This is a genomic window from Agarivorans sp. D1326 (genome assembly GCF_056958115.1).
Genome location: NZ_JBTWEN010000009.1, coordinates 115,344 through 173,014, shown reverse-complemented (window position 1 = coordinate 173,014; position 57,671 = coordinate 115,344). Strand labels below are relative to the sequence as shown.

Genomic DNA, 57,671 nt, shown 5'->3' with positions numbered 1-57,671 from the left:
CCTCGGGATTAACCTACATTGTAGAGCGTTTTAAAGATTTTGATGGTAGTGCAAATGTGTATTTAAATGGGGTGGTAAGGAGCCGTTTAGCCTCGTTTGCAGAAGAAAAACTATAGAAGGTAGAACATGATTGGAGAAGCAAACAAGCGTGCATTTCACCGTATGCTAATTAACGCAGAGTTGCGAATTGTGGTTGGTCAACAGCGTTATGCTGGTTTATGTAAAGACCTAAGTGCAACTGGGATGGGCATTAGTGTTAAAGACGTAAAGCTCGCTATTGGCGACGAAGTTGAAGTGGCTTTGAGTGGTGAAGGTGTTGCGCCTTTTAGCGCCAAAGGTAAAGTAGTTCGTTGCGCCGGAGATGGTGATATTGACTACGCGGTGGAGTTTACTTCTCTCTCTTAAATTCTGGTGGAACCCAGTCCATTTGTTGATAGGTATACAAACCTGAATGAATGTACTGGGCACTTTCTTTTGCCACCTTTCCTAGCTCGAACAAGGCCGGCCCGGTTGGTTCTAGCAATACATACTGCTTCCCTTCTATTCTTACAGTTTCATCACCAGCTTGTGGTGCCATGTTTAATGCAAGTAGAGCATGATTAGGCACATAGATAATGGCAACATCCAAGCGTGGATAGAGGGTCTTCAAAGCGCTGGCTAGCAAGGTTGTTTTGCTGTCACAGTCGCCCACATTATTTCTAATTACCTGAATAGGCGTGAGAAAGCCTGCTCCGCGCAAACGATCCTTTGAGCGCAGTTCGCTATAAGGAATGGATTGAACAAAACCTAGTAGGTAATTGCTTACTTCCCGTTGCTTGGCTTGGTCTTCGAGTTGATTCAAACTGTTATTAAGCCAGCTAAACAAATACTCTGCACTTTCTTGGGCAAGCCTATTATGGTCGGGCATTATTCCCATCGCGCCATCGGCTGTTTGTTTTTCTACAAAATAGTGCTTAGTTAAGTAGTTTTGATAATGCTGCTGCACTTCTTTACCGAGTTTTTCTGATAGCTCTTGAATAAACTCTTGGTCATTTCCTTGTAGTTGATAACTCAGCTGACCGTGTTGAGTATTAAAGCTCACTTTAGCTTGTTTAGGATCTATTTTACGCAGACTAGGCTTGAGCTTGCTTAACACATATTGCTGAGCTTGCTCGGGACGATATTGGGTAAATTTGGTGAGTTTATGTGGATAGTTTAATAGGCTAAAATTAAGCGTCTGAGTATTGTTTTGGGAGTCTTTCCAAAGGTAGCTGTAGTGTCCGGCATTCCTTTCAAAGCGAAGCTGTTCTGCTTGAGAGGACAACGAAAGGCAACCGGAGATCATGATAAAGCACAGTAATAATCTTTTCATGACGACTCCGGTTGTTTAAATGCTAGCCCAATTTAGACTGCTTTTGTTTTGCCACTTGCTCGGCGCGATGAATATGATTAAGCACGTGAACAAAAGCTTTGGCCGATGCTTCAACAATGTCAGTAGCTAAACCCATACCATGGTATTTTCGCCCTTGGTAATTGGCTACGATATCCGCTTTACCTAAGGCGTCTTTAATATCGGTTTTCTCGGCGGTTGCCGTACCGCCGCCTGCGGCTTCGATGGTGTAATCATCTATCTTAATGTCGTAACCGGTGATTTTACGTAAACAGCGGTAAGCCGCATCGATAGGACCATTACCTGTAGACGCTTCAAGTATGGTTTCTTCACCAGCTATCAGCTTAACTGTGGCTGTGGAAACAACGTCCGAGCCACTTTGCGCGCTTAAATACTCTAAACGGTAGTGTTCAGATTCATCTTGTAGATTATTGAAGAAGACTAATGCTTCAAGATCGTAGTCGAATACCTGTCCTTTACGATCAGCCAGTTCAAGAAAACTGTCGTACAACTCATCTAGCTTGTAGTCTTCTTCGCTGTAACCCAGTTCTTGCATGCGATGTTTAATTACGTGGCGACCAGAGCGAGAGGTAAGGTTTAAGCTATTTTTATTTAAGCCTATGCTCTCTGGCGTCATAATCTCGTAGGTATTTTCGTTCTTCAGCATGCCATCTTGGTGAATACCTGAAGAATGAGAAAAGGCGTTACTGCCCACAATGGCTTTGTTGGCTTGCACCGGCATATTACACAAGTGGCTTACCAATTGGCTGGCGCGGTAAATCTCTTGAGATTTAATGTTTGTACCTAGACCGCCTAACTGATCTTTACGGGTATTGATGATCATGGCTACTTCTTCTAGCGAACAATTACCTGCACGCTCGCCAATACCGTTTAAGGTACATTCAATTTGGCGTGCGCCCTGTTGTACCGCTGAAATAGAGTTTGCTACCGATAAACCTAGGTCATCATGACAGTGAACTGATATTACCGCTTGGTCGATATTAGGCACTCGGTTAAATAAGGTTGAAATAATACCGCCAAATTCGCTAGGTACGGTATAACCCACGGTATCAGGAATGTTTACCGTAGTTGCGCCTGCTTTAATAGCCGCTTCAACCATGCGGCATAGGTTGTCGATAGGAGTTCGTCCTGCGTCTTCACAAGAAAACTCAACATCATTGGTATAGTTACGCGCGTGTTTTACTGCGTTTACCGCCATCTCAAGCACATCATCAAAACTGCGTTTTAGTTTGCTTTCAACGTGTACAGTTGAGGTTGAGATAAAGGTATGAATTCGAAAAGCATCTGCCACTTTCAAGGCTTCGGCAGCTACATCAATATCTTTGGGTAAGGCGCGCGATAGTGCACAAACCGTTGAGTCTTTGATTTCACGCGCAATGGTTTGCACTGAGTCAAAATCACCAGGTGACGAAATAGGAAAACCTACTTCCATAATGTCTACACCTAAGCGCTCTAAGGCAAAGGCAATTTGCAGCTTTTCTTTTACTGTTAAGCTGGCAGCCAGCGCTTGCTCACCGTCTCGTAGGGTGGTATCAAAAATTTTGACTAGGTCAGACATTCATTAATCCTTGTCTATTGTTATTTGTGTTTGCTTCACTGCACAAGTTTACGATTAGGCTTATTATTGTTTTAGGCCTTTCTGTGCACAAGTTTTCGGCTAGTTTAACAAGCTCTCGGCAAACTGGCTAACAGCAAATGTAGTGGCATGAATTTAGCGTGAATCAGGAGAGATAAATTGACTAAAACTGCAATTGTAATTGGTGCTACAGGCCTAGTTGGAAGTGCCTTACTAGAGCAACTATTAGCGGATGAAAGTTGGGATAAAGTGCGGGTATTTGGCCGCAAAAGCACGGGTGTGAATGCGGATAAACTGGAGGAGCATGTTGTAGATTTTGCCAAGATAGAAAGTTGGCATCAGCTTATTCAAGGTCACAGCCTATTTATTTGCATTGGCACTACTCTTAGCCAAGCCGGCAGCAAAGTCGCTATGCGAGCCATTGATTTAGAACTTCCTTTAGCTTTTGCCACAGCGGCAAAGCGCAATCATGTTGAAGACTGTTTGCTTATCTCGTCTTTGTTCGCAAACGCCAAGTCTCCTTCTCATTACTTGCGCATAAAAGGAGAGTTAGAGAATCAGTTAGCTTGCCTTGGTTTTAAACACTCAATGCTTTTTCGCCCTGGGCCATTGCTCGGCGAGCGCACACAGGCGCGTTTTTCTGAGCAAGTAGTGGCAGCGCTGCAACCGGTATTCTCCGCTAATTTGTCACCTTTGCGGCGCTGGCGTGGTATCGAAGCAGCCCAATTAGCCACAACCATGCTTAGCTACGCGAACAAGCCGCCAGCTGAAGCGAGGCTAGTTATTCAAGGAGAGGCGCTTTTTACCCCACGCTGAGTCAATAAACCTCACGCTCTAGATCTATTATTGGGCTCCGTTCTATTTTCTTCTGCAGCAAAAGCACCGAGCTCTACTTGTGTAATTTGTCACCAAGTGGGTCTTTGTCATGGATTTGTAAAATTAGTTTCATTTCTCGGTAAAGCATTTTATCCAGTCTGTGGGAAAGCACGAGAAGGAGCTTGGTATGTTACAACGATTGAGCCAGTGGGATTATGCAATCTCCGCAACCTGTTTGGGGCACCGCTTTAATGCACAGGTGGCCCGCCTAGCCAGAGTAGTATCGCATTCTGGTGATGGTTATTACTATGCCTTGTTTGGTGGCATTATCGCCTTCACTTCATATGCCGGCGCCTTTTGGAGTCTCGCCTTACCTGCATTTGTTATTGAACTAATGTGCTATTTGCTGCTTAAGCAAATTTTCCGACGAGACCGACCACAAGCTTTACCGGTATTTATTCGCCCTTCCGATCGTTTTAGCTTTCCCTCCGGCCATAGTGCTGGGGCCTTTGTTATGGCTGGTAGCGTGGCTCAGATATTTCCGTCTTGGGCGGGTGTCGCTTTTACCTGGGCGAGTTTGGTTGCCTGCTCTCGAGTATTGCTTGGGGTGCACTTTATTAGCGACGTTATAGCGGGTGCCTGTTTAGGTTTGTTAATTGTTTACGGTATTAATTAGGTAAGCCAAATAATGCGAATTCTTTATGGTGTACAAGGAACAGGAAACGGCCACATTACGCGAGCTCGTTTGCTATGTAGCGCTTTAAAAAAGCAAGGCATCGAGGTAGATGTATTGATGTCAGGGAGGGTTGGCAAAGCGCCTAAAGTGGCAGAATTTGGTGAATACAAAAGCCTCAAAGGAATTAGTTTTCATCATCAGGGCGGTAAAGTAGATAAATGGGCTACCTTCAAGGATCTTTCTTTAAAGCAATTTCGCAAAGACCTTGCCGAACTCGATTTGTCTGGTTATGACTTACTGATTAATGACTTTGAACCGGTGAGTGCTTGGGCCGCCAAAAAGCAAGGTTTAACCAGTATCTCTATCTCTCACCAAGCAGCGTTTTTACATGACATTCCCACTAAAGAAATGGGCTTATGGAATCGATTATTAGTACGTAATTTTGCGCCATGTGAATATAACCTCGGTGTTCACTGGTGCGACTTTAAGCAAACTATTGCGCCGCCCCTAGTGGAAAAGCTGGAAGCACTAACAAACAATGGCAAAATTTTGGTGTATTTGCCTTTTGAGTCTCTTGAGCAAATCCGCCCCTTATTGACCCGTTTCACGGGCCATCAATTTGTCTGTTTTCATCCAGAAATTAAGCAAGTTGGAAAAGAAGAGAACTTAGAGTTACAACCCATTCATCGGGAAAACTTTCTTGAGCATTTGCGCAGCTGTGCCGGGGTGTTTTGTAACGCTGGTTTTGAACTACCCTCAGAAGCCATGGCGGCAGGTAAAAAATTGTTGGTTAAGCCATTATTTGGCCAGTTTGAACAAGTTACCAATGCCTATACTTTGCAAAGCTTGGGCCTGGCACATATAGCCGAAAGCCTAGAACCTTACATACTAGATTCATGGCTTCAGCTAGATCAAAGTGAGCCGGTATATTATCCCGATGTGGCCAACATTCTGGCAGAGCACATTAGAAACAATACCTGGCAAGATTTGGATGCTATGGCACGTGAAATGTGGCAGCAAGTGAGTTATCCGGCGGCTAGCCAATTATTGATGGCCAATATCATGAGCGACAGCACGGTAAGTGCAGAATCCTTGACTAAAATAAAAGTGTCTGGGTAAACGATTTGGAGGGAACATGCGTTTTACTAATGAAGACGGTGAGGTCATGGAGTTAGCTAACAATATGACCATCCAAGAGCTGTACGATATGGGGGTGAGTATCTCCCTGAGTGAAGATTCTGATCCTGAGCAGCAAATTTGGCTAACAGAAGAGCATGATACTATTAAGTAGTTAAGTGCTTTATGGTAGTGCTGAATCACCGGGTGTTAACTTGCTTATCATCCGGTTTTTTGTGCCTTGCTTAGAAGATAACTCTTAAGTGGCTACGAGAAGCTTGAGCTGTTTTATATGATTAGCTGCTTAAAAGAATAGAAAGAGCAGACAAAAGCGTAGACGCTGGGGGTAAAGAAACGTTAAAGTGCTAGCCTTGGAAGACAGGATATTAAGTCCCATTTCCCGCAACATAATAGAGTTATCCCCACAATTACAATAAATAAAGCCTGGAGGCTTGAACATGGAGAAGTTATCCGGCGCCGAAATGGTCGTCCGCTGTTTGCAAGATCAGGGTGTTAAACACATTTTTGGCTACCCTGGTGGCTCAGTATTAGATGTATATGATGCACTGTTTGATAGTAGCGATATTGAACATGTATTGGTAAGGCACGAGCAAGCTGCTGTGCACATGGCCGATGGCTATGCACGAGCAACTGGTGAAGTAGGTACGGTATTGGTTACCTCTGGACCTGGCGCTACAAATACCATTACCGGTATTGCTACTGCTTATATGGATTCGGTTCCAATGGTGGTGTTATCTGGTCAGGTACCAACAGGCTTGATTGGCCAAGATGCCTTCCAAGAAACCGACATGATCGGCGTTTCGCGCCCCGTAGTAAAACACAGCTTTTTAGTTAAAAAGGCCGAGGAAATCCCAGCGGCTATCAAAAAAGCGTATTACATCGCATCTACTGGTCGTCCTGGTCCGGTGGTTATCGACTTGCCTAAAGATGTTCAAAACCCTCTACTTAAGTTCCCTTATGAATATCCAAAGTCAGTTAGCATGCGTTCTTACAGCCCAACGCTAACTGGTCACAAAGGGCAGATTAAGAAAGCGGTTAAAGCCTTAGCTGAAGCCGAAAAACCAGTGTTATACATTGGTGGTGGCGCAATTATGGCTGAAGCTGGCGAGCAAATTAGCAAGCTAGTTGAAATATTCAACATGCCGGTTACCTCAACCTTAATGGGTTTAGGCGCCTTCCCCTCTACAGACTCACGTTTTGTGGGCATGTTGGGTATGCATGGTACTTACGAAGCCAACATGTCGATGCATAATGCAGACGTTATTTTTGCCGTAGGTGCACGCTTTGATGACCGTGTAACTAACAACGTGAAGAAGTTCTGTCCTAATGCCACTATTTTGCATATTGATATAGACCCAACGTCTATTTCGAAAACGATCCGTGCAGACATCCCCATTGTTGGCTCGGTTGATTCGGTTATCGATCAAATGCTTGAGTGCATTAAAGAAACTGACGCTAAAAACGATGCTGACAGTCTTAAAGATTGGTGGGCACAAGTTGAAGAATGGCGCAGCCGTAAGTGCTTAAACTACGCCAAAAGCGATACGTTAATTAAGCCGCAACAAGTGATCGAATCAATGTATCGCGCTACTAAGGGCGATGCATACGTAACCTCTGATGTGGGTCAGCACCAAATGTTTGCTGCCTTGTATTATCCCTTTGATAAGCCGCGTCGTTGGATTAACTCTGGTGGTTTAGGCACCATGGGTTTTGGTTTCCCGGCAGCTATGGGGGTTAAGTTTGCCTTCCCTGATGCCACTGTTGCTTGTGTAACCGGTGATGGCTCGATTCAAATGAATATTCAAGAGCTTTCAACTTGTTTGCAATACAACGTACCGGTAGTAATTGTTTCACTAAACAACCGTTCGCTGGGCATGGTTAAGCAGTGGCAAAAAATGTTCTACGATGGCCGTCAATCTCACTCTTACATGGATTCGGTACCTGATTTTGTGAAACTAGCAGAGGCCTATGGCCATGTTGGTATGCAAGTTAATCATCCCGATGAGTTAGATGAAGCCATGGAGAAAGCCTTCTCGATGAAAGATCGCGTGGTATTTATGGATATCATGGTTGATCCTGAAGAGCATGTTTACCCAATGCAGATTAAAACCGAGTCAATGAAAGATATGTGGTTAAGCAAAACGGAGAGAACATAATGCGCCGAATTATTTCAGTATTATTAGAAAACGAAGCCGGCGCTTTGTCTCGCGTAACCGGATTGTTTTCACAGCGTGGTTTCAACATTGATTCACTAACTGTATCAACCACGGAAGACCCAACCTTGTCACGTATGACTATTTGTACCTTTGGTGATGAAAACACCATCGAGCAAATTACTAAGCAGCTGAACAAGCTAGTCGACGTGCTAAAAGTATCTGAACTCACCGAAGCTGAGCATGTAGAACGTGAGATCATGTTGGTTAAAGTGCGTGCAGCGGGTTCAACCCGTGAAGAAGTGATGCGAACTTGTGACATTTTCCGCGGTCAAATCGTCGACGTTACACCAAGCATGTATGTGATGCAGTTAAGTGGTGACAGCGCGAAGTTAGATGCCTGCTTAAAGACACTATCTCAATCAACTGAAATTTTAGAAGTTGTACGTAGTGGTGTATGTGGCATGAGCCGTGGCGAGAGAATGCTACGACCCTAATATCTGGTCACTTTTGAGCTAAAGACCAGCCTCGGCTGGTCTTTTTGTTTGTGATTACCAAGCTATTTGCAATTTACTGATATACTCAAGCAATGGTCATACCAAAGGATGGTGCGACTAAGAGCTTGAAGGTGAGGAACACCCTTAATGAAATTTTCCAGTCGGATCATAGTATTTACCATTAGCTGCGTAGTGGTGGCAGTGCTATTGGTATTGCTTGGGGGTGCGCTTACCTTCCGTCAGTTGGCATTTAATCAGCAACAGCATCAGCTGCGCTCGGTCGTTGAAGTGATCGATGGACAGCTGAGTGTTCAACCAGAAACGCCAGAATTTGCCCAATGGTTACCAAATTGGCTGCGTGCTCATAATATTCAAGTGCTTGAGGTAGCTAATCGCGGCGGGGTTATTTATACCTTTCGTGAGCTTAATTACACTGGCAATAGCAATAACTTAATTCCTTATCGTTACCCCTTAGCGGCTCATCCTGACTTTTTTATTCAAATTTGGGTCGAACAACCCTTTAAACAGCTCACCTATGAACCTGAAGCAATGTTAGGTATTGGTGCTGGTGTGCTGATTGTTGCCTTGGGATTAATCGCTGTATTTCGCTGGCTAAAAAGCATTATGTACGGTGCTGAATTGCTGCAAACTCGCGGCAATCAAATTCTCGCAGGTCGCCTGCGCGATGTGCAGCAAGGCAGTGGCAAAGAGTGGCCCAATGCTGCAAGTAAGGCGATTGAGCAGTTGATCACCCAACTTATTGAAGCTCGCCAAGAACGCAGTCGCTTTGATTGTATCATTCGCAATAATGCCTTTGTTGATGAACTTACTCAGTTATCTAATCGCACTCACTTTTTAAATCAGCTGGAAGCGGAGATTGGCGATGCCGATGCGCACACCGGCGCGGTGTTGTTAGTGTATCTGCGTGGCATGGACGATGTTAACTACCAATATGCACGTAACGAAGGCGATGCAATTTTGCAGCAAAGCTCTGAGGCTTTAAAGCAGTACACTCGCCGTAATATTGATGTGAACCTAGCACGCTATAGCGGCGATGCCTTTGCCTTGTTAATGCCGCTATCTACCTTGGATGAAGCGGAAGACACTGCCGCAGGTATCTTAAAATTACTCGAGCGTATTCCCTTGCCTGAAGTGGCCGAGGCCGATGACTTCTTCTACATCGGTATTGCGGGTTATGAATATGGTGATAACGCGCAGTTGGTTATCGAGCAAGCTGAGGATGCCTTAAGAGTTGCGCAGATGCAGCGACATAATGGTTGGTATGCCATCCCTCGTGAGTTGAGTTCTACCCAAACCGGCAAGGGCTCGGTGCGCTGGCGTACCTTATTGCAGCATGTGCTAAGTAACGAGGCGCTGCACTATTATCAACAAGAAGTTTTTGATGAGGATGGACGCGTTTGTTACAAAGAGCTGCTTGCGCGTATTACCGACTACCAAGGTGAAGTGATTAACGCGGGTGTATTTTTACCTTGGGCTGAAAAAAGTGGCCTGCAGGCAGACTTTGATCAGCATGCCTTAAAATTTGCGATGCAACAGGTTAAATACTCTCGCCAGCCCATTAGTATTAACTTAAACATAGCGACTGTGATTAAGCAGTCGGTAATGCGTGATTTACTACAATGGGTATTTTCTGTTCCATTTAAAGAATGCCAAAAGCTGGTGCTGGAGTTTCCTGAAACCCAGCTATCGCAACTCAACGATACTGAAATGCTACGCTTAAAAGCCTTAAATAAAAAAGGTATTAAGCTGGCTGTTGAGCGCGCAGGTCAGCGTGTTGTTAGCACTCAATACATTAGCGAGCTTAAGTTGGAATACTTAAAACTGCACACTAGTTTGGTTCGAGATATTCAAGTGCGGCAAGTTAATCAGTTAGCAGTGAGCTCATTGGTCGCTAGCTGCGCCGGTAGGGTGCAAGTGATGGCAGTAGGAGTTGAACGTAATGAAGAGTGGCGAGTTTTGCAGCGTTTAGGCGTTCATCATGCTCAAGGCTTTTTGTTTAGTAAACCCGAGCCTATTTAACTCACACTTAGCTTAGATTTATTTGATGAATAAGTGTGGTATTTGTATAGCTAATCTACAGTTACTAGATATACCGCTTTTAATCTTGAGAATTAGCACATATTTGTCGGCCAATGCTTTAAAAAATAAAAGAAAAGTTTAGACTAGATGACTAGTGTTTGACATGGATATCATCAAAGGACAATGACTCAATGGGCTTAGCGTTTTGGCGAAGAAACACCGCAAAAACTCGTTGTAGTGCTTATTTGCGCCCTGACTTTTTGGTTCTGGCTAACCAAAATGAACAAACCTTTGAGCAAGCTATTGATTCTATTGAGCAATGGCCCGCAGCCTTTGCGAGCTTATGTAAGGAAGCTCAGTTATCTAGCGACCATCAAATTGTGTTTGTATTGGGTAGCCAGCACTACCAACAGTTTCAGGTTGAAAAGCCTAGCGTTCCCGATGAAGAGTTGGCTGGCGCAGTGCCTTGGACCATCAAAGATATGGTCGCCGAACAAATCCCCGATTTAGCTATCGATTACTATCAAGCTCCTACCACTCCCATGGCTAGCGAAAAGCTGAATGTTGTTTGTGTGCGTAAACAGATTATCCAGCAGCTAGTGCAAATAGCTCAGCAGCAAGATATTCAGCTTGAAGGTATTACAATTGAAACGTTGGCTGCAGTTAACTTGTTGGAAAACAACGACCGTTGCCAAATGCTGCTGTGGCAACCAAAAGCCGGAGATTTAGAGCTGATAGTGGTGCGCCAAGGGCAAGTGTGTTTTTCTCGGCAACTGCGGGCATTTTCTGGTTTAGGCAAAATGCAGGAGATTGAATTTACTCAAACTTTCTTCGACAGTTTAAGTTTAGAGCTACAACGTTCTATCGACTACATTAGTGCCACTTTGAAACTGCCTGATGTAAGCCATATTCAATTAGCCATTCCTAGCCGCTTTTGCGATGAAATCGCCCAACAGTTACAGCAAAATCTTACCCCCAACGTCGCCTTGTTGGATATCTCGGCGATAGAGTCTAGTGACCAATACTATAAAATCCCTGCACTTGCTGGCTTACAAGAAGGGGTGCTGTCGTGAAAACACGGATTAACCTCTATACCGAAGAATTCAGACCCAAACCAGAGCGTGGCTCCTTAAGGCAAGCCGTAGGACTGTGGTTATTGGTTGGTGTAATTGCCCTAGTTTGGGGTTTTTGGCAGCAGCAACAAACACGTTCCGCCGTGGTTGAGGCAGCCGCTCAACGTAAACTAGTTAACTCGCAAGAGCAGCAGCTTGCTCAGCTAAAAGCAGCGATAGAACAACGAGCTGTGGACCCGAAATTGCAACAGCAACTGAGCTTAGCTGAGCAAGAGTTGAAATTAAAACAGCTGCTTGAACAACGCTTGCAAGGTCAAAGTTATGCGAACAACGGCTTCTCTTCTTCTTTATCGGCCTTGGCCTCTATTCAAGACCAGCAGATTTGGCTAACCCAAATTAGCATCCAACGAGGCAAAATGGCTTTGGCTGGTCAATCAACTAGTAGCGATGCGGTGCCCAAATGGCTGAAGCAATTTAAACATTATCCTGATTTGTCACAGCAGCAGTTTGCCGGATTAAAAATTTATCGCGATGAGCAACAACAATTGCACTTCAGTTTAAGTGGCTCTAACCATGACGAACGTATGCTAGGAGGTGCCAGTGAGTGAGCAATGGCAACAATGGCAGCTACGTTTTGCCGCCTTAAGCCTTCGAGAACGGGTACTTATTTTCATAACCGGATTGGTTATTGTAGTGCTTCCCAGTTATTACCTGTGGATAGAGCCAGCGAGCTTAAAGCAAGCGCGAGCAGAAAAAGAGCTGGTACAAGCAAATGCAAAGTACAACGAAAACGTAAACCTGATCGAGTTTAGTAACAACAAATTACGTGAAGATCCCAACCAGGATATTAGCCGACAGCTAAAACAGTTAAAAATACAACTGGCGCAAATCGACCAGTCACTAGAGCAGCAGCAAGCTGGCTTGATTCCTGTTGAGCAAATGGCGGAAGTACTCGAGCAGTTATTGCAAAAAAGCCCAGGCTTAGTATTAGTGGCTATGGACTCTTTAGCACCAAAGCCAGTATTAAGTAGTGAAGAAAGCAATCCTGATAGTTTGAATTTCTATCGTCATGGGATCCGCTTAAAACTCAGTGGCGGGTATTTTCCATTACTTAAGTATTTACAGATTGTTGAAGAGCTTCCGCAGCGATTTTTGTGGCAACTAATTGATTATCAAGTAGACGAGTATCCCAAGGCAGATATCACTATCGACATATATACCTTAAGCACCAATAAGGACTTTATCAGTGGTTAAATCTCTTTGCTTGATATTGTTGGGGTGTTCGTTAATAGCTAGCAATGGCTACGCTAGCTCTTTGAGCGATCCTACCGCGCCACCAAACAGCAGCAAGCATACTAGCACCACCAAGCGAGCAGCTTTACCGAGTTTACAGGCAATTATTGTCGGTGGTGAGCAACCAGGCGCTATTCTTAATCAGCGCTTTGTGGCAATAAATCAGAATATTTCCGGCTTTACTTTAAGCCGACTTCACCAAGACTATGTGGTGTTAGCCCGAGCGGGTAAGCAATATAAAATCAAATTGGACAAGGTGTCGGTAAAACGCGTCACTGTGCAGGGGCAGTAATACATGTATATCAAACGGATTTTTATAGGTTGTATGGTGGTATTGGTGGGTGCTTGTCAAAGTACCAATCGCCCCGATCCTGTAGAAGCTAAGCAAGCAATTTCCGAGGCCCAGGTGCCAACGGATAACGCCATCAGTGCTCCAGAGCTTCCAGCAGAAGTTGCAGCTGAGCTAATGCCAGAGCTCGCCTTGCAGCCCGGTAATTTATTGCAAGTTGAACACCGCTTCGACGTGAATGCCCGTAATGTAGATGCTAAAGCGTTTTTCCCCGCACTGATTAAAGGCTCGCCGCTTAGTGTGGCTTTACATCCAGGTGTAGAAGGTCAAATTACCTTAAAACTTAAAGAGGTAACGCTAAAAGAGGCGATTGATGTAGTGGCTGATATGTATGGTTACGACATTAAGCGTCGCGGCAAAATTTTGCATGTATATCCGGCCGGCATGCGCATCGAAACCATTCCATTAAACTACTTGATGCTAGAGCGTTATGGTTATACTCGTACGCGTATTAACTCCGGCGGTATAACCGGCAGTGACAGCGACAACAATAGTTCGGGTAACAACTATTCGAATAACTCATCAAGTAATAATTCGTCTAACAACTATTCGAATAACAACAATAACAACAACAGCTCTAATCGCAGTGATAGCTTCAACGGTACCAAGATTGAGTCGGCCACTGAAACGCGTTTTTGGTATGAATTAGAAGAAACCCTACGCGGCATGATAGGCATAAATATGCGCCGTGATCGTGGTAACGATACTTCTTACGCCAACGACGGACGAATGGTTGTGGTTAGCCCGCAAGCCGGTTTAGTGACGGTTCGCGCCTTCCCAGATGAAATTCGCACGATTAAAACCTTCTTAAGTCACTCAGAGAAAAACCTGCAACGCCAAGTGGTGTTAGAGGCCAAGATTATTGAAGTGACCTTGAGCGACGGTTACCAGCAAGGCATTGATTGGACCAATGCTGGCGATGTATTTGGTTCTACAGAAGTATTATTTAACAGCGTGTCGCAAATTCCTGGCGATGCCATCAGTAGCGTGCTGGGCGGCGGCGGTGCTTTAACAGTTACCGACGGCAACTTCCAAGCTGTGGTAAAACTGTTGCAAACTCAGGGTGATGTAAACGTGCTGTCTAGCCCACGAATCACAGCCTCTAACAACCAAAAAGCAGTGATTAAAGTCGGTACCGACGAGTACTTTGTCACCGACGTATCCAATACCACTATTACTGGTACTAACCCAGTTACCAATCCAAGTGTGGAGCTTACTCCGTTCTTCTCTGGCGTGGCCCTAGATGTTACCCCGCAAATCAATGACCAAGGCGAAGTGTTGTTGCATGTTCACCCTTCGGTTACCGATGTAAAAGAGCAACGTAAAGTAATTAGCTTTGGTAGCGATGCGGATAGCCTGGATTTACCACTGGCACAAAGCGATATTCGAGAAACAGATACGGTAATTAAAGCTAGCTCTGGTGATGTGGTGGTTATTGGTGGCTTGATGAGTTCTAAGCAGGAAGAAATAGTCTCTAAAGTGCCATTCATTGGGTCTATTCCTGGTTTAGGTGAGTTGTTTACCAACCGTGCGGTATCAAACCAAAAAACCGAGCTAGTGATTTTGATTCAGCCTACGGTGGTTACCCAAGATACCTGGCAAAACGAACTGCAGAAATCACAAGAGTTGTTAAACACTTGGTACCCAGAAGATAACTAGGCGGACATTGGTGGCGGTATATCTCGAACATTTTGGCCTCTCACAAGCTCCTTTTGGTTTAACACCAAATACCGGTTTGTACCAAGCATTGTTGCCTCATGACGAAGCTATTCAAGTGTTGCAAACGGCGCTTAAATCGGGTGAAGGTTTTATTAAAGTAAGTGGTGAAGTAGGCACAGGCAAAACCCTGTTATGTCGAAAACTGCTTAATGAAATGAGCGATGATTACCAGTTTGCTTATTTGCCAAATCCTTGCTTATCTGCAGAGCAAATTCATTCTGCACTAGCCAGTGAGCTAGGTTTGCAAGTGGATGCGGCAGAGTCATCTCATAGTGTATTAGAAAGCATTCATCATCACCTAATTGATTTAGCCAGCAAGCAGCGCCCGGTTGTATTGCTTATTGATGAAGCGCAAGCCCTAAGCGATGAAGCCTTGGAGGTGATTCGCTTACTAGGTAACTTAGAAACAGAGCAGCGCAAGTTGTTGCACGTGGTGTTATTTGGCCAGCCAGAACTTGATGAGCGCTTGGCTAGCCAACAGTTACGTCAATTACGCCAACGCATAACCTTTTCTTATCGCCTACGGGCTTTAGAAAAGGATGAAGTGGCCAGCTATATTCAGCATCGCTTGCACTTAAGCGGCTATCGAGGTGGCCCTTTGTTTACTGCTGCTTCCTTAAAGATGCTTACACGAGCTAGCCGTGGGATCCCTCGATTAATCAATATATTGGCCCATAAAGTATTAATGCTTTGTTATGGTCAGGGCGCTCAACAGGTTAGTGTGAAGATGGTTAAACAAGCAGTGGCTGATACAGAAGATGCGGTAAGGCCACAAAGCCAAACAACCTGGTTAGTTCTCGCTGCAAGCGCTTGTGTCGCAGTTGCGGCGGCTGCATGGTGGAGTTTGTCACTATGAGCGTAATTAACCAAATGCTAAAAGATCTGGATAAGCGGCAAAATAGCAATCCGCAAAGCATGTCTCCCTTGGTTGAAGACAGCGGCAAAAGTGCCAGAGCTTATATACTAATGGCTTTAGTATTAATCGCCTTGGCTATCTCGGCTTGGTTAGCGCTACGTTATTTTAAGAATATTGAAGTGGGCAGTGACGTTGAAGTAGTGGCTGAAGCAACTCAAAACACTAATCCATTGGCCGTTTCATCCGAAACTGAACAGTTACAAGCGGTGGCCGAAGCCATTGATGTAGAACTGGCCGAGCCGATTAGCCAGGTTGCTACACCGCAGGCTTTAGTTAGCGAAGATGCTATTTCAGCCGAACACTCTGGACTTGAAGCCGACTCAAATAAACAGGTAGTTCAGCCTACAGCTGCAATAGTTGTAACGGCGCCTAAAGTCGAGCCAACAGTGGCTGTGGATACAAATCCTCAAGTGCTTGCCGAGCCTGAAACAAAACAAGCGCCAAACAATAAGCCGGTGGAAGCTAAAGCAAAAGAGCCGAAAAACACTGAGCTCGCTAAAGCTAAGCAGCCCTCGGCTGAAGCTAAAGACAAGCCGCAAGCCGAGCAAGAATCAACGCTAGAGATTAAACCTTTAAAGCTTACCCGTGAGCAGCAAGTGGCCTTATACACTCGCCGTGGTTTTCAGGCTTTAGATAAAAATCTACCGGACGAAGCCCGCAAAGAGTTCCAAAAAGCCTTGCAGCTTGACCACCAAGCGCATGAAGTGCGAGAGCAGCTAGCAGCTCTTATGTTTGGTCGCGGAGAATTGCGCTCTGCCGTTAGCTTGCTTGAAGAAGGTTTACAACTAAGCCCAATGCGTGGCTCGTTTAGAGTGATGTTAGCGCGAATTTTTGTTCAGCAAGACAACCTAGCTCAAGCTATTTATTATTTAGAAAGTGCTGAACCTAGCATAATCGGTAATGTAGATTATTACGCGATGTTAGCGGGTTTAGCGCAACGCTTAGATAAACAAGAATTGGCTTTAACTAGCTATCAAAAACTCGTTAAGCACGAACCTTCACGCGCCCGCTGGTGGCTGGGTTACGCCATTGCCAACGATAAGCTTGGTAGTTATCAAGAAGCCTTAGCCGCTTATCAGCAAGCTGAACTTATGGGACAGCTTTCCAGTAATTCTCGCGATTTTGTGGTTAATCGCATTCGACAGTTGGAGCAGTAAACAATGGCACAACCAAAATTACGAATGCGCTTAGGTGACTTGCTGGTTAGCGAGCAGGTGATCAGTGAAGCCGATTTAATGAGTGCCTTAGCGCAGCAAAAACAGTCGGGTCGAAAACTAGGGGCAACCTTAATTGAGCTTGGAGTAATTGCCGAGGTGCAATTGCTGGAGTTTTTGGCTCGTCAGCTAGGTATCCCGTTTGTTGATTTAGCGCAGATTTCTGTTGATGCCAACGCTGTTGTGTTGTTGGGCGAAGTGCATGCTCGCCGCTTGCGCGCATTGGTGATTCACAAAGATGGCGACGTGTTAACCGTCGCTATTTCCGATCCCGCCGATCTCTCGGCAATTGACACCTTAGCATCGCTGTTAGCTCCTCATCAGCTTAAATATGTGGTGGCAAGGGAGTCTCAGGTTGTCGAAGCCTTTGACCGTTTCTATCGAAGAACCCGCGAAATTGAAGGCTTTGCTCAAGAGCTAAAAGAAGAATATGCCAGTAGCGATGAGTTTGATATTGGTCTTGCTACCGCTGATGATGAGAGTAACGAAACCACCGTTGTTAAGCTGCTTCAGTCCTTGTTTGAGGATGCGGTGCAGGTGGGCGCTTCAGATATTCATATTGAGCCAGATGAAAAAGTACTGCGAATACGTCAACGGGTAGACGGGGTTTTGCAAGAAAGTGTGCTTAATGAGGTGCAAATTGCCTCGGCCATGGTGTTGCGCTTAAAGTTGATGTCGGGCTTGGATATATCTGAAAAACGTTTACCTCAAGATGGCCGTTTTAATATTAAAGTACGTGGCCATTCCATTGATGTACGTTTATCAACAATGCCTATTCAGGCCGGCGAATCAGTAGTGATGCGTTTGTTAGATCAATCGGCAGGCATATTGTCGCTTGAGCAAACCGGTATGCCAGCCGACATTATGGAGCGCTATCGTCGTCAGCTTCATCGCCCTCACGGCATGATTGTGGTAACTGGCCCAACAGGTAGTGGTAAAACAACCACTTTGTATGGTTCCTTGAGTGAGTTGAATCAGCCTGAGTCGAAAATTATTACCGTAGAAGATCCGGTTGAGTATCGACTGCCACGGATTAACCAAGTACAAGTAAACAGCAAAATTGGCCTCGATTTCTCCAATATTTTGCGTACAACTTTGCGTCAAGACCCTGATATTTTGCTGGTGGGGGAGATGCGTGACCAAGAAACCGTGGAAATTGGCTTGCGAGGCGCATTAACCGGTCACCTGGTATTAACAACACTGCATACCAATGATGCGATAACCAGCGCCTTACGTTTAATCGATATGGGCGCAGCGGGTTACTTGGTGGCAAGTTCTTTAAGAGCGGTTATCGCCCAGCGATTGGTTCGCCGACTATGTGAAAACTGTAAGCAGGAACATACGAGTTCACTAGAAGAAAAAGTTTGGCTTGAGCACATTAGCAATGAAGATTTAAGCCAGCAGGTGTTTTATAAGGGGCACGGTTGCCAAAGCTGTAACTACACTGGCTACAAAGGCCGAATTGGTGTGTTTGAAATGCTTGAGCTCAATGACGCAATGATGGAAGGTTTGCGTAGAGATGACCCAGATGAGTTCTCTAAGGCTGCAAAAGCCTCGAAAAATTACCGCCCCTTGTCATTAGCTGCTTTAGATTACGCTAAAAAAGGGGTTACTGCGGTTGAAGAGGTGCTGCGTTTGGTAGAAGAAATTGACGTTTATGGCAGCGTTACTAATGCTCAGGAAGATGCTCAATAATGGCTTTGTTTCGCTATCAAGTTCGCGATAGCACTGGTCGCCTGATTAATGGCGACATTGAAGCTGCCAATCAAAATGCTGCGGCAGAGAGCTTGCTGCGCCGTGGGCTTACCCCAATTAAAATCGCAGAGGGTAAAGGCAAGGGCGAAGGCTTAGGCTCTTTAGATGTTAGTACTTTGTGGGAAGGGCGAATAAAGCTTGATGAGTTAGTGGTATTTACTCGACAAATGTATTCGTTAACTAAGGCTGGCATTCCAATAATGCGCGCCATTAATGGCTTGGCCGAAACCGCTCATAGTAAGCTGTTACGTCGCTCCTTGGCTGGCGTATCTGATGCGTTGAGTAGCGGGCGAACCTTGTCTACCGCTATGGCGGAGTACCCTAAAGTATTTTCTCAACTGTTTGTGAGTATTGTTCATGTTGGCGAAAATACCGGTCAGCTAGAACAAGCATTTTTGCAGCTTTCTCAGTATCTTGAGCTTGAAATGGATACTCGTAAACGAATTAAAACGGCGATGCGTTATCCCACTTTTGTGATTTTAGCGATTGTTATCGCCATGGTGATTCTAAACATTTTTGTGATCCCCCAGTTTGCTGAAATCTTTGGTCGTTTTAACGTGGAACTGCCTTTAGCTACAAGGATCTTGATTGGCACCTCCAACTTTTTTGTTAACTATTGGCCCTTGTTACTGGTGCTAACTATCGGCTCGGTATTTTTGGTGCGCTGGTATGTCAGTACTCCCAAAGGCCGTATGTTATGGGACAAAACGCGATTGCGCTTACCAGTTGTTGGCTCGGTGATAGAGCGCTCGTTATTGGCTCGTTTCTCGCGTAGTTTTGCGATGATGGTGGGAGCGGGGGTTCCGCTTAACCAAGCTTTATCCTTAGTGGCTAGTGCTGTTGATAATGCGTTCATGGCTGAGCGAATTGTTGAAATGCGCCGCGGCATTGAGCGCGGCGAAAGTTTGCTCCGTAACGCGATTGCAAGTGAGTTATTTACGCCTTTGGTATTACAGATGATTTCGGTGGGCGAAGAAACCGGGCAAGTCGATGAATTACTTACCGAAGCAGCCGAGTTTTATGAGCGCGAAGTAGACTATGATTTAAAGAGCTTAACAGCGCGTATTGAACCAATACTGATTACAGTGGTCGCAGGTATGGTACTGATTCTTGCTCTTGGCATCTTTACCCCAATGTGGGACATGATGCGCGCGGTGAGAGGTGGTTAATTGAATCAGCATGAGTTATTGGATAACAATCGCTCACGCTTTAGTTGGCTTGTGACCTTCTGCATAGTTTTATTAGTTGTATTATTGCTTTTAATTAGCTTTATTAGGACAATTAATCAAGCAGAGCAGCAAGTCGTAGAAGAATATGCTCAAACTTGGGTGAGACAACTGGCGCAAGTTCATGGTTTGTGGATAGCTAGATTCCGCCCTGAGCAGCTGGAGATAAATTTATACCAGCGCGATGCACTTAGCGGTGAGCAAAAGCCGTTAGAAGTAATACGCTTAGCGATGAGTAAAGCGGGGTGGCCTAGGGTTGCATCAAACCAGCAGTGCCAAGATTTGTGGCGTGACATGGTTGGTGCTGAACTAAGTGGGCAAGGTAATGACGTGACAGCGGCCTATAAAAACCAGCAATGCCATTATGAGTTTTTTGGTGTGGCCATACTGATATATGACCCGCAACAAGGTTTGATGACAAAGGAATGGCTGTAAAGCCGATTTAAGAGGTAGTCTAACAGTGACAACAATTTCTACGGTATCAAGATCTACAATGAGACAAGCTGGCTTCTCGCTGATTGAGTTGGTGATTGTAATTGTTATTCTGGGCATCTTAGCAGCTACCGCTTTGCCGCGATTTTTAGATGTAACAGAGGAAGCTAAGGTAGCGAGCTTAGAGGGCGTAGCCGGTGGTTTTGCCACTGGTGTCTCGTTAGCCCGCGCTCAATGGGAGGCAGAAGGTCGCCCTAGTGAAAATGGCAAAAATGCCGTTATTTATGATACTCAAAAAGTGTATTTAACCACGCCTACTGCAGCGCAGATAAGCAATGGCAGTGTTGCTCCTGGTTATCCTATGACCAGCGACGATGAAGACGTGGATCCCGGAACCTTATCCGGAGACAAGTGCTTGAAAGTGTGGGACGCAATTTTACAAAATCCAGCCCGCGCTACGGCTACCTTCTCTGAGGTAGCTAACCAAGGTGATTATTTCAAGTATTACACCACGGTAACGGGAGCCGCAGAGGAGACGCGATGTATTTTCTATCAAGTAAACTCTTTGGCTAAAAATAGTGACGGTTCCTACGTGGATCCTGGTAACGATGAAGGTTCATATAACAATTTCACGTATCAACCAGCCGCAGGGCGGGTTTTTACTAACATTCCTAACTAACGATTTATAAATCAATAATTTTCTAAGGATATAGAAATGAAGGCAATTAAACAGCAAGGTTTTACGCTAATCGAATTGGTGATTGTGATTATCATCTTAGGTATTTTGGCAGTAACAGCTGCACCTAAGTTTTTGAACTTACAAACGGATGCGCGTGCATCAACTTTAAGTGGCTTAGAGGCTGCACTAAAAGGTGGTGCAAACTTAGTATACAGCAAGGCGGCTATTGCTGGGGTTGAGCGCCAACCTTCAGATTCAGTTTCAGACTCGGGCACTACTATCGCTACTGCTTTTGGTTACCCACAAGCTAATGCTAGTTACTTGAATTGGGTAGATGCTAATACTGGTGATTGGGATGCAACGGTAACGAATGATTCTAATATCGTTTTCCGTCCTAGTTCCGCCGCATCTGGAGCCGCATGTACAGTGACCTATACTCAAGCAACAGGAACAGATAACAACCAATTACCGACTTATGATGTTGATAAATCTGGCTGTTAATAGTTTAAAAGGCTAGCTTCGGCTAGCCTTTTACTTGTTAATGTAGAAATTGGAACTTCCGCGAATACCTCATCCTAAAACCTCCGGCTTTACCATTATTGAGCTGGTGATTACGCTCATCTTAATTGGCATTCTTGCCATCACAGTTTTACCTAAGTTCTTTCGCGGTGGCTTTGCTGAAATTAGCCTGCGGGAGCAACTATTAAGTCGCTTGCATCTTGTGCAAACCCAAGCAATGAATCATTATCAAGACTGCTTCTTTCTGCAAGTAAATACTGATAACTATTTCTCTGGCGAGTTGTCTACCGATGGTAGCTGCGCCAATACATCTCCTCCTTTGGAAGCTGTTTCTTATTCTAGCGATTTGTTGGTGAGCCAAGGAACCATTCGTTTTGATGGCATGGGGCGAGTAAGGCTTGCCGATTCATCATTGTGCAGTCAGTTCCCTTGTGTGATAAGCGTAGAAGGCGATGATACTCACACTATTATTATAGAATCAGAGGGCTATATTCATGCGCCCTTATAAGCAGCCTTTTGCTGGTGGTTTTACCCTTATCGAATTAATTGTAGGCATTGTTGTGTTGGCCATATCGCTGGTGGTGATTACCTCTTTTCTAGCACCACAAGCGCTCAAAAGTGTTGACCCGGTCTACGAGGTGCGCTCGGCCGAGCTTGGTTCAAGTTTAATGAATGAAATCCTTGGCAAATCATTTGATGAAAACTCTGATCACACCGGAGGAGGGCTTTGGCGCTGCAGTGAAACTGGGCAGTTGAGCTGCACGGCAGCTAGTGACTATGGTCCCGAAGGAGAAGACCGTGGGCAATACAATGATGTAGATGACTATCACACCAACGGCAACTTCATTGCAATTGATGATAGCTTAGGTGCTGATTTATCAGATATTTATCGCAATTTTTCTTACCGAGTTAACGTTGATAGCAGTGATCATGGCATCAATGCAGCCAAACGTATCGATGTAACAATAAGAGCTCCTAATGGTATTGATTATGCCTTTAGTGCCTATCGGTGGAACTACTAATGCGTCGCTTGTATGGGTTCACGCTAATTGAATTGGTCATCACCATGGTGTTGTTGGCGATTTTAGCGATTGCTACTAGTGATTTCCTGCGCACTGGCAGTTTGATATACCGCCAAGGCGCAGATCGCCAAGTATTGTTGGGTGAAGCGCGTTTTGCCATCGAGCGTTTAAATCGCGAGCTACACAACAGCTTACCAAACAGCGCGATGCTGGGCCAAAATAGTGCTGGCGAAGCTAATCATTGTTTAACCTTTGTGCCTACCTTTTCTAGTCATACCTATATTGAATTACCGATTACGCCTAGCAGCGCGGCTTCTGGCTCTGTCGTTACTTCACTCAACCAACCTGCTGTTACAGCGGCTGGCAATGCTTGGCTAGGTGTTTATGTATTAAACAGTGATGAAGTGCTAAATGCCAATGGCGCCTTATTAGATGCCAATTGCACCGCAGCCACAGGCAAGGTGTTTTGTTTAAGTAATATTACAGCTGATGCAAGTTCTGGTGTTAGCACGATTAGTTTTGCTGGCTCGGTTAGTGTAAGTACCGATTCTCCGTCACAGCGCGCATTTATATTAGATGAACCGATCCGTTATTGTGTGGAAGGTAGTAACCTGTTGCGCTTTCAGCCGGCTGACAGTGGCAATGGGGTATTAATGGCCAGTAAGCTTGAAGCAAACAGTGCTGTTCAGCCATTTCAAGTGTCGCCTGCTAGCTTGACCCGAAATGGTTTAGTGAACCTTCGCTTGCGCTTTGTTGAGAATAGAGAAGTAGTGGAATTTAATCATGACATCGTCGTTCTTAATCAGCCCTAACATAAAGGCTAACCAAACACTTCCTACCCGCCAAAGTGGTAGCGCTTTAGTGGTGGCTATTTTTGTTATTGTAGTCATGGCACTAATCAGCGTGGGATTAACGGCGATGATTCAAGACACCTCCCGCAATGCCGCATGGGATGTTCTAGGAACGCGTGCTGAGTTAGCGGCTTATTCTGGTTTAGAGCAAGCACTGTCAGAACTATTTCCTCTCAACGTACCGGCAGCAACTTTGGGCCAATGTAGTAATGTGACCTCAGCACCAATTCTTAATGGTCAAGGGCTGTCGTCATGCGGCGTTACCGTGACTTGCCAGCAAAAAGACATCACAGAGTTAAGTGCGCGTTTCTTTGATCTTCAAGCAACTGGCCAATGTGGCTCTGGAGAGGTATTGGTCCAGCGTAGCCAAAGTATTCAAGCAAGGAGTGCCTTATGAAGTTGTGGTCCTTATTTGCGAGCTATTTAGGCATAAGCCTTTTGCTAGGAGCTCAGCCTGTTCAAGCGGTTGAGTGTCGAGAGGTGTTTTCTAGCCCTATCGCATCGTCACAAAACAATGCTCGCTTAGAAATTAATTGGCTGTCTAGAATTTATGGTTCTAATCAAGGTCGCTTAGATATCGACCAAGTGGATAATCAAGATACCTCTGGGGATACCTGCCCAGATGCTAATACCGATTGTATCCCTAGTGGAGATCGAGCCAGCTCCGGTAATAATGTTTCCATCGAGAAAATAAACAATGGCCAATCAGTTAATGCTGGTTATCAACAAAGCGTAGTATTAGGCAGCGGTAGCTACAATACGAATAACTTTGCCGATGTTGAAGGTGGAACTCAAAGTACCATCACTTTTTCAGCTAACCAAGATGAATATTTTATTGAAAATATAAACCTTGGCTATCAAAGTACTTTAAATCTTTATCCTGGGACTTACTGGGTTGATGGAGACTTTTCAATAGGCTCTGAAGCGACCCTCCAAGTATTAGGAGGTAGCGGCACAGTAAAGATTTTTGTGAAGGGGGATGTCAGTGTTTTCTACCAAACTGAAATTAATCAGGGAGGTGACCCTCTGCGCTTAGCTATTTACTCTCGTGAAGATATTAACCTGGCAAATGAGACTAAATCTGCCTTTATTGCTTATGCTAGACGAAATGTTTCACTTGGCTATCAGGCTCAGGTAGACGGCGCATTGTTCACTCAACAGCGGGATGTGATTTTAGCCAACGAAGTGCAAGTTCGTGGGATTAGCAATGCCGGAGAAGTCGATTTTGCACCTGTATGTGATGGCTCATTGGTTGAGCCTCTGCTATTACAATTTGGTAATTCAGGCGCAGGTCAAAACGGTGGAACAGTCACCTTTGATCAAGCGTATCAGTCTAAACCTTTAGTTTTTTTGATGACGCCAATGGATGCCAGTGACCCAAATAACGATGGTCCAGTGGCGGCGATTTTAACCAGCGTAATTCAAAGCAATGGTGAGTGGACGGGCTTTACCTGGGCTCGGCAAGAGCCACCAGGCAATACAACTGCCTCAAAAAATATTCAAGCGGTTGATTGGATTGCAGTGAATGAAGGTGAACATTTTCTGGAAGACGGTACCGAGTTAAGAGCGGGCACCATTGATACTAATGAAGCCTTCCCCTTCCCAGATAGAAATTACTTTAATGTTGATATGCCGAACTATCTCACAGTAGTTTTGCATCAAATGCAATCACGTAATAACAACTGTTGGTTAACCTCAAACTCAGAGTACAACAATAACGGCATTCGCCTAGCGATAGATAGCAGTGAAGCCTATGACTTTCGATTTTTCTCTCGCTATTGTGTGTCGGACAATGCTTCAATCTATTACGAAGATTTACAGGATGAAACAGTCGCCTACCTTGCTACAGAGCCAACGGTAGGCGCTATAACTGTAGACAATCAGGTGGTTAATTATCAGTTTGGCAACTCTGTTACTCATGGCAGTGGCAGCAGCACTATCAACCCTGCAGCCACTTGTAACTACACAACCAGCTATCAAACTAATCTGTTTTCTACTCCACCTATCTTGGTGGGTAGCAAAAATGAGCGACGAGGCAACAACGGCGGTTGGTTAAGGCGATGTCAGCACAATGCTGCCGACTTTTCGATGATCACTGAAGAAGATCAATACCTAGATAACGAACGAAGTCACTTAGCGGAGGAATATAGCTATATGGCATTCGCCTCTAATTCTTCGGTGCAAGTGCCTGGCCTTAATATCTTTGCTGATAGTGCTGGACTTACCTGTGATATCCATGAGGTGACTATCCAAGCGACTTTAGATGGGCAAATTGACCAGAACTTTCAAGGAACCGTTGGACTGAGTACTTCAACTAATCGTGGTACGTGGTCGCAAGGTGATGGTCAAGGCAGCTTGCAAGCTGGAGCCGACAACGGCCAAGCCAGCTATAGTTTTGTACCTAATGATTTAGGTGAAGTTACTTTGGGCTTACTACATCCCTTAGAAGGCGCAGTAACACTCACTGTAGCCGATGGCGGAATTAGTGCTACTACTGTTGTGACCTTTAATTCCTATGGGTTTAAAGACGAGCTAATTGGAACCTGGGGAGAGAATCCCCATAAAGCCAATACTGAGTTTGTCCTCAAGCTTACCGCAGTGGGGAAAGACCCTGCAGGAGGCGCTGGCTGTAGTCAAATTGGTAATTATGAAGGTACCAAAAATCTGCGTTTTTGGACTGATTATATCCAGCCTGCATCAGGAACGCGGCAACTCGCGGTACAAGATCAGCTAAGCAATAGCTTTGAAAATGTAGGCACTAATCAAAACACTAGAACTACGATTCAAACAGTATTTTCCGGTGGCGAATCTCAGCTTAATTTACGCTATCCCGATGTTGGCCGTTTGGGTATTAACTTTTGGGATGAAGAAGGCTCGGAAATTGATGGCTCAACCGCAACCTTGTTGGGGAGCACGACCGCGGAGTTAATACCAGCGGGTTTCCAATGGCAAGACATAAAAAATCAAGCAGATGAAACCATAGTCAATCCTGCAACTTACTTCACTAAAGCAGGTGACCCTTTCATTTCATCTTTGATTGCGGTTATAGACAACTGCGATATCAGTACACAAGGACAAGACTGCAATGCGGCTAACTTTGTTGCAGACCCTGATTATTTGGAGCAGGAAGCTAGCTTAGAAAGCCCTTCAAATGGAGAGCTAGGAACACTTAGCGATGGAACGATTGATAGCCAATCAGCAGGTGTGATGCAAATCATCGATACCAACTATTCGGAAGTGGGCAGTATTAATTACACTGGCGAGGTGACTGAGTATCTAGGTTATGTCTTGGAAGATTATGCAGTAGGAAAAGCCAGTGATGTGGTGGGTAGTTTTTATCCACATCACTTTGAACTAACCTCGGCGAGCATTCAAGCTGCCTGTTTAGCGGGTGATTTTACTTATATTGGTCAGCAAGAGCAGTTGGTGAGTTGGACTTTGGTGGCTGAGAATGCCTTCGGTGTTACTACCCAAAATTACTCTACAGATAAAGGTTACCCTGTTACCGAAGTTGGCAAAGAACCAGCCAATGATTGGAGTTTTGTTAGTAGCTCTGCGGTGGCGGGTTTTGATGATGGCTTTATGATAGAAGAATCTACTAGTACATGGGCTGATGGCGTGTTTACCCAAACTGATTTACTTTCTGGCGTTGAAAAGCCGGTAACGGCGCAAGCTCCGGTAGTAGACGGTGCTATTAGCTTATTTTATCAACATAGCGATGCTGGTATTCAATCTACCGATGGCACTTATGTGTGTGTAGGAGATGATGATACTGCTTATAGCTGTGTGTTGGGTACTGCTCCAGAATTGCGCCATGGTCGAATTAAGCTTAATAACGGCTTTGGCTCAGAGCTTCAAGCTATAGCAGTTAATGGCGATTTGCAGTATTACGAAGGCAGTCAGTACATCCGAAATACTGATGATGTGTGCAGTAATCTCAATCTTCCTATCTCAGAGTTTTTACCTAAAGTTGATTCCGACACTGCCCAAGTTGGTGGAGGCAGTTCTGATGTTTCACTTCGTTCTCCAGGCATCGCTGAGCAAGGCGTAATTTGGGTCGATTTTACTGCTCCGGGTGATAGCAATACTGGGCAAGTGGATTATTGGTTTAATTTAGACAGTAACCTTAATTGGTTACGTGAAGATTGGAATGGCAATGGCAGCTTTGAAAGTGCAGATGATGCTATTGGAAGTGGCCAAGTCACCTTTGGCGTGTTTCGTCAAAGTGATCGGGTTATTGATCGCAGGATGCGTTATTAGTCGTTGATTGGTTGAAAAATATGCAATCTAAACCGAGGATTTAGCCAAAGGCAGGTGATAGCCTTCACTATCCTTGGCATCTCTCTAGAGTATGCTTGCTAGTCGCGGTTTGCATTGGTAAAGTGAGCCAAGTTTTAATCGCTTATCATCGACACTATTTCTCAGGATTCGCCCAGCTATGTTTAAAAAGCTCCGAGGCTTGTTTTCTAACGATTTGTCTATCGACTTAGGAACAGCCAATACACTTATTTATGTAAAAGATCAGGGGATCGTTCTTAACGAGCCTTCAGTAGTGGCGATTCGCCAAGAGCGCGCTGGTAGCCCCAAAAGTGTCGCTGCGGTAGGTCATGCCGCTAAGCAAATGCTAGGCCGTACTCCTGGTAACATTTTGGCGATTCGTCCAATGAAAGACGGCGTAATTGCCGACTTTTATGTTACTGAAAAAATGCTGCAGCACTTTATTAAGCAAGTTCACGACAATAACTTCTTGCGCCCAAGCCCTCGGGTTTTGGTTTGTGTTCCTTGTGGTTCTACCCAAGTTGAGCGCCGTGCAATTCGTGAATCGGCTATGGGAGCTGGAGCACGTGAGGTTTACCTCATTGACGAACCAATGGCTGCAGCGATTGGTGCCGGCTTGCCAGTATCAGAAGCTACCGGTTCTATGGTGGTAGATATTGGTGGTGGTACTACCGAAGTAGCGATTATCTCGCTAAACGGGGTTGTTTACTCTTCTTCAGTACGTATTGGTGGTGACAAGTTTGACGACGCCATTATCAACTACGTGCGTCGTAACTACGGTAGCTTAATTGGTGAAGCAACTGCCGAGCGCATTAAGCATGTTATTGGTTCTGCTTACCCAGGTGACGAAGTTCGTGAAATTGAAGTGCGTGGCCGTAACCTTGCTGAAGGAGTGCCAAGAAGCTTTACTCTGAACAGCAATGAAATCTTAGAAGCCTTGCAAGAACCTCTTTCAGGTATTGTAAGTGCCGTAATGGTAGCGCTTGAGCAAAGTCCTCCAGAGCTAGCATCTGATATTTCAGAGCGCGGTATGGTGTTAACTGGTGGTGGCGCCTTGGTTCGCGATTTAGATCGCTTATTGATGGAAGAGACCGGTATACCTGTAGTGGTTGCCGATGACCCTCTAACGTGTGTGGCGCGAGGTGGCGGTAAAGCTATTGAAATGATCGACATGCACGGCGGTGACTTGTTCCATTACGAATAAGTAACACCTAACGAAGAACACGCCTTGTGTTCTTCGTTTTATTAACTTTGTTCCAAACAGACAACTACTTAGGTAACGACCGATGAAACCTATCTTCGGCCCAGGTCCATCTTTAGAGCTTCGCCTTGTGCTCGCTATTTTGTTGTCCATTTCTTTGATTTTCATCGACAGTAAACTGATTGCCTTTAAGCAAGTGCGTGTATATTTGCATTCCGCTGTGAGTCCCTTGCAATACATTGCCAATATGCCGGGTCAACTTATGGACTCAATGTCCAATCAAGTGATTACCCGTGAACAACTGAAAAAACAAAATAATAGCCTGCGAGAGCAGCTACTGCTAAATCGCGCAGATCAATTGTTAATGGAAAGTTTAGCCAAAGAAAATACTCGGTTACGGGCTTTATTAGGCTCTCCAGTACGCAATGATAGCCGTAAGCTGGTGGCCGAAATTATGGCCGTGGACTCCGATCCATTTTCGCATCAGGTGGTTATTGATAAAGGTAAACTAGATGGAGTATTTGAAGGGCAACCTGTCATCAACGATATTGGTGTTATTGGCCAAGTATTGCATGTAGGCACTACCACCAGTCGAGTATTGCTTATCACCGATGCGAGTCATGGCATCCCGGTGCGTATTGCGCGAAATGACATTCGCGCAGTGGCTACTGGCACTGGCGAGTTAAATCGTTTGCAGTTGCCGCATATTCCGCGAAGTACCGACATAGGTGAAGGTGATGTGTTGGTTACCTCTGGTTTGGGCGGTGTATTTCCTGAAGGCTACCCGGTGGCGGTCGTTAATCGCTTTGACTATCAGGAAGGCAAACCCTATGCCGACGTAATGGCTACACCGGTCGTTGAGTTAGATCGCTTACGTTATTTGTTATTAATTTGGCCCTAAACATTCGCTTGGTAAAGGCATAGCATGATTGAAAAAATTAATGGCCGTGGCGCCATTATCGGCAGTTTGTTCATCGCACTAATATTGGCAATCATCCCTTTGCCTTTGATTGCCGACGCCTTTCGCCCGGATTGGGTATTGGTGTGTGTTTTCTACTGGACAATCGCTTTGCCCCATCGCAGTAACGTGGGCATTGCCTTCGTCGTAGGCTTTATTCTAGACCTTCTGCTCGGCTCAACCTTAGGTGTTCGGGCCTTGGCAATGTCGATAGTGGCTTATATTGCCGCCACTAACTTTACCCGTTTGCGTAATTTTTCGGTTTGGCAACAAGCACTTGTGGTAGGCGGGTTAACAGGTTTAGCTAAAATAGTGGTTTTTTGGGCGGAATACCTCGTTCAAGATATTCAGTTGCCTTATGGTTACTTTTATCCGGTTATTACCACTACTGTTGCTTGGCCTTGGATATTTTTACTGCTGCGTAAATTGCGCCGCCAGTGGAAGATTTCATGATACAACAGTGCCCACTTATTTTAGCCTCGGCTTCGCCAAGAAGACGTGAACTACTAGGCCAGTTAGGCTGGGTGTTTACATCCCAAGCCGCGGATATTGACGAATCACCAAAAGAGAATGAAGCGGCTGCAGATTTAGTGTGCCGCTTAGCCGAAGAGAAAGCCGCAGCTGTAGCTAGTTTGCATCAAGCGGATTCGGCAGCGGTGCTTGGCTCAGATACTATTGTGGTTTGTGGTGATCAAGTGCTGGGTAAACCAAAAGACGCCAACCACAGCAAAACGATATTACGTTTGCTAAGTGCTAAGCAGCATCAAGTAATGACCGCAATTTGCCTGTATTATCAAGGTCGGACGCATACTCAGCTAGTGACCACAGAGGTGTACTTCTGTGAGGTTTCAGATAGCCAAATAGCTGAGTATTGGGCCAGTGGTGAACCGGCAGATAAGGCCGGAAGTTATGCCATTCAAGGGCTTGGCGGTAGGTTTGTCGAACGTATTGAAGGTAGTTATAGTTCGGTGGTTGGTCTGCCATTGGTAGAGACCGACCGCTTACTCCATTTACATTTAACTCGCTAGGTTACTATGTCAGCAGAATTATTGATTAACGTTACCCCAACCGAGACTCGTGTAGCTTTAGTGGATAGCGGGATCTTGCAAGAAACCCACGTAGAACGTGATGCGCGACGCGGTATTGTTGGTAACATGTACAAGGGCCGAGTGAGTCGGGTATTACCCGGTATGCAGGCGGCTTTTGTTGATATTGGTTTGGAAAAAGCGGCATTTTTACATGCCTCTGACATTGTTCCTCATACCGAATGTGTCGACATTACTGAGCAGGAGCATTTCCAAGCGGGAAATATTGCCGAGCTAGTTAGGCAGGGCCAAGACATTATGGTGCAGGTGGTTAAAGATCCACTGGGTACCAAAGGTGCACGCTTAACTACCGATATTACTTTGCCTTCACGTTACTTGGTATTTATGCCTGGCAGTAGCCATGTTGGGGTATCACAGCGGATTGAAAGTGAAGAAGAGCGGGAGCGCTTAAAAGAGATTTGTGGCGACTTTGTTGATGAGCTGGGCGGTTTTATTATTCGTACCGCCGCAGAAGGTATTGGCGCTGATGAGCTTGAACAAGATGCTGCTTTTTTAAAACGAGTATGGCGCAAGGTTTTACAGCGTAAAGAGAGCTCGCCAAGTAAAAGTAAGCTGTACGCAGAGCTAAATTTAGCGCTGCGGATCATTCGTGATTTTGTAGGGACTCACTTAGATCGAATTCGGGTGGATTCAAGGGAAACTTACGAACAACTGGTTTCTTTTAGTGCTGAGTTTGTGCCCGAGTTTACCGAAATTCTCGAGTACTATGCTGGCGACAGACCGATCTTTGATTTGTTTGATGTAGAGAATGAGATTCAACGCGCCCTAAAACGACGTGTGGACCTTAAGTCTGGCGGCTACCTGATTATCGACCAGACCGAAGCGATGACCACCATCGATATCAATACTGGCGCTTTTGTTGGTCACCGAAACCTCGAAGAAACTATTTTCAATACCAATATTGAAGCAACTCAATCAATTGCTCGCCAGCTGCGTTTACGCAACTTGGGTGGCATTGTGATTATCGATTTCATCGATATGGCTGATTCTGAACATCAGCGCCGCGTATTGCATAGTCTAGAACTGGCTTTAGCTAAAGATAGGGCCAAAACTAACATTAGCGGCTTCTCTCAGTTAGGTTTAGTAGAGATGACTCGTAAACGTACTCGCGAAAGTATTGAACATATTCTGTGTGGCGAGTGTCCAACTTGTCGTGGTCGCGGTACGGTAAAAACAGTTGAGACAGTATGTTACGAAGTGCTGCGTGAAATCATTCGGGTTAATCGCGCTTATGACGCCGATAACTTCATTGTTTATGCGTCGACCAAGGTGGCAGAGATGTTGATGGGAGAAGAGTCTCACAGCCTAGCAGAATTAGAGGTGTTTATTGGAAAGCAAGTTAGAGTTCAAACTGAACCAATGTACAGTCAAGAGCAATTTGACGTGGTATTAATGTAGGTTTATGGCAACTCCTTTACGCCGTGGCGCCAGAAAATGCTGGTACGGCCTTGCAATAGTATTAGTGATTATTGCCGTGTGCTTAAGTATTGCACGCGGCATTTTATCATTTGCCAGCAACTATAAAGACGACCTTGCACAGTGGTTAGTGGCCGATCAAGACGCCGAGTTACGTATTGGTCAGTTGAGTGCTCGGCTGCGCAACTTTAGACCAATGCTGGTGTTTGAAGATTCCGAGGTAGCGATTGGCGAAGACCGCAATACCCGCTTCAGTGTTGGGGCCTTAATGCTAGAACTAGATCTTTGGGAAACACTTGAACAACGCCAAGTGGTATTCAAAGATTTGGTGCTTGATGAATTCCATTTAAAACTTAGTGTTGATCCCAACAATAGTAGGTCTTCTCGCGATTTTAGCCAAAGCTATCAAGCCATTAGTAATGTGTTTTTGGGGCAGTTGGCGCAATTTAGTTTAACCAATAGTCTCATTGAACTGAGCTTCCCAGAACATAGCATGAATTTTGATATTGCTAGTTTAGATTGGGTGAACAAGGGGGATTTACACCAAGGTAATGGTGAAATTCTGATTGGCCAAGATTTGCAAAATGGTCAAGTAAGTTTTCGCATTGACCTAATCGGTGATGCTGCCGATGTAAGTGGCTTAACGGGGAAGTTATTCGCTAAGGTTGAACATCTAAATTTAAAAGCCATGCGCAGATTGCTGGGTGCTTCGGCACAGCATTTTGAGAGTGATGTAAATCTTTCACTATGGGCAGAATTTGGCGCAGAGCAGCAGCAACGTTGGCTAAGCCAGTGGCAACCTAGCCATTTATCGTGGGGCAAACAGAACCAACAAGTACTGCGTATTGACAACGGCCTTGTCCAGGGGCTGAAGGTGGCTGATAAGTGGCGAATTGATAAGCTACCTTGGCAGTTAAGTGTTAACGATAAAAGCACCGATTTCTCGTTACAAGGTTTGGTGAGCAAACAGCAACAGGCATGGCGCTTGGCCGAGCTTGATTTAGCGACTTGGTCACCGGTGTTAGCAGTGCTAGAAGACAGCGAGTCGAGCATAGCGTGGTCTCAGTTACTAAAGGGAGGGCAACTTAGCCAGCTGGAGCTTGAATATCAGCAAGCCACTAAGCAACTCACTTATCAAGCTGAGCTACTTGATGTGAGTACCCAAGGCCAAGCGTTTATTCCTAGTCTTAGCGGCTTAAATGCTAAGGTGCAAGGCGATAAATATCAGGCTAATGTCAGGTTGCAGCAACAAGGCGACTTTCACTTGGGAGTGCAATTTGAAGAAACTTGGAAAATTGAAAAGCTTGATTCTGATATAGCGATTCGTTTTGCCGATCCTGGATTGAGTTTACGCAGTCACCATACTCACTTAATCACTCCTGAATTAGATTTTGCTGGCATGTGGTCGCTAACTTGGCTAAAAGATGGCGCTTGGCCAGTATTGAGCTTAATGGCGAACGCCGAAATTAGAGATGCAGGTAAAGCTTATTGGTATTATCCAGAAGTTATGCCGGGTAAGGTGTTTTCTTACTTAAAAGATGCTTTGGTGGAAGGGCAGGCAAAGCATAGCCAAGTACTGTGGTATGGCCAACTTAATAACTACCCCTATGATGCGAAGAACGGCATCTTCCAAGCCTTTGTTCCACTAGAGAATGCCACTTTCAAATTTGACCCTGATTGGCCAGCACTGGAAGAGTTGCAGCTAGATTTACTGTTTCAAAATGATGGCCTATTCATGGAAAGCAACCGCGCACGTTTAGGCGAAGTCCCCGCCCAACGTATTAGCGCTAGTATTCCACAGTTTCAAAGTCATTCGGAGCTTTTCATTACCGGTGAAATTGCTGGTCCAGCGGAAGGCGTGCAAGACTATCTATTGCAGTCACCCATCGAAGCGCTTAGCGATAGCTTAGCGCAATTGCCTTTAGGTGGCGGAGACGTAGCTGGTGAGATTTACTTGAACATCCCGCTTTATGATGGCGAGGTTGAGGTAAATGGTCATGTTGATTTTAATGGTAACAGCATTGATGTTAAGCCGGCCGGCATGAGCTTGAGTCAGGTGAATGGCCGCTTATATTTTCAAAATGAAAAGTTACGTACCAATAACTTAAGTGCACTGTGGCGCGGTATGCCGCTGGACATTAAATTTAGTACTGAAGCCTCGGCAGATAACTACTTACTTAACTTCGATCTCGTAGGCCGTTGGCCGCTGCGTGATGCGCAGCGAGCCTTTGGTATTCCGCTTAGCGATTATACTTCTGGTAGCCTTAATTGGCAGGGCGATTTAGATATTCGCTTAAAACCCGAAGGCCAGTTCGATTATAAGGGCGACTTTCGAAGTGACTTGCTAGGGCTCGCCCTAACCCTTCCTGAACCTATTCAAAAACGCCCAGCAGAAACTTGGCCTACCGCACTGAGTATTAGTGGCGATGGTTTAAGTGGAAAACTGCAGCTGGAATCTAACCAGTTGATCTCTGCTGCTGCTCAAGTTGATTTTGTCGATGAGCAGAAACAGCTTAAATATGCCTTGCTTAATTTAGGTAAAGATAACGATCTACTGTGGCAGGGCGAAGGCTTAGCGATGTCTTTTGATTTCGCTAAGCTAGATTTAGAGCCATGGTTAAAGTGGTCAAAGCAACAAATTAAGTTCACCCCAGAAAAGCCAGAATCAAGCTACACCAACGTGAGTCTCACTGTACCTCCTTTGATGTTTATCCGCGGATCCGTTGATGAAGCGCAGTTACTCGGCCAAAAACTAAACAACCTCAATATTGCTTATTTGCCGCGCAGTAAAACCCAGCTGCAAATTGAATCTGAACAGTTGATAGCTAGTGTTGCGGTGCCTGATGCGCCAAGCATAGAAGACGCCGTGAAAGTAAACATTGAGAAAGCACAGCTGAATGAGCTAGATTTTTCCCAACTGGATAGTGAAGCTGAGCAAACCCAAGCAGTGGCTGAACAGCAAGGCAGTTCTTTACTTGAAGTATTGCCACCAATAGCGATTAGCTGTAACGACTGTCAGTTTGGTGACTATCGTATCGGTAACGTTAAACTAGACCTGCCAATAGAAAACCAAGCGATGGAGAATGGCCGTTTATGGGTTGATTGGGGTCATAGCCAGCTTACCGCAGCGATGTTTTGGAACGTAGTCGACGAGCAAGAGCAAGCCGGGTTTGCTGGTAGCTTCGACAGCTCTAGCATGGAACAAGTGATTGAAGATTTAGGCCGAGATAGCCCCTTAAAAGGCACACCTGCACGCTTTACCTTTGATGTAAGTTGGCAAGACAGCTTACTCAAACCACAAATGAACAGTTTGGATGGCTCTATATCGGTGAAGACCGATAAGGGTGTTGTTACTGAGATGAGCGACAAGGGCACGCGCTTGCTTACCCTCGCTAGCCTAGATACCATTCGACGCCGCTTACAGCTTGATTTTAGTGATGTATTTGAAAAAGGACTGCACTTTGATTCAATGAGTGGCAGCATTAATTTTGATAATGGCGTGGGTAATAATCAAGACTTTTACTTAGATGGCGTAGCTGGCGCAATGCGTGGTAAAGGTGAAGTTGACTTCCGCGATGGCCAAATTGATTATCGAGTGAGTTACTCACCTAAAGTGACATCCAGTCTACCGGTACTTGCCGCCTTTTTGGTAACACCTGCTACTGGGGTTGCAGTGTTGGCATTGTCTAAACTGCTAGAGCCGGTGGTGGAAGTGGTGACGCAAATTGATTTCGCCCTAACCGGTAATCTTGCTGAGCCAGAGCTTATCGAGCTTGAGCGGGTGAAACAAGAAATTAAAGTACCCGATGAATTTAGAGCCAAAGAGTCTCGCCAATGAAACTGATCGCCCTACAAATGACCTCAAACGGTGTGGTCGAAGACAATCTCAAGCAGGCTGAAGATTTACTGCAACAGGCTAAGCCTAAGGCCGGTGACTTAGTGCTATTGCCCGAAAACTTTGCTTGTTATGGTGGTGGCGATAAGGCCTATATGTCTATCGCTGAGCATTTAGGCAAAGGGCCGATTCAAACTTGGCTTAGCCAACAAGCCAAGTTATATGGCATTTATTTGGTGGCTGGTAGCGTGCCTACAAAAGCTGAAGAACAGCACCGTTGTTACACCACCAGTTTGGCTTTCTCTCCTGCTGGAGAGTTATTACAGCATTATCACAAGCTCCACTTGTTTGATGTGGATGTGGCTGACAACGTGGGGAGTTACCGAGAGTCAGACAGTTTTGTTGCTGGTGAGCAGCTTGCTTGGTTTGATATGGGCGCAACTCGAGTAGGAATGGCGATTTGTTTTGATTTACGTTTTCCTTACTTATTTCAGCTGCTGCGCCAACAGGGCTGTGATATTGTATTACTTCCTGCTGCATTTACTGCATTAACTGGGGAAGCCCACTGGCAAGCGTTACTGCAAGCCAGAGCCATAGAAAACCAACTCTATTTAGTGGCCGCCAATCAAACAGGAACACATAAAAATCAACGCCAAACTTGGGGGCATTCGATGATTGTTGACCCATGGGGGCGTTGTTTAGATCTACAGCCAAGCGGAACGGGGCCAGCAAGAGCCGATTTTAATCCGCAGCTATTACAGCAAGTTAGGGACCGGATGCCCGTGCCGTTGCATGGTCAATTACAACTAGGGTGGAGAGAATAAACACTATGTCGTTTGAAAAAGTCAGTCAGTCATTACTGGTGCCGGGAGGCATTGGCGAACAAGAGCTAAGTATGGCGCTGACCGAAGTGGCAAAACACCAAATTGATTATGCTGATCTGTTCTTCCAACATAGCCGCCACGAATCGTGGGTGTTGGAAGACGGTATTGTAAAGGAAGGAAGCTATAACATTGAGCAAGGCGTAGGAGTTCGCGCGATAAGTGGCGAGCAAACTGGTTTTGCCTATTCCGATGTGATTAATAACAGCGCGTTATTACAAACTTGCCAAGCAGCACGAGGCATCAGCTCAAAAGGTGTAAACGCCAAGATTAAACCTTTTAGTAAGGTTTCTGCTGAACAGTTTTATCAAGCTGATAATCCATTAGTGAGTCTGTCTAATCAGCAAAAAATTGCCCTATTAGAGCGAGCAGACAAATATGCGCGCAGCTTAGATCCTGCTGTTACTCAAGTAATTGTTAGTTTGAGTGGTGTTTATGAAGAGGTATTGGTTGCTGCCAGTGATGGTACCTTAGCGGCCGATATTCGCCCTTTAATTCGCTTTAATTGTAGTGTGTTGGTGGAACGTAACCAGCGCCGAGAGCGAGGCTCCGCTGGTGGCGGTGGACGTCGGAATTACAGTTACTTTTTAGAAGATGTTAATGGGCGCGAGCGGGCCATGGGCTTTGTTGATGAAGCAGTGCGCCAAGCCTTAGTAAACTTAGAGGCTGTAGATGCCCCAGCTGGCTTAATGCCGGTGGTATTAGGTGCTGGTTGGCCTGGTGTATTGCTGCACGAAGCTGTCGGTCATGGTCTAGAAGGCGATTTTAACCGTAAGGGCTCTTCGGCTTTTAGTGGTTGTATGGGTGAGCAAGTGGCCTCAAGCCTATGTACTATTGTTGACGATGGTACCTTAGGGCAGCGCAGAGGCTCTGTAAATATTGATGATGAAGGTACACCAGGACAATACAATGTATTGATAGAAAATGGTGTACTGAAAGGCTATATGCAAGACAAGCATAATGCTCAGTTAATGAATACCCGCTCTACTGGTAATGGTCGTCGTGAATCTTACGCGCATTTACCTTTACCACGTATGACCAATACTTATATGTTACCTGGCGAAAGCGAACCTGAAGAACTGATAGCCTCGGTGAAAAAAGGGATCTTTGCGCCTAATTTTGGTGGCGGACAGGTGGACATTACTTCGGGTAAATTTGTGTTTTCCGCTTCAGAAGCTTATTTAATCGAAGATGGAAAGATTACCACGCCAATTAAAGGTGCAACACTGATTGGCTGTGGTCCAGAAGCAATGCAACAGGTGTCTATGGTAGGCAATGACCTCGCTCTTGACCAAGGGGTTGGGGTATGTGGCAAGGAAGGTCAAAGTGTACCTGTTGGAGTTGGTCAACCCAGTGTTAAACTCGATGAGTTAACGGTTGGCGGTACGGCGTAAATTAATTGCGTAAAAAAAGGGGCTTAGGCCCCTTTTTTGTTTTTAGCTTATTAAGCGTTTTCTTTTAAATACTTAGCTAAATCTTGGTGAGCCTTTGCTGGCTTTTCTTGCTCGGCTTCTTTTTTGGCTTGGCGCACTAATTGGCGTAGTTTTTGGCGTTCTAAACTTGGGTTTTGCTCAAGCAACTGATTAATTGCAGCATCGCCTTCGGCAACTAATAAATCTCGCTGCTTTTCCAACGCTAACTGCGCTTGAGCTTGATAAATGTGCTTGTTGCGAATTTTATCTAAGCCTGCACTGATTGCTTCTTCATCTTCGGTACGCATTACCTTGCCAATGTAATTCATATGGCGACGCGCCGCTTCCCGCTTGTCTTTTAGGCGTTTAGCTAAGGCAATGGCTTCGCGCAGTGTTGGGCTCATTTCAATAGTGGCGAGCTGCGGGTTGGTAAGGGCAACTAACTCGGCACCTATTTTTTTCAGCCGATCTGCTTCACGTTTGATTTCAGACTTGCTGATCCAATCGTCATCATCATCATAGGGCTGTTGATTCTTCATTTTTAACTCTCGTGGTACTTTTTTTCATATCTTACCAGTTCTTGCATATGGTCGCTCGATGAGTTTTGTTATGCTAGTGCCATGCATGGAGATGAAGAATAACAATGAGCCCTGAAAAACAAGTTAGCCAAGAGTTAAGTCAATTGAAGCAGGCGGTGGAATTCGCCTTAGAGCAAGCCAAACAGTTGGGTGCCGATGAGTCTGAAGTATCAATTTCAAAGCAAACTGGGATTTGTGTAGCAACCCGTGACCAACAGGTTGAGACTTTGGAGTTTAATCACGATGGCGCCTTAGGCATCGCCGTATACTCAGCTAATTGTAAGGGCAGTGCTTCAACCTCAGACTTAAGCCCAGAAGCGATTAAAAATGCAGTGAAAGCTGCCTATGATATTTCGCAATACACCTCTAAAGACTCAGCCGCTGGAATCGCCGATAAACAACTTCTAGCTAGCGATATTCCCGATCTAGAGCTGTTTCATCCTCATCCCTTAGAACCTGATTATTTTATTGATGTGGCTAAGCAGTGCGAAGATATCGCTTTGCGTAACCCGCAAATTAAGGCGAGTGATGGCGCTAACATCAATAGCCATTATGGTGTGAAGGTATATGGTAATAGTCACGGCTTTTTAGCCGGTTATCCAACTAGTCGTCATAGCATTAGTTGCATGCTAATTGCTGGCGAAAAAGAGATGCAACGTGACTATGCCTACAGTGTGGCGCGTGATTTTGCAGATCTTGATAGTATCGAAACCATAGCCGCTAAGGCCCAGCAAAAAACCTTAGGGCGCTTAAATAGCCAAAAAATCTCTACCTGCGAAGTACCCGTGGTATTTGACCAAGATGTAGCCAGTGGGCTATTTGGTCATTTAGTTGGGGCCATTAGTGGTGGTAACTTGTACCGTCGTTCGTCGTTCTTGTTAGATAGCTTAGGCAAGCAATTATTCCCTAGTTGGTTGTCGATTTACGAAGACCCATTTATTAAAAAAGGCTTGTCGAGTACGCCATTTGATAGTGAAGGCGTCGCACCAACCGCGAAACACATTATTGCTGACGGTAAGTTAGAAACTTACTTACTTACCAGTTATTCGGCGCGTAAGCTGGGAATGCAAAGCACCGGCCATGCTGGTGGTATTCATAACTGGAAGGTTAAGCACAGTGGCATAAGTCGCGCAGAGTTACTTAAGCAAATGGGCACTGGCTTGCTAGTGACTGAGATGATGGGCCAAGGGGTAAATACCGTAACAGGTGATTATTCACGTGGCGCAGCAGGTTACTGGGTCGAAAACGGTGAGATTGCTTTCCCCGTACATGAAATTACTGTGGCCAGCACCCTACAAGAGATGTTTGCTAATATTGTGGCGATCGCTGACGACTTTGATAAAGAAAGTGCAATACAGTCGGGCTCTGTGCTGATTTCATCGATGAAAGTAGCAGGTAGCTAGGCGTTAATTCTCAGCTCTTAACCTTGTTGTTTGAACAGGTTAAGAGCCGTTGACCAGATAACCCTGTTGTTTAGGCCAGCACTAAGGTGGCCATCCCTAAGAAAGAAAATAGCCCCATTACATCAGTCACGGTGGTTAATGCCATACCGCCTGCTAGTGCTGGGTCAATTTTAAATTTCTTCATTAACAGTGGAATAGTTACGCCGGCTAAACCGGCCAGTGACATGTTAATGAACATCGCACCAGCAATAATAACCCCTAAGGTCCAATCGCCTTTCCATAGAGTAACTACCAAGGCAATCACAGTTGCCCAGATAATCCCATTTAGCATGCCAATTGCAGCTTCTTTGCCAATTAACCAACGTGAGTTACCTTCACCAATATGCCCCACGGCTAAACCACGAATAACCAAAGCAAGGGTCTGATTGCCTGCAATTCCCCCCATGCTGGGTACAATAGTCATTAAAATGGCCAAGGTGGCTAACTGCTCTAGGGTTGATTCAAACATATTGCTGATGGAGGCCGCCACTAAGGCCGCGCACAGGTTTACTGCTAACCAAAAGGTGCGGCGTTGGGTACTTTTAACCACTGGGGCAAAGGTATCTTCATCATCGTCCATGCCCGCCATACCCATCATGCTGTGTTCAGCATTTTCGCGAATAATATCGACCACATCATCAATGGTGATCCGGCCTAGCAGTTTACCTTGTTCATCAACTACTGGAGCCGAAATCCAGTCATGGCGTTCAAATAATGCTGCTACGTCGTTTTCATCCATAGATACATGGATGGTCTCTGCGTTTCCATCCATTACTTCTCGAACATTAACGTTGGGGCTTACCGTAAGTAGAGTAGATAAAGGAATATCGCCCAGTAGCAAGTCATCTTCGTCAACTACGTACAGGGCGTCGGTAGCCTCTGGCAGTTCGCCACGTAAACGTAAGTAGCGTAATACCACGTCGATACTTACGTCGGCTCGCAAGGTAATGGTATCGGTATTCATGATACTGCCAGCAGTATCTTCAGGGTAAGCTAGAGCCGCTTCTACACGGTGCCTGTCTTGACCATCCATTTGCTCAAGAACTTCTTGGTACACGCTGTCGGGCAGACTTCTTAGTACATAAGCGATGTCGTCGGTATCCATGCCTTCAGTTGCGGCGGCCAGTGTTTCTGGAGCCATTAACTGAAGTACCCCTTCCATTACATCTTCGTTTAGTTCTTCGAGGATTTCACCATGTTGCTCGGGATCGGTGAGTTGCCATAACACTTTACGCCCTGCTGGTGGGCTAGATTCTAGTAATAGTGCTACGTCACAGGGAGGCATTTGATGAAGCATGCGCCTAACATGCACGAACATACCACTGTCGAGGGCTTGATTTAGCTCCTGTAAGCGTTTGTGCTGATTAGGGTTTAACTCCATCTCTTCTGGCATAAGCGATCCCTATTGTTATTTTGTTATGTGCTGCTTGCTAATTGTAGCTTGGCTTTATTGCGTATAGATTTATTCTTCGTTGAAGTTAGCTTCTACTAGGGCTTGAACCGCATCTAGAGCGGCTTCTGCGTCTGCGCCTTCAGATACTATGGTTAGCGTACTTCCTTGCGCACTGGCTAGTACCAGTAGGCCCATAACGCTGGCTGCAGAAGCCGTTTTCTCCCCATCGATAATACTCAGCTCAGCGTCAAATTGCTGTGCCAGCTCAACCAACTTGGTGGCAGGACGTGCGTGCAGACCTAATTTGTTTTTTACTACTACTTGTCTAGTGAGCTTCAAGGCGATGTTCCAAAGTTCGGTGGCGTCGTTGCACTTTTCGATGAGCGCTAAAGAGGCTAGCAAGTTGCTCGGCCACATACACCGAGCGGTGTTGTCCGCCAGTACAGCCAATCGCAATGGTTAAATAGGCGCGGTTGTTAGCTTCTAAATGCGGTAACCAAGATTGCAATAACTGGCTAATCTGCTCGATATATTGAGTAACTAAAGGCTGCGCAGCCAAGTATTCTTGCACGGCTTTATCTAAGCCGGTAAGTGGGCGTAGCTCTTCTTGCCAATGTGGGTTAGGTAAAAAACGCGCATCAAACATGTAGTCGGCATCGTTAGGCACACCATTTTTAAATCCAAAGGATTCGAACACCAAAATTAGCTGTTGTTGTTGGTCACCAGTAACGCGCGAGCGAATTAAGCCGCTTAGCTCGTGTACAGATAAACGGGAAGTGTCGATACGCAAATCGGCATTTCTAGAAATGGGGGCTAATAGCTCGGTTTCTGACTCAATCGCTTCTGCTAAAGATAAATTGCTTTGGCTAAGCGGGTGTACCCTGCGTGTTTCGCTGTAACGGCGGATCAGCGCTTCATCCTTCGCATCTAAAAAAATGCTTAATAGATTAATGTCTGGTCCTGCATCTCGTATTAGCTGTCCTACCGGTGATAGCTCATCGGGAAGATTTCGAATATCAATGCTAATTGCTACTTTAGAATAGGTTTTTTTTAAGTTGTCGATAAGTGATTGCCAAAGCACAACCGGCAAGTTGTCGACGCAATAGTAGCCGAGATCTTCCAATACTCTTAAGGCGACGGTTTTACCTGAACCCGAGCGCCCACTAACGATGATCAGTTCCATGATAATCCCTAAGGCTGATAAGAGTATTAGGCTACCATGATGTCGTACAATTCGTCATCACTTTGTGCACAACGAAGTTGTTTACATATTTGCTTATCGTTAAGTTTTTCAGCTACTTGAGCAAGAGTATTAAGATGTTGCTTACATTGGTCTTCGGGTACTAGTAATGCAAATACCAAGTCTACTGGCTTGTTATCTATAGCATCGAAGGAAATAGGGGGATCGCAACGCAAGAAAACCGCTGTGGCTTGATGCTGGTTGTCGATACGGCCATGAGGAATAGCAATACCTTGGCCAATACCTGTGCTGCCCATTTTTTCTCGATTTAACAAGCTTTCAAAAATGCATTGGGTAGTGGTATCAAGCTGTTTGGCAGCCAGTTCGCTTACTATTTCTAGGGCGCGTTTTTTTGAAGAGCATTGAACTGCACTTTGGGTGCAGTCCAAGCTAAGTACTTTATTTAGTTGCATGGGGGTGGCTAACGTTTGTTAAGTTTTTCTTTATGTTTGATGACTTGGCGATCAAGTTTATCAATCAGGCTGTCGATGGCGGCATACATGTCAGAATGCTCAGAGGTTGCAAATACTTCGCCGCCGTTTAAATGTAATGTGGCTTCAGCAATTTGGTTCAGTTTTTCTACGTTGAGGATGACGTGAACGTTATTGATCTGATCGAATCGTCGGGTGAGTTTGGCAAACTTGGTGTGGACATATTCTTTCAAAGATTCAGTTATTTCTACGTGGTGTCCAGTAAGGTTAATTTGCATTGATATCTTCCCCTTTTAGTGGCCTTAGATAAGGCTCTTACGTTGGTTAGAAGGTGGAATTGCTAAAGACTCACGATATTTAGCAATCGTACGTCTTGCCACCTTGATCCCCTGATCTGCCAAAATATCAGCAATTTTGCTGTCGCTGAGTGGTTTACTGGTATTTTCGGCAGCTACCAGTTTCTTGATTAATGCACGAATAGCGGTTGATGAACACTCACCCCCGCCATCGGTAGCCACATGGCTAGAAAAGAAATACTTAAGCTCGAAGATGCCGCGAGGTGTATGCATGAATTTTTGGGTGGTTACCCGGGAAATGGTGGATTCATGCATTTCTACAGCTTCTGCAACATCGTTCAGTACCATTGGCTTCATGGCTTCTTCGCCATACTCAAAAAACGCCTGTTGATGATGAACAATGCAGTTGGATACTTTTAATAGGGTTTCGTTGCGGCTCTCGATACTTTTTATAAACCACTTGGCTTCTTGTAAGTGGCTACGAATAAACTGGGTATCGTTAGCGTTGGTAGAGGTTTTACTTAAAGATGCGTAGTGCGAGTTAACACGCAACTTAGGCATTGCATCTGGGTTGAGTTCTACAACCCAGCGTCCTTGGCGTTTTACAACCGATACATCCGGGATTACATACTGGGCTTGATTAGGCTCAACCGCGTTACCAGGTCGAGGTTCAAGCGTATGAATCAAACGCATGACTTCGCGTAACTGGTCTTCTTTAAGTTTGGTTTTGCGGGCTAATAGACGAAAATCGCGATTAGCTAATACATCAATGTGATTCGAAACTACATCTTTGGCTTCATTTAGCCAAGGTGTGTCTTCGGCAAAACGGCTTAATTGGATTAGTAAACACTCTTGCAGCGAGCGCGCTGCTATACCAACAGGGTCGAAATGTTGGATGCGTTTAAGTACTGCTTCTACTTCATCTAGCTCTACGTCTAAGTCATTGTTATCGCTTGAACGTAAGCCTTCTAATAGCTGCTCACAGTCTTGGGTTAGGTAGCCCGATTCATCTACCGCATCAATAATGGCTAAGGCAATAGCTTGGTCTACTTCACTAAATGGAGTAAGTTGCATTTGCCACAATAAGTGGTCTTGTAAAGAGTCGACAGTTTCGCCCTGAAACAACATATCGTTGTCATCGCTCACGGCGCTGCCAGATGAGCTGGCTGGGGCAGAACTGGCGCTGTAGATATCGTCCCAAGTAGAGTCAACAGGAAGGTCGTCAGAAACAGTTTCTTGATTAATGGCATCACCTGCTTCAATTTGACTGTTGTCTATGTCCGCAGTGGATTCGGCCTCGGTAGACTTCTCATTGGCAGATTTAGCGTCGGTTGCGTCACTATCACTGGCGTGAGACTCATCCGCCTCAAGCAGAGGGTTACTTTCCAGAGCCTCTTGAATCTCTTGCTGTAAATCCAGTGTTGAAAGCTGGAGTAAGCGAATGGCCTGTTGTAACTGGGGGGTCATGGTTAACTGCTGACCAAGACGCAACTGCAAAGATGCTTTCATTAACTACCGCTGTTCCTTCTTCTTATTGTCTTTTTTTAAACTTGCACTTTAACTATAGCTTGAATTGTTCTCCGAGATAAACTCGTTTCACATGTTCGTTTTCGAGAATTTCTTCTGGCTTTCCTGAGGCTATCAATTCGCCTTGGCTAACGATATAGGCATGCTCACAAACATCGAGAGTTTCTCGAACATTGTGGTCGGTAATTAGTACACCTAGACCGCGATCACGTAGGTGTTCAATGATCTTTTTAATATCGATAACAGAAATAGGATCTACCCCTGCGAAGGGTTCGTCAAGCAAAATAAACTTGGGTGCGGCGGCTAGCGCTCGAGCAATCTCAACTCTTCGGCGTTCACCACCCGACAAGCTCATGCCTAGGTTTTTGCGAATATGGCCAATGTGAAACTCTTCAAGAAGGTCGTCTAATGCACCAATTTGTTGCTCTTTATCGAGGTCTTTTCGGGTCTCTAATACGGCAAGAATGTTCTTCTCCACAGATAAGCGGCGAAAGATAGACGCTTCTTGCGGAAGGTAGCCAATGCCTTTGCGTGCGCGGGTATGCATCGCTGTACTCGAAATATCGTCATCATCGATGAGGATGCGGCCTTGGTCACGAGGCACCAAACCCACCACCATGTAAAAAGTGGTTGTTTTGCCAGCACCGTTTGGACCTAACAAGCCAACAATTTTACCTGTTTCCACATTTAGACTTACGTTTTTAACTACCTTACGGCCCTTGTAGGCTTTAGCTAGGTTTTCAGCAATTAGGGTACTCATTATTGCTGGTCTTCCTTGGGCGTTAGTTCGTCAAGCTGCTGAGGCAGGAAAATAGTGGTTACACGGCTGTTTTCGTCGCCTTGTGCCACCATTTCTTGTTTATTGATGCTGTATTTGATCATTTTACCTTTTACCAAGCTCTCTTCTTGTTTGAGCTGAGCATTGGTAGTGAGTGTTAGCGTTTGGGTTTTTAGGTCGTAACGCACTTCGTTAGCCTCAGCTTCAATTGGCTTGCCGCTATCAAGTAATTGATAAAACGTTGCTGGTTCGCCTTTAGCGATCATTACTTCGCTGCCTTTTTCCTCGCTACCAATAACACTGAGTTCTTCGGCGTGCATTTTAATCGAGCCTTGAGTCACCACAACATTATTGTAAAAGGTGACTCGGTTTTCTTTGATATTGACCTGCTGGCGGTCAGCATCAACAATAATTTGTTTGTTGAAGTCGTCTTCTAGTGCTTGTGAACCCCAAGAAAGCATAAACAAGCTAGCCGCAAGTGCTAACTTACTCTTGTGGGTTGTGGTAAACCGCTTCGATATCATCTAATAAAGTCACTATTTCGTTGGCTAAATCACCGTCCATGCCAACGCCATACAGTTCGTATGAAGGGCCATAAACGGTAACAGGTTGATCGCTGCTCATGGTTTCTGTTTGCAGGTCGATCTCCAATTTTTCGGTTATTAAGTCGCGAACATACTCGCCACGGCTTAAATTTTTAATTACTACATTGTCATTTAAAATGACGTTTTGCTGCTGCTGTACTGTAGCGTGATCGGCCACAATTTGCCATACAGGTTGGCTTGGATCTGGGTACACTAAGATCTTAGGTTGAGCAAAAGTTGTGTGCTTAAGTTGTTCAAAAAACTCCATTTCCTCAGCATAGATTCGATAGCGCGGGCTGCCGTCTTCGCCAAAACTCACGCTGTAGAGCTTTTCGGCAACAAAGTTTGGTTTGCTGGCTTCGCGTTTAGCACTTAGCTGCTGAGTTTCCGACGGGCTAAGCTGCCACAGCACCAAGGCTAAGAGAAATAAGCCCGCAAAGAACCAGGTTGGGCGATTCATACACTCATACCTTGAGCATTATCAAGCTCGCCTTTTGCTTGCAGTATTAGATCGCAAAGCTCACGAACTGCACCAAAACCACCACGGGTTTGGGTGATAAAGTTGGCACGTTGTTTACACAAGGGGTGAGCATCTTGCACGGCTACACCTAAACCACAGGCTCGCATTACTGGGGTGTCGACCACATCATCACCAATATAGGCTACGTTTTCAGGTGCTAATGACAATTGTTCAAGCATTTGCTGGTAGGCGACGAGTTTGTCTTGTTGGCCTTGGTAGATACGAGTAATTCCTAAAGCCTGCATACGCTGTTGCACAATATTAGATTGTCGACCAGTGATGATAGCGACTTCGACGCCGATATTCAGTAGCGCTTTAATGCCAAATCCGTCGTGGGTATGAAAGGCTTTAAGCTCTTCTCCGTCATTGCCCATATAAATGCGACCGTCTGAGAAAACCCCGTCTACGTCGCAAACTAAAAGTTTAATTTTTGCTGCCGCGTTGAAATTGCTCTGGCTTACCGCGCCATAGGGCGTGTTAATTGTCACTAGTAAACTCCAGCTTGTAATAAGGTATGCATATTAAATGCACCCACAACGGCTTTATTGTTTAGCACAAACAAACCGTTAATTGACTTGGTTTTCATTAACTTTAAGGCATCAAAGGCTAGCCAATTGTCGTCGATCACCTTGGGGTTTTGCGTCATCACTTGGCCAATTTGGGTATCATGAATGTCGATGCGCTGATCAAGGATACGACGCAAGTCGCCATCGGTAAAAATGCCTGCCAGCTGTTGCTTAGAATCAAGTACTCCCACCATGCCTAAACCTTTGGCAGTAATTTCGAATAGTGCTTCGCGAATAGTTTGTTCGACTGTTACTAGTGGAATTTGTTCCCCAGTTAGCATTAAGTCGCTCACACTGAGTAGCAGTTTTTTGCCTAAGGTTCCGCCTGGGTGAGACAGGGCAAAGTCATCGGCCGTGAAGCCGCGAGCTTCCAATAAAGCAACAGCTAGAGCATCGCCCATTACCAAGGTAGCTGTAGAGCTTGCTGTTGGTGCTAGCCCTAAGGGGCAGGCTTCACGTGGTACAGAGATGCATAAGTGATAGTTGGCCTGCTTTGCCATAGATGAGTTGGGGTTACTAGTCATGGCAATAGAGCGCACACCAATGCGGTTAAACACCGGGTACAGAGACAATATTTCTTCAGATTCACCCGAATTAGATAAAGCTAATACAATATCGTCGGCGGCGATCATGCCTAAGTCACCATGGCAGGCTTCGCCAGGGTGAACAAAAAAAGCCGGTGTACCAGTAGATGCTAGGGTGGCAGCAATTTTGTTAGCAATATGACCTGATTTACCCATGCCTGTGAGGATAACTTTGCCTTTACAGGCTAGTATCATTTCGCAGGCAGCCGCAAATTCTTGGTCGATATATTGGTGAAGGTTATCAATACCTAAGCTTTCAATTTCTAGTACTCGCTTAGCAACAGCGATGTAATCAAATGACACTCACTTCCCCTTAGTTTTAAAATTAGTGACAACAGCGGCTTATGCTAAGAATAATAGCATTTGGTAGCCTATGAAGCCGCTTAACAATAAGCCGCCTTCCCATCGAGAAATCTTACGGCTTTTACCAAAACCCATGGCCATTACAAACAGCACTACGGTTACACCCATCATCACATAAAAATCGCGGCCCGCAGCGTTGGCGTCGATAGGGCCTGGCGCCAACATGGCTGGTACGGCCAAAACAGCCAAAATATTGAAAAGGTTAGAACCAATAATGTTACCTAAAACCAAATCGTCTTCTTTTTTTATCACGCCTGCGATACAAGCCGCTAGCTCTGGCAAACTGGTGCCGATGGCAATAATGGTTAAGCCGATAACGAGGTCACTCATACCAAAGTAGCGGGCAATTTCGGAGGCCGAACCCACTAACAAGTCAGCGCTAAGAGGTAGCACCACCATACCTACCGCTAACCAAAACAATGCTTTACCAGTTGGCACATCATTGGGAACTTCCGATTCTGCTTCCTCAACCATTGGGTCTACGGTGTTGCTATTACGTTGGCGTAGGGAGTTAACGATTAAGTAGGCCATAAGCGCTATAAATAAGGTAAGTAGAACAACCCCTTCAATGTAACCTAGTTGTTGGTCGTGTAATACCCAGCCCGCTACTGCGGTAGCACCTAACACCATCGGTAATTCTCTAAACAGAGTAGAAGAAGATACCAGTAAGGGTTTGAGCAGCGCAGTTAAACCTAGAACCAAGGTAATGTTGGTAATATTGGAGCCAATGACATTACCCACCGCGGTATTCATTTTGCCTTCTAAAGATGCGGTGGCAGAAACCATAATTTCGGGGGCCGACGAGCCTAAGGCCACAATGGTTAAGCCAATAATCATTGGTGATAAACCAAAATTATTGGCGATAGCAGCCGCACCAAAAACAAAACGGTCGGCACTCCATACCAATAATGCTAAGCCAACAATTAACAATAAACATTCAACTAGCATGCAAGTCCTTAAATAAAAAATATCCGCGATGCAAAAAAATCGAGGCATTGTCGGCATTTTCCCGGTAAAAGGGAAGAGTTTAGCCTTGAGTGTAAGCAATTATCTCAATAATATGTCTGCCTTGGCCAATCAAGATTGCTCACGGAGTGGCAGATAGTTTGATTGAAGTAAAACAATTGGCGTTTCAGCGCGGTGATAAAGTCATTTTTGATGGCTTAGACCTACATATCCCAACCGGCAAAGTGACAGCCATTATGGGCCCTAGTGGAATTGGCAAAACTACACTACTTAAATTAATCGGTGGTCAGCTAAAGCCGACTGCTGGCCAAGTGCTGATTGATGGCCAAGATGTTCATCAACTAAAGCGCAGTGATTTGTTCAAGTTGCGTAAACGTATTGGCATGTTGTTTCAAAGTGGCGCTTTATTTAGCGACCTTAACGTTTTTGAAAATGTTGCTTTTCCACTGCGTGAACATACCAAGCTACCCGAGCCGGTGCTGCGTAACTTAGTGTTAATGAAATTGCAGGCAGTAGGCCTACGCGGAACAGCCGAGTTAATGCCTGGCGATTTATCTGGTGGTATGGCACGTCGTGTGGCGCTCGCTCGTGCGATTGCTTTAGAGCCAGAAATTATTCTTTATGATGAACCCTTTGTTGGTCAAGATCCTATCTCGATGGGCGTACTGATTAAGCTTATTCAAGGTTTGAATCAAAGCCTGCAACTCACTTCAGTCATCGTTTCTCATGACGTGAATGAGGTGCTAAGCATTGCCGATTATGTCTTTGTTATCGATGGTCACAGTGTTCTAGCACAAGGTACGGTTGAAGAGATTGCTAATAACCCTGACCCTCGTTTAGCCCAATTCCTGCAAGGTCAGGCTGATGGACCCGCGGCATTTCACTATCCTGCTGAAGACTACGCGCAAGCATTAAAGGCGAGTTTATGATTGATGCTATTGCAGCCTTAGGCCGCAACACCTTATTACGTATTGGTGCGCTAGGGCGTGCCAGCTTAATGCTTTGGCATGCTCTACTATGTTTACCAAGCAAACAATTACTTAAAGATACTATCCGCCAGATTTACGTAGTAGGTGTGCAGTCTCTGCCTATTATTGTGGTTTCCGGTCTGTTTATTGGCATGGTACTCGCTCTACAGGGCTACCACATTTTGGTAGATTTTGGCGCCGAGACCAGTCTTGGTCCTATGGTGGCGTTATCGCTGTTACGCGAGCTTGGCCCAGTGGTCACTGCATTGTTGTTTGCAGGTAGGGCTGGCTCAGCTTTAACAGCCGAAATAGGTTTGATGAAAACCACCGAACAACTCTCTAGCATGGAAATGATGGCCGTTGATCCACTTAAACGGGTGATCGCTCCACGTTTATGGGCTGGTTTTATTGCCATGCCCTTGCTTACTTTAATGTTTAATTTGGTAGGCATATGGGGCGGATTTTTGGTTGGTGTTGAGTGGCTTGGTGTGGATAACGGCAGCTTTTGGTCAATTACCGCAGCTTCAATTGAATTTGGTCAAGACATTGGCAATGGCATTATTAAAAGCGCGGTGTTTGCTATAACAGTAGTTTGGGTGGCGTTATTTAATGGCTACGATGCGATGCCGAGCGCTCAGGGAATTAGCCAAGCGACTACACGCAGCGTAGTGCATGCCTCTTTGTTGGTTTTAGCCTTGGATTTTGTACTAACCGCCTTGATGTTTGGCAGCTAGGTTTAGGGAATAACATGAAAGTAAATAAATTAGAATTGTCGGTTGGTTTGTTTGTATTGCTAGGCATTGCAGCCTTACTGATCTTGTCACTAAAGATAGCTGATAGCCAACTAGGTAAAAACACCGATACCTACACCTTGTATGCTAAGTTCGACAATATCGGCGGGCTAAAAGCACGCTCGCCAGTGAAAGTTGGCGGAGTGGTGGTTGGTCGTGTAGAGAAGATTCACCTTGATACTGAGGATTACATGCCAAAAGTCACCTTAAGCATGTATCGTCAATATGGTTTTTACCCCGAGACCAGTTCATTATCCATTCTTACAGCTGGCCTGTTAGGTGAACAATATATTGGTCTGACACCGGGTTTTGTACTGGATGACATTGAAGAGCTGAATGACGGTGATGTGATCGAAGACACCAAATCAGCGTTAGTACTTGAAGAACTAATTGGGCAATTCCTGTTTTCTATAACGGAGAAATAGCATGTTTATAAGACGCTTGATGTTGGTAATAACACTGCTGTTTAGTGTTAATGCTTTAGCTGAACAAGTAAACGAAAACCCCTATCGCTTGATGAGCTATGTGGCAGAGCAAACCTTTAGTCGTTTGGCTGAAGTCGATCGAGACGCCGCGGATTCTGCTCAGCAAATTGAAGATATTGTGCGCGAACAGTTAATGCCGCACATCGACTATCGCTATGCCTCTTTTGTGGTGTTGGGCAAGCAGATCAAGAAAACTACCAAGCCACAACGGGTAGAGTTTACCGCCGCTTTTAAAGAATATTTGGTAAGCACTTACACTCAAGCTTTGGGTCAATACAAGCAACAACAAGTAAATATTGAACCAGAGCGCTCAGTAGAAGGGAAATCTAAAGTTGGCGTTAAAGCGCAATTTGTTGATGGTGAGCGTCCACCGATCAAGTTGGAGTTTAAGTTCCGTAAGCTTAAGAACAAAACACCTGACAGCCCCGACCGTTGGTTGGCTTACGATCTCATAGCAGAGGGCGTTAGTTTACTTTCAACAAAACAATCTGAGATGGATAGTTTGATTCGCGCCAATGGTATTGATGGGGTTATTAAGCTGCTACAAGACAAAAACTTTGCAGCTAATGAGTCTAAGTCATGAAGGCAGAATTGAGCGTTGAGCAGCAGTGTTTATCGCTTAGCGGAGATTGGGATAGCCAACAAGTTGCACTTAAGTGGAACGAATTACTGACTTGCCAAGCTCAAGAATTAGATCTTGCCAAGCTCAAGCGGATTGACTCTGCAGGAATAGCCGCTATTATCACCGCCTTAAAACCGGAACCCAGTAAGCGCTTATTAATTAAGCACTGTCCTGAACAAGCCAAGTTGTTATTTAAACTCTATGAGTTAGACAGCTTGCTGCACTTTGAAGATTAACGCACTTAACGCGGAGCGAATTATGCAACCAGAACAAATCGAAGAAATTTTATCGCAAGCGCTTGAGTTAGAGCATGTGCAAGTTAGTGGTGAAGGTAATCACTTTCAAGTTGTTGCTGTTGGTGCAATGTTTACGGATTTATCGCGAGTTAAAAAACAACAAGCGGTTTATGCACCACTGAAAGAGTACATTGCGAGTAATGAGATTCACGCTTTAGGAATAAAAGCGTTCACTCCTGATGAATGGCAAAAGCAACAGAAGTTTGGCCAATTGTAGTCTTTAGGAGTTTTAGTGGATAAGTTTAGAATTGAAGGTGGCTGCCGCCTAGAGGGTGAAGTGGCTATCTCGGGGGCAAAAAACGCGGCTCTGCCAATCCTTTTTGCAACCTTATTATGTGAAGAGCAAGTTACTCTACACAATGTTCCTCAGTTAAGAGACATTGGCACTACCTGTAAGATGCTTGAGCATCTTGGGCGCGAAGTAGAAGTTAAGGGCGAAACCGTTATTGTTAAAGCGGGCAAAGCCAATGATTTTGTTGCTCCTTATGAATTAGTTAAAACCATGCGAGCTTCTATTATGGCCTTAGGGCCATTAGTGGCGCGTTATGGAGAAGCCGATGTATCGCTACCTGGCGGTTGTGCCATTGGTGCGCGCCCAGTTAATTTACATATTCATGGCCTAGAGCTTATGCAAGCTAACATGAGTGTGGAAGATGGTTATGTTAAAGCTCGCGTAGATGGCCGTTTAAAAGGTGCTCGCATCTTTATGGACATGGTGAGTGTAACCGGTACTGAAAACTTAATGATGGCTGCTGCGCTGGCTGAGGGCGAAACCATTATTGAAAACGCCGCTCGCGAACCTGAAGTGGTTGACCTAGCCGATTTCTTGAATACCTTAGGTGCCGACATTAAAGGTGCTGGTAGCGACACCATAGTAATTAATGGCGTAGAGAGCTTACACAGTGGCGAATACAGTGTTTTACCCGACCGCATAGAAACTGGTACTTACTTGGTGGGTGCTGCGGTAACGGGTGGTAAAGTGCGTTGTACCCATACCGATCCAGGTTTAATGGAATCGGTGCTTTCTAAGTTGGAAGAAGCGGGCGCTAAGGTTACTAGTGGTAAAGACTGGATTGAAGTTGATATGCAAGGTTGTCAGCTTAAAGCCGTAAACGTGAAAACCGCACCTCATCCAGCATTCCCTACCGATATGCAAGCACAGTTTACCGTGTTAAACATTGTTGCTGAAGGTACCGGACATGTGACGGAGACCATCTTCGAAAACCGCTTTATGCACGTGCCAGAGTTAATGCGTATGGGGGCTGAAATTGAGTTAGAAGGTAATACCGCTATTTGTAAGCATTCTGAGCACTTAACTGGCGCGCAGGTAATGGCGACCGATTTACGTGCGTCTGCTAGCTTAGTGATTGCGGCATTAGTGGCTGAAGGCGAAACCGTAGTCGACCGGATTTACCATATTGACCGCGGTTACCAAAACATCGAAACCAAGTTTGCCAACCTAGGCGCAAAAATTACTCGTTTTAACGACCGCTCGTAGGTCGAGTAGGCAGTTTTAACTCAGTAATTTTAACGGGGAGCTCAAGTAGTTCCCCGTTTCTATATAGGCGAACCATAATCTCTGAGCCTGGGCGCGTTTCCGCCACAATATCCATGGCCTGTTTGATTGACTCAATATCTGTCCCAGCAATGCTCACCAATATGTCATTTGCTTGAATACCTGCTTCACCAGCTGGACCACTAGGGTCGAGCCCACTCACAATTACCCCACGGGTTTCATTAAGCTTTAAGCGAGAGGCTAGTAAAGGCGTAATTTTTTGCCCGTCTAAGCCTAGATAACCACGTACAATGGTGCCGTCTTTAATTAGCCCCTGCATGATTTTTTTGGCTAATACATAGGGAATAGCAAAACTAATCCCGTAAGTATCAGCTGCATCGTTTAAGTGATAGGCAGAGGTATTAATTCCCACTAACTCACCACGTGTATTCACCAAAGCGCCACCAGAATTACCACGGTTAATCGCCGCATCGGTTTGTAAAAAGTCTTGGCGACCGGTTGAGCTCATACCGCTGCGCCCAGCAGCACTAATAATGCCTTGGGTAATGGTTTGGCCTACGTTGTATGGGTTACCAATTGCCAACACTACATCACCAACCTGTGTCGCCAATTGGTCGTTTTGCGGAATAACAGGGAGATCTGGAGAGGCTTCAATTTTTAATACTGCAAGGTCGGTGATCATGTCGCCACCCACTAAATCGGCATTAAACACCCGGCCATCTTGTAAGGCGATAACAATTTGATCGGAGTTGGCAATAACGTGAAGGTTGGTTAATACAAAACCTTGTTTAGACATAATAACGCCAGAGCCTAAACCTTGAGACTCGAGTTGAGTGTCTACATTCACATAAGATTGTAAGAAGCTGCGGGTATAGATATTTACCACTGCTGGCGCCGCGCGCCTAGACGCTTGTGCGTAGCTAACTAGCGGTGTATCGGTATAGTCATCGAGCAGTTGCTTACTGTTTTCACGAAATTCCGGAAACGCAAACAAAATGCCCAGTGCTATTGCTAATCCAAAAAAAGCGGGCTTGAGTAAATACTTGATTATAGCTAACAATTGTTCTTCTCCAGCTAGATTCTCAGCATAGCACGCAGATTCTGGAGACAAAAGAAAAGGCGACTAATAAGTCGCCTTTATTGTTAATCATCTCAATCTATTGAATGATTCGGTAGAGGTTTTCATCACCGCGTTGAATATTTACAGCTAGCACCTTGGGCTCGGTTTCCAAGAGGGCGCGTAGATCAGCGATACTCGTGATGCGAATTTTGTTGATGCCAATGATGATATCGCCTTCTTCTAAGCCGTTAGCAAAGGCTTTAGAGTTACGCGCAACTTTATTGACTCGCACGCCTGATATATCTGCGTCTTTACCGGTAGAGCTCAAGCTTGCGCCTTCAAGGGCAGGGTGCATTACCTTGGCATTAATGTTTTGTTCTTCTGCCTGCTGTAAGGTCACTTTAAAATCGATAGGTTTACCATCTCTAATTGCGCCAATTTTAATGGTTTTACCTGCGCCCATGGTGCCAATTTTGGCACGCAGCTCAGCAAAGCTTTTTACCTTTTTATCATCAACGGCAATGATGATGTCGCCTGGCTCAATGCCGGCTTTATCGGCCGCTGAACCCTGCATCACTTGGTTAACAAACGCGCCATGTTGCGAGTCGGTGCCAAAAGCCTTGGCTAAATCACTGTTAAGCTCGCCACCGGTTACACCCAGCACGCCGCGACGTACTTCACCAAATTCGATAATTTGATCCGCTAGGTTACGCACCATGTTACTGGGGATCGCGAACCCAATACCGATGTTGCCACCGTTAGGCGCAATAATTGCGGTGTTGATGCCAATAAGCTCTCCACGCAAGTTGATTAAGGCGCCACCTGAGTTACCGCTGTTAATCGCGGCATCGGTTTGAATGAAGTTTTCTAGGTTTTCAATGTTTAAACCACTCCGCCCCAATGCGCTCACGATGCCAGAGGTTACAGTTTGGCCTAGGCCAAAAGGGTTACCAATAGCGACAGTAAAATCTCCTACACGAAGCTCGTCAGAATCTGCCAGCTTAATATCAACCAGTTCATCGGCTTCTATTTGCAGCAATGCGATATCGGTATGACGATCACTACCCAATACTTCCGCTTCAAAGGTGCGGCCATCTTTTAAGGTGACAACAATTTCGTCAGCTTCGTGAATTACATGGTAATTGGTGATTACGTAACCCTTTTTCGCATCAACTACTACACCAGAACCCAGACCTTGAAAGGGACGCTCTTGTTCGGCGTTACCTGGATTACCTTCTGGGCCGAAGAAGTACTTAAACAATTCTGGAAGTTGTTGTTGAGAAACCTTGGTGCCAGCAACAGAGATATTAACCACGGCAGGGGTGGCTTGTTCAAGTACTGGGGCTAAGCTGGGAAGTTCTTCGCCACCCACTGAGAAAGGCAGGGCAGCGTGAGCTTGGAAGGTATTGATGCCAAGAAACAGTGACAACAATACAATGACAAATTTCTTAGTGGAAACACTCATCTAAATACCTCAATAAACACATGTCATTATAAAAAAGCAGGATCTTAATGACCCTGCTTAGTTTAAAAAGTTCAATGATTTAGCTAGCTTTACGCTGAGCTTCGGTAAATAAACCAGATGGTTGATTAGAGTAATCTTTAGGTTGAGCTTCGCTTGATTCAACCGTTTCGTCTAGCTCTAATTTTTCTTGATAATCAGCAAATAGCTGCGGTTGAGCTACGTCTTCACTGATTAATGATTTTGACTGGCTGGCCATATGTTCGTATATGCCTTGGTATTGCTTGGCCATGTCTTCAAGTAGCTGAGCACTGGTTGCAAAGTGCTCTTGAACTTGCTCTTTATAACTGTCTAGTTCAGCTTTATTTTGTTCGAGTTCTTGCTTCATATTGGCATCGCTACCAACCGGCTTTGATGCTATACGACTAAGGAAGAAGCCAATAGCGACACCAATAAGAAGAAAAATCATACTGCTAATTGCGCTCATATTATTCCTTTGTTGGTCTTGATGAACTTTCAATATACTTGAGAATGCTTTCACATGGTACTATCAATTTTCGACTAATTTTAGCGGGTTCTGGGAATAGGGAAAGGATGACTCCACAGCAACAATACGAGCAAGATCTGCAAGCTCATGATTTTATAAAAGACAATGCCCAGGCATTTGCAGTTACTCAATTGCAACGTGTATTTGATCAGTTGAATGAAAAGCCCGCTTCCGCTGCTGTTCCCTCATCTTTTTTTTCCAAGTTAAAAAGTCGATTTTCCAACGCAGATTTATCC

Annotated in this window: 61 protein-coding genes (2 of these 61 cut by a window edge); 43 read left to right on the top strand and 18 right to left on the bottom strand. The window is 45.2% G+C overall.

The window, feature by feature from the left end; genetic code table 11:
• Together ACYFDN_RS17355 and ACYFDN_RS17350 are read left to right on the top strand one after the other, a co-directional pair.
• Positions 1-116: the end of a PhoH family protein gene (locus ACYFDN_RS17355; RefSeq protein WP_483512088.1), read on the top strand. 1,270 nt of this gene lie to the left of the window's left edge; 116 of the gene's 1,386 nt are visible here — the last part of the coding sequence; its start codon lies beyond the left edge, outside the window; its stop codon occupies positions 114-116.
• 10 nt (positions 117-126) lie between these two features.
• Positions 127-405 carry a PilZ domain-containing protein gene (locus ACYFDN_RS17350; protein ID WP_152780694.1) on the top strand — a complete coding sequence of 93 codons (279 nt, stop codon included), beginning with the start codon at positions 127-129 and terminating at the stop codon, positions 403-405.
• Here the strand turns inward: ACYFDN_RS17350 and ACYFDN_RS17345 are convergent.
• The gene (locus tag ACYFDN_RS17345) at positions 389-1,351 is read right to left on the bottom strand and encodes a hypothetical protein (protein ID WP_483512087.1); all 963 of its coding nucleotides are present in this window, start codon (positions 1,349-1,351) and stop codon (positions 389-391) included. The genes ACYFDN_RS17350 and ACYFDN_RS17345 overlap by 17 nt on opposite strands.
• A gap of 22 nt (positions 1,352-1,373) precedes the next feature.
• Positions 1,374-2,948: a 2-isopropylmalate synthase gene (gene leuA, locus ACYFDN_RS17340; RefSeq protein WP_152780690.1), complete on the bottom strand. Its 1,575-nt coding sequence runs from the start codon at positions 2,946-2,948 to the stop codon at positions 1,374-1,376.
• 177 nt (positions 2,949-3,125) lie between these two features.
• Here leuA and ACYFDN_RS17335 point away from each other — a divergent pair, with 177 nt between their 5' ends.
• The 32 genes from ACYFDN_RS17335 to tldD all read left to right on the top strand — a co-directional run bounded on the left by ACYFDN_RS17335 (position 3,126) and on the right by tldD (position 38,402).
• Positions 3,126-3,782, top strand: a complete 657-nt coding sequence (locus ACYFDN_RS17335; RefSeq protein ID WP_483512086.1) for an NAD(P)H-binding protein — start codon at positions 3,126-3,128, stop codon at positions 3,780-3,782.
• Positions 3,783-3,969: 187 nt separating this feature from the next.
• Complete coding sequence (locus tag ACYFDN_RS17330; protein ID WP_483512085.1) at positions 3,970-4,458, top strand: phosphatase PAP2 family protein; 489 nt, start codon at positions 3,970-3,972, stop codon at positions 4,456-4,458.
• A gap of 12 nt (positions 4,459-4,470) precedes the next feature.
• Positions 4,471-5,577, top strand: a complete 1,107-nt coding sequence (locus ACYFDN_RS17325; protein ID WP_483512084.1) for an MJ1255/VC2487 family glycosyltransferase — start codon at positions 4,471-4,473, stop codon at positions 5,575-5,577.
• 16 nt (positions 5,578-5,593) lie between these two features.
• Positions 5,594-5,749, top strand: coding sequence for a hypothetical protein (locus tag ACYFDN_RS17320; RefSeq protein ID WP_194164074.1), 156 nt, complete (start codon positions 5,594-5,596; stop codon positions 5,747-5,749).
• A gap of 283 nt (positions 5,750-6,032) precedes the next feature.
• A complete protein-coding gene (locus ACYFDN_RS17315) occupies positions 6,033-7,751 on the top strand; it encodes an acetolactate synthase 3 large subunit (RefSeq protein ID WP_483512082.1) in 1,719 nt (572 codons plus the stop codon).
• Positions 7,751-8,245 (top strand): acetolactate synthase small subunit, encoded by a 495-nt coding sequence (ilvN, locus tag ACYFDN_RS17310; protein WP_016400709.1) that lies wholly within the window; start codon positions 7,751-7,753, stop codon positions 8,243-8,245. The genes ACYFDN_RS17315 and ilvN overlap by 1 nt, the downstream gene beginning before the upstream one ends.
• Before the next feature lie 147 nt (positions 8,246-8,392).
• Positions 8,393-10,285, top strand: a complete 1,893-nt coding sequence (locus tag ACYFDN_RS17305; protein WP_483512081.1) for an EAL domain-containing protein — start codon at positions 8,393-8,395, stop codon at positions 10,283-10,285.
• Between the two features lie 191 nt (positions 10,286-10,476).
• Positions 10,477-11,358: an MSHA biogenesis protein MshI gene (locus ACYFDN_RS17300; RefSeq protein ID WP_152780680.1), complete on the top strand. Its 882-nt coding sequence runs from the start codon at positions 10,477-10,479 to the stop codon at positions 11,356-11,358.
• A complete protein-coding gene (locus tag ACYFDN_RS17295) occupies positions 11,355-11,966 on the top strand; it encodes a PilN domain-containing protein (RefSeq protein WP_483512080.1) in 612 nt (203 codons plus the stop codon). Before ACYFDN_RS17300 ends, ACYFDN_RS17295 begins: the two co-directional genes overlap by 4 nt.
• Complete coding sequence (gene gspM, locus ACYFDN_RS17290) at positions 11,959-12,612, top strand: type II secretion system protein GspM (protein WP_016400713.1); 654 nt, start codon at positions 11,959-11,961, stop codon at positions 12,610-12,612. The genes ACYFDN_RS17295 and gspM overlap by 8 nt, the downstream gene beginning before the upstream one ends.
• A complete protein-coding gene (locus ACYFDN_RS17285) occupies positions 12,605-12,943 on the top strand; it encodes a hypothetical protein (protein WP_338622302.1) in 339 nt (112 codons plus the stop codon). The genes gspM and ACYFDN_RS17285 overlap by 8 nt, the downstream gene beginning before the upstream one ends.
• 3 nt (positions 12,944-12,946) lie before the next feature.
• Positions 12,947-14,659: a pilus (MSHA type) biogenesis protein MshL gene (gene mshL / locus ACYFDN_RS17280; protein ID WP_483512078.1), complete on the top strand. Its 1,713-nt coding sequence runs from the start codon at positions 12,947-12,949 to the stop codon at positions 14,657-14,659.
• Between the two features lie 10 nt (positions 14,660-14,669).
• Positions 14,670-15,575, top strand: coding sequence for an ExeA family protein (locus tag ACYFDN_RS17275; protein ID WP_483512077.1), 906 nt, complete (start codon positions 14,670-14,672; stop codon positions 15,573-15,575).
• Complete coding sequence (locus ACYFDN_RS17270; protein WP_483512075.1) at positions 15,572-16,792, top strand: tetratricopeptide repeat protein; 1,221 nt, start codon at positions 15,572-15,574, stop codon at positions 16,790-16,792. Before ACYFDN_RS17275 ends, ACYFDN_RS17270 begins: the two co-directional genes overlap by 4 nt.
• 3 nt (positions 16,793-16,795) lie before the next feature.
• The gene (locus ACYFDN_RS17265) at positions 16,796-18,544 is read left to right on the top strand and encodes a GspE/PulE family protein (RefSeq protein WP_016400718.1); all 1,749 of its coding nucleotides are present in this window, start codon (positions 16,796-16,798) and stop codon (positions 18,542-18,544) included.
• Entirely contained in the window at positions 18,544-19,773 is a 1,230-nt protein-coding gene (locus ACYFDN_RS17260; RefSeq protein WP_016400719.1) for a type II secretion system F family protein, read from the top strand. The genes ACYFDN_RS17265 and ACYFDN_RS17260 overlap by 1 nt, the downstream gene beginning before the upstream one ends.
• Complete coding sequence (locus ACYFDN_RS17255) at positions 19,774-20,265, top strand: hypothetical protein (protein ID WP_483512073.1); 492 nt, start codon at positions 19,774-19,776, stop codon at positions 20,263-20,265.
• Between the two features lie 58 nt (positions 20,266-20,323).
• On the top strand, positions 20,324-20,941 hold the full coding sequence (locus ACYFDN_RS17250) for a pilus assembly FimT family protein (protein WP_016400721.1): 618 nt from the start codon (positions 20,324-20,326) through the stop codon (positions 20,939-20,941).
• 36 nt (positions 20,942-20,977) lie between these two features.
• Positions 20,978-21,442, top strand: coding sequence for a prepilin-type N-terminal cleavage/methylation domain-containing protein (locus ACYFDN_RS17245; protein WP_483512072.1), 465 nt, complete (start codon positions 20,978-20,980; stop codon positions 21,440-21,442).
• 49 nt (positions 21,443-21,491) lie between these two features.
• Positions 21,492-21,968 (top strand): type II secretion system protein, encoded by a 477-nt coding sequence (locus tag ACYFDN_RS17240; RefSeq protein ID WP_016400723.1) that lies wholly within the window; start codon positions 21,492-21,494, stop codon positions 21,966-21,968.
• Positions 21,955-22,482: a type IV pilus modification PilV family protein gene (locus tag ACYFDN_RS17235; protein WP_483512071.1), complete on the top strand. Its 528-nt coding sequence runs from the start codon at positions 21,955-21,957 to the stop codon at positions 22,480-22,482. The genes ACYFDN_RS17240 and ACYFDN_RS17235 overlap by 14 nt, the downstream gene beginning before the upstream one ends.
• Complete coding sequence (locus ACYFDN_RS17230) at positions 22,482-23,294, top strand: PilW family protein (protein WP_483512069.1); 813 nt, start codon at positions 22,482-22,484, stop codon at positions 23,292-23,294. Before ACYFDN_RS17235 ends, ACYFDN_RS17230 begins: the two co-directional genes overlap by 1 nt.
• The gene (locus ACYFDN_RS17225) at positions 23,266-23,730 is read left to right on the top strand and encodes a hypothetical protein (RefSeq protein ID WP_483512068.1); all 465 of its coding nucleotides are present in this window, start codon (positions 23,266-23,268) and stop codon (positions 23,728-23,730) included. The genes ACYFDN_RS17230 and ACYFDN_RS17225 overlap by 29 nt, the downstream gene beginning before the upstream one ends.
• Entirely contained in the window at positions 23,727-27,593 is a 3,867-nt protein-coding gene (locus ACYFDN_RS17220) for a DUF6701 domain-containing protein (RefSeq protein WP_483512066.1), read from the top strand. Before ACYFDN_RS17225 ends, ACYFDN_RS17220 begins: the two co-directional genes overlap by 4 nt.
• A gap of 178 nt (positions 27,594-27,771) precedes the next feature.
• Positions 27,772-28,815 carry a rod shape-determining protein gene (locus tag ACYFDN_RS17215; RefSeq protein ID WP_016400728.1) on the top strand — a complete coding sequence of 348 codons (1,044 nt, stop codon included), beginning with the start codon at positions 27,772-27,774 and terminating at the stop codon, positions 28,813-28,815.
• Positions 28,816-28,897: 82 nt separating this feature from the next.
• The gene (gene mreC / locus ACYFDN_RS17210) at positions 28,898-29,713 is read left to right on the top strand and encodes a rod shape-determining protein MreC (protein WP_483512064.1); all 816 of its coding nucleotides are present in this window, start codon (positions 28,898-28,900) and stop codon (positions 29,711-29,713) included.
• Positions 29,714-29,737: 24 nt separating this feature from the next.
• Entirely contained in the window at positions 29,738-30,223 is a 486-nt protein-coding gene (mreD, locus tag ACYFDN_RS17205; RefSeq protein WP_016400730.1) for a rod shape-determining protein MreD, read from the top strand.
• Positions 30,220-30,798, top strand: a complete 579-nt coding sequence (locus ACYFDN_RS17200) for a Maf family protein (protein WP_483512063.1) — start codon at positions 30,220-30,222, stop codon at positions 30,796-30,798. The genes mreD and ACYFDN_RS17200 overlap by 4 nt, the downstream gene beginning before the upstream one ends.
• 6 nt (positions 30,799-30,804) lie before the next feature.
• Positions 30,805-32,274 (top strand): ribonuclease G, encoded by a 1,470-nt coding sequence (gene rng, locus ACYFDN_RS17195; RefSeq protein WP_016400732.1) that lies wholly within the window; start codon positions 30,805-30,807, stop codon positions 32,272-32,274.
• Positions 32,275-32,278: 4 nt separating this feature from the next.
• Positions 32,279-36,130 carry a YhdP family protein gene (locus ACYFDN_RS17190; protein ID WP_483512062.1) on the top strand — a complete coding sequence of 1,284 codons (3,852 nt, stop codon included), beginning with the start codon at positions 32,279-32,281 and terminating at the stop codon, positions 36,128-36,130.
• Entirely contained in the window at positions 36,127-36,951 is an 825-nt protein-coding gene (locus ACYFDN_RS17185; protein WP_483512061.1) for a carbon-nitrogen hydrolase family protein, read from the top strand. Before ACYFDN_RS17190 ends, ACYFDN_RS17185 begins: the two co-directional genes overlap by 4 nt.
• A 5-nt stretch (positions 36,952-36,956) precedes the next feature.
• Positions 36,957-38,402, top strand: coding sequence for a metalloprotease TldD (gene tldD, locus ACYFDN_RS17180; RefSeq protein WP_338622289.1), 1,446 nt, complete (start codon positions 36,957-36,959; stop codon positions 38,400-38,402).
• 50 nt (positions 38,403-38,452) lie between these two features.
• Here tldD and yjgA read toward each other — a convergent pair whose 3' ends face one another.
• Positions 38,453-38,959, bottom strand: a complete 507-nt coding sequence (gene yjgA, locus ACYFDN_RS17175; RefSeq protein WP_483512060.1) for a ribosome biogenesis factor YjgA — start codon at positions 38,957-38,959, stop codon at positions 38,453-38,455.
• Between the two features lie 104 nt (positions 38,960-39,063).
• Here yjgA and pmbA point away from each other — a divergent pair, with 104 nt between their 5' ends.
• Positions 39,064-40,401 (top strand): metalloprotease PmbA, encoded by a 1,338-nt coding sequence (gene pmbA / locus ACYFDN_RS17170; protein WP_016400737.1) that lies wholly within the window; start codon positions 39,064-39,066, stop codon positions 40,399-40,401.
• 70 nt (positions 40,402-40,471) lie between these two features.
• Here pmbA and mgtE read toward each other — a convergent pair whose 3' ends face one another.
• The 12 genes from mgtE to ACYFDN_RS17110 form a co-directional block, all read right to left on the bottom strand.
• The gene (gene mgtE / locus ACYFDN_RS17165) at positions 40,472-41,833 is read right to left on the bottom strand and encodes a magnesium transporter (protein WP_016400738.1); all 1,362 of its coding nucleotides are present in this window, start codon (positions 41,831-41,833) and stop codon (positions 40,472-40,474) included.
• Positions 41,834-41,902: 69 nt separating this feature from the next.
• Entirely contained in the window at positions 41,903-42,172 is a 270-nt protein-coding gene (locus ACYFDN_RS17160; protein WP_016400739.1) for an HPr family phosphocarrier protein, read from the bottom strand.
• A complete protein-coding gene (rapZ, locus tag ACYFDN_RS17155) occupies positions 42,159-43,016 on the bottom strand; it encodes an RNase adapter RapZ (RefSeq protein WP_152780639.1) in 858 nt (285 codons plus the stop codon). Before rapZ ends, ACYFDN_RS17160 begins: the two co-directional genes overlap by 14 nt.
• A 26-nt stretch (positions 43,017-43,042) precedes the next feature.
• A complete protein-coding gene (ptsN, locus tag ACYFDN_RS17150; RefSeq protein ID WP_016400741.1) occupies positions 43,043-43,486 on the bottom strand; it encodes a PTS IIA-like nitrogen regulatory protein PtsN in 444 nt (147 codons plus the stop codon).
• 8 nt (positions 43,487-43,494) lie between these two features.
• Positions 43,495-43,782 (bottom strand): ribosome hibernation promoting factor, encoded by a 288-nt coding sequence (gene hpf / locus ACYFDN_RS17145; protein WP_016400742.1) that lies wholly within the window; start codon positions 43,780-43,782, stop codon positions 43,495-43,497.
• A 24-nt stretch (positions 43,783-43,806) separates the two neighbouring features.
• Positions 43,807-45,309, bottom strand: coding sequence for an RNA polymerase factor sigma-54 (locus ACYFDN_RS17140; RefSeq protein ID WP_016400743.1), 1,503 nt, complete (start codon positions 45,307-45,309; stop codon positions 43,807-43,809).
• Between the two features lie 52 nt (positions 45,310-45,361).
• Complete coding sequence (lptB, locus tag ACYFDN_RS17135) at positions 45,362-46,087, bottom strand: LPS export ABC transporter ATP-binding protein (RefSeq protein ID WP_016400744.1); 726 nt, start codon at positions 46,085-46,087, stop codon at positions 45,362-45,364.
• Positions 46,087-46,566 (bottom strand): lipopolysaccharide transport periplasmic protein LptA, encoded by a 480-nt coding sequence (gene lptA / locus ACYFDN_RS17130; protein WP_016400745.1) that lies wholly within the window; start codon positions 46,564-46,566, stop codon positions 46,087-46,089. Before lptA ends, lptB begins: the two co-directional genes overlap by 1 nt.
• A gap of 25 nt (positions 46,567-46,591) precedes the next feature.
• Positions 46,592-47,149, bottom strand: coding sequence for an LPS export ABC transporter periplasmic protein LptC (gene lptC / locus ACYFDN_RS17125; RefSeq protein ID WP_016400746.1), 558 nt, complete (start codon positions 47,147-47,149; stop codon positions 46,592-46,594).
• The gene (gene kdsC / locus ACYFDN_RS17120) at positions 47,146-47,697 is read right to left on the bottom strand and encodes a 3-deoxy-manno-octulosonate-8-phosphatase KdsC (RefSeq protein WP_483512059.1); all 552 of its coding nucleotides are present in this window, start codon (positions 47,695-47,697) and stop codon (positions 47,146-47,148) included. Before kdsC ends, lptC begins: the two co-directional genes overlap by 4 nt.
• Positions 47,697-48,662 (bottom strand): KpsF/GutQ family sugar-phosphate isomerase, encoded by a 966-nt coding sequence (locus ACYFDN_RS17115; RefSeq protein ID WP_016400748.1) that lies wholly within the window; start codon positions 48,660-48,662, stop codon positions 47,697-47,699. Before ACYFDN_RS17115 ends, kdsC begins: the two co-directional genes overlap by 1 nt.
• 39 nt (positions 48,663-48,701) lie before the next feature.
• Entirely contained in the window at positions 48,702-49,670 is a 969-nt protein-coding gene (locus ACYFDN_RS17110; RefSeq protein WP_483512058.1) for a calcium/sodium antiporter, read from the bottom strand.
• 146 nt (positions 49,671-49,816) lie between these two features.
• Between ACYFDN_RS17110 and ACYFDN_RS17105 the strand changes: the two genes are divergently transcribed.
• Genes ACYFDN_RS17105 through murA form a run of 7 tightly spaced genes read left to right on the top strand, consistent with a single transcriptional unit; the run spans position 49,817 to position 54,348 of the window.
• On the top strand, positions 49,817-50,617 hold the full coding sequence (locus ACYFDN_RS17105; protein WP_249483540.1) for an ATP-binding cassette domain-containing protein: 801 nt from the start codon (positions 49,817-49,819) through the stop codon (positions 50,615-50,617).
• Entirely contained in the window at positions 50,614-51,390 is a 777-nt protein-coding gene (mlaE, locus tag ACYFDN_RS17100) for a lipid asymmetry maintenance ABC transporter permease subunit MlaE (RefSeq protein ID WP_016400751.1), read from the top strand. Before ACYFDN_RS17105 ends, mlaE begins: the two co-directional genes overlap by 4 nt.
• Before the next feature lie 14 nt (positions 51,391-51,404).
• Positions 51,405-51,872 carry an outer membrane lipid asymmetry maintenance protein MlaD gene (gene mlaD, locus ACYFDN_RS17095; protein ID WP_016400752.1) on the top strand — a complete coding sequence of 156 codons (468 nt, stop codon included), beginning with the start codon at positions 51,405-51,407 and terminating at the stop codon, positions 51,870-51,872.
• A gap of 1 nt (position 51,873) precedes the next feature.
• Positions 51,874-52,515, top strand: coding sequence for an MlaC/ttg2D family ABC transporter substrate-binding protein (locus ACYFDN_RS17090; protein ID WP_483512057.1), 642 nt, complete (start codon positions 51,874-51,876; stop codon positions 52,513-52,515).
• Positions 52,512-52,790, top strand: a complete 279-nt coding sequence (locus ACYFDN_RS17085) for an STAS domain-containing protein (RefSeq protein WP_152780629.1) — start codon at positions 52,512-52,514, stop codon at positions 52,788-52,790. Before ACYFDN_RS17090 ends, ACYFDN_RS17085 begins: the two co-directional genes overlap by 4 nt.
• Before the next feature lie 22 nt (positions 52,791-52,812).
• Positions 52,813-53,067 carry a BolA family protein gene (locus ACYFDN_RS17080; protein ID WP_016400755.1) on the top strand — a complete coding sequence of 85 codons (255 nt, stop codon included), beginning with the start codon at positions 52,813-52,815 and terminating at the stop codon, positions 53,065-53,067.
• A gap of 15 nt (positions 53,068-53,082) precedes the next feature.
• Positions 53,083-54,348 carry a UDP-N-acetylglucosamine 1-carboxyvinyltransferase gene (gene murA / locus ACYFDN_RS17075; RefSeq protein WP_016400756.1) on the top strand — a complete coding sequence of 422 codons (1,266 nt, stop codon included), beginning with the start codon at positions 53,083-53,085 and terminating at the stop codon, positions 54,346-54,348.
• Here murA and degS read toward each other — a convergent pair.
• The 3 genes from degS to ACYFDN_RS17060 form a co-directional block, all read right to left on the bottom strand.
• Positions 54,332-55,426, bottom strand: a complete 1,095-nt coding sequence (gene degS / locus ACYFDN_RS17070; protein WP_016400757.1) for an outer membrane-stress sensor serine endopeptidase DegS — start codon at positions 55,424-55,426, stop codon at positions 54,332-54,334. The two genes, murA and degS, sit on opposite strands and share 17 nt — an antisense overlap.
• Before the next feature lie 97 nt (positions 55,427-55,523).
• A complete protein-coding gene (locus ACYFDN_RS17065) occupies positions 55,524-56,891 on the bottom strand; it encodes a Do family serine endopeptidase (RefSeq protein ID WP_016400758.1) in 1,368 nt (455 codons plus the stop codon).
• Between the two features lie 79 nt (positions 56,892-56,970).
• The gene (locus tag ACYFDN_RS17060; protein ID WP_016400759.1) at positions 56,971-57,375 is read right to left on the bottom strand and encodes a Z-ring associated ZapG family protein; all 405 of its coding nucleotides are present in this window, start codon (positions 57,373-57,375) and stop codon (positions 56,971-56,973) included.
• 107 nt (positions 57,376-57,482) lie between these two features.
• On the opposite strand from ACYFDN_RS17060, the gene zapE reads away from it, so the two are divergent.
• Positions 57,483-57,671, top strand: the 5' end (the start) of a protein-coding gene (gene zapE / locus ACYFDN_RS17055) for a cell division protein ZapE (protein WP_483512056.1). 927 nt of this gene lie beyond the right edge of the window; the window shows 189 of its 1,116 coding nt (coding positions 1-189); it begins with the start codon at positions 57,483-57,485; its stop codon lies beyond the right edge, outside the window.

Coding starts and splice junctions, on each gene's coding strand:
- ACYFDN_RS17350 (WP_152780694.1), top strand. CDS start 127: ATGATTGGAGAAGCAAACAAGCGTGCATTTCACCGTATGCTAATTAAC.
- ACYFDN_RS17345 (WP_483512087.1), bottom strand. CDS start 1,351: ATGAAAAGATTATTACTGTGCTTTATCATGATCTCCGGTTGCCTTTCG.
- leuA (WP_152780690.1), bottom strand. CDS start 2,948: ATGTCTGACCTAGTCAAAATTTTTGATACCACCCTACGAGACGGTGAG.
- ACYFDN_RS17330 (WP_483512085.1), top strand. CDS start 3,970: ATGTTACAACGATTGAGCCAGTGGGATTATGCAATCTCCGCAACCTGT.
- ACYFDN_RS17325 (WP_483512084.1), top strand. CDS start 4,471: ATGCGAATTCTTTATGGTGTACAAGGAACAGGAAACGGCCACATTACG.
- ACYFDN_RS17320 (WP_194164074.1), top strand. CDS start 5,594: ATGCGTTTTACTAATGAAGACGGTGAGGTCATGGAGTTAGCTAACAAT.
- ACYFDN_RS17315 (WP_483512082.1), top strand. CDS start 6,033: ATGGAGAAGTTATCCGGCGCCGAAATGGTCGTCCGCTGTTTGCAAGAT.
- ilvN (WP_016400709.1), top strand. CDS start 7,751: ATGCGCCGAATTATTTCAGTATTATTAGAAAACGAAGCCGGCGCTTTG.
- ACYFDN_RS17305 (WP_483512081.1), top strand. CDS start 8,393: ATGAAATTTTCCAGTCGGATCATAGTATTTACCATTAGCTGCGTAGTG.
- ACYFDN_RS17300 (WP_152780680.1), top strand. CDS start 10,477: ATGGGCTTAGCGTTTTGGCGAAGAAACACCGCAAAAACTCGTTGTAGT.
- mshL (WP_483512078.1), top strand. CDS start 12,947: ATGTATATCAAACGGATTTTTATAGGTTGTATGGTGGTATTGGTGGGT.
- ACYFDN_RS17270 (WP_483512075.1), top strand. CDS start 15,572: ATGAGCGTAATTAACCAAATGCTAAAAGATCTGGATAAGCGGCAAAAT.
- ACYFDN_RS17265 (WP_016400718.1), top strand. CDS start 16,796: ATGGCACAACCAAAATTACGAATGCGCTTAGGTGACTTGCTGGTTAGC.
- ACYFDN_RS17260 (WP_016400719.1), top strand. CDS start 18,544: ATGGCTTTGTTTCGCTATCAAGTTCGCGATAGCACTGGTCGCCTGATT.
- ACYFDN_RS17250 (WP_016400721.1), top strand. CDS start 20,324: ATGAGACAAGCTGGCTTCTCGCTGATTGAGTTGGTGATTGTAATTGTT.
- ACYFDN_RS17245 (WP_483512072.1), top strand. CDS start 20,978: ATGAAGGCAATTAAACAGCAAGGTTTTACGCTAATCGAATTGGTGATT.
- ACYFDN_RS17235 (WP_483512071.1), top strand. CDS start 21,955: ATGCGCCCTTATAAGCAGCCTTTTGCTGGTGGTTTTACCCTTATCGAA.
- ACYFDN_RS17230 (WP_483512069.1), top strand. CDS start 22,482: ATGCGTCGCTTGTATGGGTTCACGCTAATTGAATTGGTCATCACCATG.
- ACYFDN_RS17225 (WP_483512068.1), top strand. CDS start 23,266: ATGACATCGTCGTTCTTAATCAGCCCTAACATAAAGGCTAACCAAACA.
- ACYFDN_RS17220 (WP_483512066.1), top strand. CDS start 23,727: ATGAAGTTGTGGTCCTTATTTGCGAGCTATTTAGGCATAAGCCTTTTG.
- ACYFDN_RS17215 (WP_016400728.1), top strand. CDS start 27,772: ATGTTTAAAAAGCTCCGAGGCTTGTTTTCTAACGATTTGTCTATCGAC.
- mreC (WP_483512064.1), top strand. CDS start 28,898: ATGAAACCTATCTTCGGCCCAGGTCCATCTTTAGAGCTTCGCCTTGTG.
- mreD (WP_016400730.1), top strand. CDS start 29,738: ATGATTGAAAAAATTAATGGCCGTGGCGCCATTATCGGCAGTTTGTTC.
- ACYFDN_RS17200 (WP_483512063.1), top strand. CDS start 30,220: ATGATACAACAGTGCCCACTTATTTTAGCCTCGGCTTCGCCAAGAAGA.
- rng (WP_016400732.1), top strand. CDS start 30,805: ATGTCAGCAGAATTATTGATTAACGTTACCCCAACCGAGACTCGTGTA.
- ACYFDN_RS17190 (WP_483512062.1), top strand. CDS start 32,279: ATGGCAACTCCTTTACGCCGTGGCGCCAGAAAATGCTGGTACGGCCTT.
- ACYFDN_RS17185 (WP_483512061.1), top strand. CDS start 36,127: ATGAAACTGATCGCCCTACAAATGACCTCAAACGGTGTGGTCGAAGAC.
- tldD (WP_338622289.1), top strand. CDS start 36,957: ATGTCGTTTGAAAAAGTCAGTCAGTCATTACTGGTGCCGGGAGGCATT.
- yjgA (WP_483512060.1), bottom strand. CDS start 38,959: ATGAAGAATCAACAGCCCTATGATGATGATGACGATTGGATCAGCAAG.
- pmbA (WP_016400737.1), top strand. CDS start 39,064: ATGAGCCCTGAAAAACAAGTTAGCCAAGAGTTAAGTCAATTGAAGCAG.
- mgtE (WP_016400738.1), bottom strand. CDS start 41,833: ATGCCAGAAGAGATGGAGTTAAACCCTAATCAGCACAAACGCTTACAG.
- rapZ (WP_152780639.1), bottom strand. CDS start 43,016: ATGGAACTGATCATCGTTAGTGGGCGCTCGGGTTCAGGTAAAACCGTC.
- ptsN (WP_016400741.1), bottom strand. CDS start 43,486: ATGCAACTAAATAAAGTACTTAGCTTGGACTGCACCCAAAGTGCAGTT.
- hpf (WP_016400742.1), bottom strand. CDS start 43,782: ATGCAAATTAACCTTACTGGACACCACGTAGAAATAACTGAATCTTTG.
- ACYFDN_RS17140 (WP_016400743.1), bottom strand. CDS start 45,309: ATGAAAGCATCTTTGCAGTTGCGTCTTGGTCAGCAGTTAACCATGACC.
- lptB (WP_016400744.1), bottom strand. CDS start 46,087: ATGAGTACCCTAATTGCTGAAAACCTAGCTAAAGCCTACAAGGGCCGT.
- lptA (WP_016400745.1), bottom strand. CDS start 46,566: ATGCTTTCTTGGGGTTCACAAGCACTAGAAGACGACTTCAACAAACAA.
- lptC (WP_016400746.1), bottom strand. CDS start 47,149: ATGAATCGCCCAACCTGGTTCTTTGCGGGCTTATTTCTCTTAGCCTTG.
- ACYFDN_RS17110 (WP_483512058.1), bottom strand. CDS start 49,670: ATGCTAGTTGAATGTTTATTGTTAATTGTTGGCTTAGCATTATTGGTA.
- mlaE (WP_016400751.1), top strand. CDS start 50,614: ATGATTGATGCTATTGCAGCCTTAGGCCGCAACACCTTATTACGTATT.
- mlaD (WP_016400752.1), top strand. CDS start 51,405: ATGAAAGTAAATAAATTAGAATTGTCGGTTGGTTTGTTTGTATTGCTA.
- ACYFDN_RS17090 (WP_483512057.1), top strand. CDS start 51,874: ATGTTTATAAGACGCTTGATGTTGGTAATAACACTGCTGTTTAGTGTT.
- ACYFDN_RS17085 (WP_152780629.1), top strand. CDS start 52,512: ATGAAGGCAGAATTGAGCGTTGAGCAGCAGTGTTTATCGCTTAGCGGA.
- ACYFDN_RS17080 (WP_016400755.1), top strand. CDS start 52,813: ATGCAACCAGAACAAATCGAAGAAATTTTATCGCAAGCGCTTGAGTTA.
- ACYFDN_RS17065 (WP_016400758.1), bottom strand. CDS start 56,891: ATGAGTGTTTCCACTAAGAAATTTGTCATTGTATTGTTGTCACTGTTT.
- ACYFDN_RS17060 (WP_016400759.1), bottom strand. CDS start 57,375: ATGAGCGCAATTAGCAGTATGATTTTTCTTCTTATTGGTGTCGCTATT.